This window comes from Streptomyces sp. NPDC005774 (assembly GCF_042871645.1).
Taxonomy (GTDB): Bacteria; Actinomycetota; Actinomycetes; order Streptomycetales; family Streptomycetaceae; genus Streptomyces; species Streptomyces pratens.
The window spans coordinates 263,864-321,095 of record NZ_JBIAIV010000002.1; the positions used below are offsets into that span (position 1 = coordinate 263,864).

The 57,232-nt window shown below is 67.7% G+C and carries 50 protein-coding genes and 1 riboswitch (1 of these 51 only partly in view); of the genes, 23 read left to right on the forward strand and 27 right to left on the reverse strand.

Translation table 11 applies throughout. The features are described 5' to 3' along the window. The first annotated feature begins 65 nt into the window (after positions 1-65). Positions 66-683, forward strand: a complete 618-nt coding sequence (locus ACFYQA_RS03420; protein WP_388910874.1) for a GNAT family N-acetyltransferase — start codon at positions 66-68, stop codon at positions 681-683. A 162-nt stretch (positions 684-845) separates the two neighbouring features. Here ACFYQA_RS03420 and trxA read toward each other — a convergent pair whose 3' ends face one another. From trxA to ACFYQA_RS03455, 7 genes are all read right to left on the reverse strand, one after another. Beyond that, entirely contained in the window at positions 846-1,178 is a 333-nt protein-coding gene (gene trxA, locus ACFYQA_RS03425; protein WP_388910876.1) for a thioredoxin, read from the reverse strand. Positions 1,179-1,219: 41 nt separating this feature from the next. After that, positions 1,220-2,188 (reverse strand): thioredoxin-disulfide reductase, encoded by a 969-nt coding sequence (trxB, locus tag ACFYQA_RS03430; protein ID WP_388910879.1) that lies wholly within the window; start codon positions 2,186-2,188, stop codon positions 1,220-1,222. Positions 2,189-2,381: 193 nt separating this feature from the next. Then, on the reverse strand, positions 2,382-3,326 hold the full coding sequence (locus tag ACFYQA_RS03435; RefSeq protein WP_388910881.1) for a hypothetical protein: 945 nt from the start codon (positions 3,324-3,326) through the stop codon (positions 2,382-2,384). Further along, complete coding sequence (sigM, locus tag ACFYQA_RS03440) at positions 3,323-4,048, reverse strand: RNA polymerase sigma factor SigM (protein ID WP_388910884.1); 726 nt, start codon at positions 4,046-4,048, stop codon at positions 3,323-3,325. Before sigM ends, ACFYQA_RS03435 begins: the two co-directional genes overlap by 4 nt. Positions 4,049-4,077: 29 nt before the next feature. Further along, complete coding sequence (locus tag ACFYQA_RS03445) at positions 4,078-5,802, reverse strand: protein kinase family protein (RefSeq protein ID WP_388910887.1); 1,725 nt, start codon at positions 5,800-5,802, stop codon at positions 4,078-4,080. Between the two features lie 141 nt (positions 5,803-5,943). Then, on the reverse strand, positions 5,944-8,190 hold the full coding sequence (gene murJ, locus ACFYQA_RS03450) for a murein biosynthesis integral membrane protein MurJ (protein WP_388910890.1): 2,247 nt from the start codon (positions 8,188-8,190) through the stop codon (positions 5,944-5,946). A 45-nt stretch (positions 8,191-8,235) separates the two neighbouring features. Next, complete coding sequence (locus ACFYQA_RS03455) at positions 8,236-10,665, reverse strand: DUF6049 family protein (protein WP_388910892.1); 2,430 nt, start codon at positions 10,663-10,665, stop codon at positions 8,236-8,238. 249 nt (positions 10,666-10,914) lie between these two features. On the opposite strand from ACFYQA_RS03455, the gene ACFYQA_RS03460 reads away from it, so the two are divergent. Then, positions 10,915-12,381, forward strand: a complete 1,467-nt coding sequence (locus tag ACFYQA_RS03460; RefSeq protein WP_388910894.1) for a CCA tRNA nucleotidyltransferase — start codon at positions 10,915-10,917, stop codon at positions 12,379-12,381. Between the two features lie 101 nt (positions 12,382-12,482). On the opposite strand, the gene ACFYQA_RS03465 is transcribed toward ACFYQA_RS03460, so the two are convergent. From ACFYQA_RS03465 to ACFYQA_RS03480, 4 genes are all read right to left on the reverse strand, one after another. Then, on the reverse strand, positions 12,483-12,986 hold the full coding sequence (locus ACFYQA_RS03465; RefSeq protein ID WP_388910897.1) for a hypothetical protein: 504 nt from the start codon (positions 12,984-12,986) through the stop codon (positions 12,483-12,485). 124 nt (positions 12,987-13,110) lie between these two features. Then, on the reverse strand, positions 13,111-14,376 hold the full coding sequence (locus ACFYQA_RS03470) for an MFS transporter (protein WP_388910900.1): 1,266 nt from the start codon (positions 14,374-14,376) through the stop codon (positions 13,111-13,113). Positions 14,377-14,473: 97 nt separating this feature from the next. Continuing rightward, positions 14,474-15,556: an inositol-3-phosphate synthase gene (locus ACFYQA_RS03475; protein ID WP_388910902.1), complete on the reverse strand. Its 1,083-nt coding sequence runs from the start codon at positions 15,554-15,556 to the stop codon at positions 14,474-14,476. A 43-nt stretch (positions 15,557-15,599) separates the two neighbouring features. After that, a complete protein-coding gene (locus ACFYQA_RS03480; RefSeq protein WP_386394057.1) occupies positions 15,600-16,283 on the reverse strand; it encodes a helix-turn-helix transcriptional regulator in 684 nt (227 codons plus the stop codon). A 397-nt stretch (positions 16,284-16,680) separates the two neighbouring features. On the opposite strand from ACFYQA_RS03480, the gene ACFYQA_RS03485 reads away from it, so the two are divergent. Together ACFYQA_RS03485 and ACFYQA_RS03490 are read left to right on the forward strand one after the other, a co-directional pair. Next, a complete protein-coding gene (locus tag ACFYQA_RS03485) occupies positions 16,681-19,377 on the forward strand; it encodes a transglycosylase domain-containing protein (RefSeq protein WP_388910905.1) in 2,697 nt (898 codons plus the stop codon). A 99-nt stretch (positions 19,378-19,476) separates the two neighbouring features. Then, the gene (locus tag ACFYQA_RS03490; RefSeq protein ID WP_388911107.1) at positions 19,477-20,985 is read left to right on the forward strand and encodes a glycosyltransferase family 87 protein; all 1,509 of its coding nucleotides are present in this window, start codon (positions 19,477-19,479) and stop codon (positions 20,983-20,985) included. A gap of 201 nt (positions 20,986-21,186) precedes the next feature. On the opposite strand, the gene ACFYQA_RS03495 is transcribed toward ACFYQA_RS03490, so the two are convergent. The 3 genes from ACFYQA_RS03495 to ACFYQA_RS03505 all read right to left on the reverse strand — a co-directional run bounded on the left by ACFYQA_RS03495 (position 21,187) and on the right by ACFYQA_RS03505 (position 23,910). Continuing rightward, a complete protein-coding gene (locus ACFYQA_RS03495) occupies positions 21,187-22,218 on the reverse strand; it encodes an alanine racemase (protein WP_381366010.1) in 1,032 nt (343 codons plus the stop codon). A 91-nt stretch (positions 22,219-22,309) separates the two neighbouring features. Beyond that, the gene (femX, locus tag ACFYQA_RS03500) at positions 22,310-23,431 is read right to left on the reverse strand and encodes a peptidoglycan bridge formation glycyltransferase FemX (RefSeq protein ID WP_388910908.1); all 1,122 of its coding nucleotides are present in this window, start codon (positions 23,429-23,431) and stop codon (positions 22,310-22,312) included. A gap of 164 nt (positions 23,432-23,595) precedes the next feature. Next, positions 23,596-23,910 carry a hypothetical protein gene (locus tag ACFYQA_RS03505; protein WP_386394064.1) on the reverse strand — a complete coding sequence of 105 codons (315 nt, stop codon included), beginning with the start codon at positions 23,908-23,910 and terminating at the stop codon, positions 23,596-23,598. Positions 23,911-24,228: 318 nt separating this feature from the next. Here ACFYQA_RS03505 and rpsF point away from each other — a divergent pair, with 318 nt between their 5' ends. The 4 genes from rpsF to rplI all read left to right on the forward strand — a co-directional run bounded on the left by rpsF (position 24,229) and on the right by rplI (position 25,970). Next, a complete protein-coding gene (rpsF, locus tag ACFYQA_RS03510) occupies positions 24,229-24,519 on the forward strand; it encodes a 30S ribosomal protein S6 (protein WP_055571119.1) in 291 nt (96 codons plus the stop codon). Between the two features lie 77 nt (positions 24,520-24,596). Further along, positions 24,597-25,226 (forward strand): single-stranded DNA-binding protein, encoded by a 630-nt coding sequence (locus ACFYQA_RS03515; protein ID WP_388910912.1) that lies wholly within the window; start codon positions 24,597-24,599, stop codon positions 25,224-25,226. Between the two features lie 42 nt (positions 25,227-25,268). Then, positions 25,269-25,505: a 30S ribosomal protein S18 gene (gene rpsR / locus ACFYQA_RS03520; protein WP_003949403.1), complete on the forward strand. Its 237-nt coding sequence runs from the start codon at positions 25,269-25,271 to the stop codon at positions 25,503-25,505. A gap of 18 nt (positions 25,506-25,523) precedes the next feature. After that, on the forward strand, positions 25,524-25,970 hold the full coding sequence (gene rplI, locus ACFYQA_RS03525; protein ID WP_386394069.1) for a 50S ribosomal protein L9: 447 nt from the start codon (positions 25,524-25,526) through the stop codon (positions 25,968-25,970). A 92-nt stretch (positions 25,971-26,062) separates the two neighbouring features. On the opposite strand, the gene ACFYQA_RS03530 is transcribed toward rplI, so the two are convergent. Continuing rightward, a complete protein-coding gene (locus ACFYQA_RS03530) occupies positions 26,063-27,400 on the reverse strand; it encodes an MATE family efflux transporter (RefSeq protein ID WP_388910915.1) in 1,338 nt (445 codons plus the stop codon). Positions 27,401-27,858: 458 nt separating this feature from the next. Between ACFYQA_RS03530 and dnaB the strand changes: the two genes are divergently transcribed. The 3 genes from dnaB to ACFYQA_RS03545 all read left to right on the forward strand — a co-directional run bounded on the left by dnaB (position 27,859) and on the right by ACFYQA_RS03545 (position 31,641). Beyond that, entirely contained in the window at positions 27,859-29,337 is a 1,479-nt protein-coding gene (gene dnaB / locus ACFYQA_RS03535) for a replicative DNA helicase (RefSeq protein ID WP_388910918.1), read from the forward strand. A gap of 101 nt (positions 29,338-29,438) precedes the next feature. Next, a complete protein-coding gene (locus ACFYQA_RS03540) occupies positions 29,439-30,164 on the forward strand; it encodes a methyltransferase domain-containing protein (RefSeq protein WP_388910921.1) in 726 nt (241 codons plus the stop codon). A 91-nt stretch (positions 30,165-30,255) separates the two neighbouring features. Then, entirely contained in the window at positions 30,256-31,641 is a 1,386-nt protein-coding gene (locus ACFYQA_RS03545; protein ID WP_388910923.1) for a serine hydrolase domain-containing protein, read from the forward strand. Between the two features lie 97 nt (positions 31,642-31,738). Here the strand turns inward: ACFYQA_RS03545 and ACFYQA_RS03550 are convergent, their stop codons facing one another. Both ACFYQA_RS03550 and ACFYQA_RS03555 read right to left on the reverse strand, forming a co-directional pair. Further along, positions 31,739-32,191, reverse strand: coding sequence for a GNAT family N-acetyltransferase (locus tag ACFYQA_RS03550; protein ID WP_388910926.1), 453 nt, complete (start codon positions 32,189-32,191; stop codon positions 31,739-31,741). Positions 32,192-32,229: 38 nt separating this feature from the next. Continuing rightward, the gene (locus ACFYQA_RS03555; RefSeq protein WP_388910929.1) at positions 32,230-32,694 is read right to left on the reverse strand and encodes a MarR family winged helix-turn-helix transcriptional regulator; all 465 of its coding nucleotides are present in this window, start codon (positions 32,692-32,694) and stop codon (positions 32,230-32,232) included. 143 nt (positions 32,695-32,837) lie between these two features. On the opposite strand from ACFYQA_RS03555, the gene ACFYQA_RS03560 reads away from it, so the two are divergent. Continuing rightward, complete coding sequence (locus tag ACFYQA_RS03560; RefSeq protein WP_386394086.1) at positions 32,838-34,046, forward strand: MFS transporter; 1,209 nt, start codon at positions 32,838-32,840, stop codon at positions 34,044-34,046. 166 nt (positions 34,047-34,212) lie between these two features. Beyond that, positions 34,213-34,650 (forward strand): heme-binding protein, encoded by a 438-nt coding sequence (locus tag ACFYQA_RS03565; RefSeq protein ID WP_388910932.1) that lies wholly within the window; start codon positions 34,213-34,215, stop codon positions 34,648-34,650. A gap of 54 nt (positions 34,651-34,704) precedes the next feature. Here the strand turns inward: ACFYQA_RS03565 and ACFYQA_RS03570 are convergent, their stop codons facing one another. From ACFYQA_RS03570 to ACFYQA_RS03595, 6 genes are all read right to left on the reverse strand, one after another. After that, positions 34,705-35,577, reverse strand: coding sequence for a GNAT family N-acetyltransferase (locus tag ACFYQA_RS03570; RefSeq protein WP_388910935.1), 873 nt, complete (start codon positions 35,575-35,577; stop codon positions 34,705-34,707). A 152-nt stretch (positions 35,578-35,729) separates the two neighbouring features. Beyond that, entirely contained in the window at positions 35,730-36,212 is a 483-nt protein-coding gene (locus tag ACFYQA_RS03575; RefSeq protein WP_332429355.1) for an NUDIX hydrolase, read from the reverse strand. Between the two features lie 101 nt (positions 36,213-36,313). Then, a complete protein-coding gene (locus tag ACFYQA_RS03580; protein ID WP_388910938.1) occupies positions 36,314-37,216 on the reverse strand; it encodes a LysR family transcriptional regulator in 903 nt (300 codons plus the stop codon). Positions 37,217-37,441: 225 nt separating this feature from the next. Then, positions 37,442-38,614: a cystathionine gamma-lyase gene (locus ACFYQA_RS03585; RefSeq protein ID WP_388910941.1), complete on the reverse strand. Its 1,173-nt coding sequence runs from the start codon at positions 38,612-38,614 to the stop codon at positions 37,442-37,444. Continuing rightward, positions 38,611-39,102, reverse strand: coding sequence for a low molecular weight protein-tyrosine-phosphatase (locus ACFYQA_RS03590; protein ID WP_388910944.1), 492 nt, complete (start codon positions 39,100-39,102; stop codon positions 38,611-38,613). Before ACFYQA_RS03590 ends, ACFYQA_RS03585 begins: the two co-directional genes overlap by 4 nt. A gap of 5 nt (positions 39,103-39,107) precedes the next feature. Beyond that, positions 39,108-39,485, reverse strand: a complete 378-nt coding sequence (locus tag ACFYQA_RS03595) for a phage holin family protein (protein ID WP_386394104.1) — start codon at positions 39,483-39,485, stop codon at positions 39,108-39,110. A gap of 59 nt (positions 39,486-39,544) precedes the next feature. On the opposite strand from ACFYQA_RS03595, the gene ACFYQA_RS03600 reads away from it, so the two are divergent. The 4 genes from ACFYQA_RS03600 (at position 39,545) to ACFYQA_RS03615 (ending at position 41,786) form a co-directional block, all read left to right on the forward strand. Further along, a complete protein-coding gene (locus ACFYQA_RS03600; RefSeq protein ID WP_386399784.1) occupies positions 39,545-39,862 on the forward strand; it encodes a cupin domain-containing protein in 318 nt (105 codons plus the stop codon). 150 nt (positions 39,863-40,012) lie between these two features. Continuing rightward, positions 40,013-40,225, forward strand: coding sequence for a DUF5326 family protein (locus ACFYQA_RS03605; RefSeq protein WP_042163258.1), 213 nt, complete (start codon positions 40,013-40,015; stop codon positions 40,223-40,225). Positions 40,226-40,527: 302 nt separating this feature from the next. Continuing rightward, positions 40,528-41,253 (forward strand): IclR family transcriptional regulator C-terminal domain-containing protein, encoded by a 726-nt coding sequence (locus tag ACFYQA_RS03610; RefSeq protein WP_388911110.1) that lies wholly within the window; start codon positions 40,528-40,530, stop codon positions 41,251-41,253. 98 nt (positions 41,254-41,351) lie between these two features. After that, entirely contained in the window at positions 41,352-41,786 is a 435-nt protein-coding gene (locus ACFYQA_RS03615) for an SsgA family sporulation/cell division regulator (protein ID WP_042163260.1), read from the forward strand. A gap of 218 nt (positions 41,787-42,004) precedes the next feature. On the opposite strand, the gene ACFYQA_RS03620 is transcribed toward ACFYQA_RS03615, so the two are convergent. Further along, positions 42,005-43,582 (reverse strand): YibE/F family protein, encoded by a 1,578-nt coding sequence (locus ACFYQA_RS03620; protein WP_388910948.1) that lies wholly within the window; start codon positions 43,580-43,582, stop codon positions 42,005-42,007. A 335-nt stretch (positions 43,583-43,917) separates the two neighbouring features. Next, a riboswitch (TPP riboswitch) is annotated at positions 43,918-44,106 on the forward strand. Here ACFYQA_RS03620 and thiC point away from each other — a divergent pair. Together thiC and ACFYQA_RS03630 are read left to right on the forward strand one after the other, a co-directional pair. Further along, positions 44,099-45,922 (forward strand): phosphomethylpyrimidine synthase ThiC, encoded by a 1,824-nt coding sequence (gene thiC, locus ACFYQA_RS03625; protein WP_388910950.1) that lies wholly within the window; start codon positions 44,099-44,101, stop codon positions 45,920-45,922. (Overlaps the previous riboswitch by 8 nt.) Before the next feature lie 89 nt (positions 45,923-46,011). Continuing rightward, positions 46,012-47,523, forward strand: coding sequence for a VWA domain-containing protein (locus tag ACFYQA_RS03630; protein WP_388910953.1), 1,512 nt, complete (start codon positions 46,012-46,014; stop codon positions 47,521-47,523). Between the two features lie 206 nt (positions 47,524-47,729). On the opposite strand, the gene ACFYQA_RS03635 is transcribed toward ACFYQA_RS03630, so the two are convergent. From ACFYQA_RS03635 to ACFYQA_RS03645, 3 genes are all read right to left on the reverse strand, one after another. After that, a complete protein-coding gene (locus ACFYQA_RS03635) occupies positions 47,730-48,599 on the reverse strand; it encodes a hypothetical protein (RefSeq protein WP_388910955.1) in 870 nt (289 codons plus the stop codon). A 183-nt stretch (positions 48,600-48,782) separates the two neighbouring features. Continuing rightward, positions 48,783-49,874, reverse strand: a complete 1,092-nt coding sequence (locus ACFYQA_RS03640) for a metallophosphoesterase (protein ID WP_388911113.1) — start codon at positions 49,872-49,874, stop codon at positions 48,783-48,785. A gap of 449 nt (positions 49,875-50,323) precedes the next feature. Further along, complete coding sequence (locus ACFYQA_RS03645) at positions 50,324-51,436, reverse strand: LacI family DNA-binding transcriptional regulator (protein WP_388910958.1); 1,113 nt, start codon at positions 51,434-51,436, stop codon at positions 50,324-50,326. Positions 51,437-51,971: 535 nt separating this feature from the next. Between ACFYQA_RS03645 and hisC the strand changes: the two genes are divergently transcribed. The 4 genes from hisC to cydD all read left to right on the forward strand — a co-directional run. Further along, the gene (gene hisC, locus ACFYQA_RS03650; RefSeq protein WP_388910961.1) at positions 51,972-53,051 is read left to right on the forward strand and encodes a histidinol-phosphate transaminase; all 1,080 of its coding nucleotides are present in this window, start codon (positions 51,972-51,974) and stop codon (positions 53,049-53,051) included. Between the two features lie 260 nt (positions 53,052-53,311). Continuing rightward, positions 53,312-54,817: a cytochrome ubiquinol oxidase subunit I gene (locus ACFYQA_RS03655; protein WP_386399751.1), complete on the forward strand. Its 1,506-nt coding sequence runs from the start codon at positions 53,312-53,314 to the stop codon at positions 54,815-54,817. Positions 54,818-54,838: 21 nt separating this feature from the next. Beyond that, positions 54,839-55,843: a cytochrome d ubiquinol oxidase subunit II gene (cydB, locus tag ACFYQA_RS03660; protein ID WP_388910964.1), complete on the forward strand. Its 1,005-nt coding sequence runs from the start codon at positions 54,839-54,841 to the stop codon at positions 55,841-55,843. Positions 55,844-55,855: 12 nt separating this feature from the next. Continuing rightward, positions 55,856-57,232 carry the 5' end (the start) of a thiol reductant ABC exporter subunit CydD gene (gene cydD / locus ACFYQA_RS03665; protein WP_388910967.1) on the forward strand. 2,175 nt of this gene lie beyond the right edge of the window, so only the first 1,377 of its 3,552 coding nucleotides appear in the window; the start codon lies at positions 55,856-55,858; its stop codon lies beyond the right edge, outside the window.

Genomic DNA, 57,232 nt, shown 5'->3' on the forward strand with positions numbered 1-57,232 from the left:
AAGGAGCGGCATGCTCTGAAAGCAGTCCGCGAGGCAGCAGGCGAAGGAAGCGAGGCACAGGCTTCATGGGGCGTCGGCTCGTACCACTCACGCTGGACAACCTTCAGGACCTTCCCCAGAACTGTCGTTCGTGTGTCTTCTGGGAGCTTGATCCCGTCAGTGGTGAGGCAGCGATAAAGGCGGGTACGTCAGCGGTTGAGAAGGAGTCGTGGATCTCCGCTGTACTCCTGGACTGGGGGTCGTGCGGAAGAGTCGTCTACGTGGATGACGTCCCCGTGGGTTTCGTTCTCTACGCTCCGCCCGCCTACGTGCCGCGTGCCACAGCCTTTCCCACGAGTCCTGTGTCGCCCGATGCGGTGCAGTTGATGACTGCGTTCATCGTGCCGGGCTACCAGGGTCAAGGGCTGGGGAGGGTGATGCTACAGACGGTGGCGAAGGACCTGCTGCGGCGCGGGTTCAAAGCGATCGAAGCCTTCGGCGACGCGCGTTGGAAGGCGCCGGCCTGTGTGCTGCCTTCTGATCATCTCCTGGCCGTGGGATTCAAGACGGTCCGTCAGCATCCTGCGTATCCCCGGCTCAGACTGGAACTGCGGACGACGCTGTCGTGGAAGGACGACGTCGAGATGGCATTGGACCGTCTGCTCGGAGCAGTACAGAAGGAGCCGGCATTGCGCCCTCTTTAAGCCGGGTGACGCTGATCCACCCGGAGTTGATGCCCTGATTCTCTGGGCCGACGATGCCGGTATCTGCGAGTCCGGAGCACCTCATGCGAATGGGCCGACCCACATGGGTCGGCCCATTCGTGTTTCACGTGAAACACACGCCGCCAGAGAGGAGGCCGGCAATCATTCAGCGATGAAGTCCTCGAGGTCGCGGATGATCCCGGCCTTCGGCTTGGCGCCACGGATGGTCTTGACGACCTCGCCACCCTGGTAGACGTTCAGGGTCGGGATGGACATGACGCCGTACTTGGTAGCCGTACCCGGATTCTCGTCGATGTTCAGCTTGACGACCTCGATCTTGTCCCCGTACTCCGCGGCAATCGCCTCGAGGGAAGGGGCGATCTGACGGCACGGGCCGCACCAGGCGGCCCAGAAGTCCACCAGGACAGGCTTGTCGCTCTTGAGGACGTCCTCGTCGAAGGAATCGTCCGTCACGTTCTTCAGGGTGCCGGCCACGGCGGGCTCCTTAACTGGTTGGTGCGTGGGGCGGGTGGGGGTCAGACGGCGGTCTTCTCGGGCTCGGCCTTCTTCTCGTCGGCGAGAGAGGCAAGGAACCTCTCGGCGTCGAGGGCAGCGGCACAGCCCGTACCGGCCGCAGTGATCGCCTGGCGGTAGGTGTGGTCGACCACGTCACCGGCACCGAACACACCGGTGAGGTTCGTATGCGTCGACGGCGCCTGGACCTTCAGGTAGCCCTCGTCGTCCAGCTCCAGCTGGCTCTTGAAGAGTTCCGTACGAGGGTCGTGACCGATCGCGATGAAGAGACCGGTCACCGCCAGGTCCGAAAGTTCGCCGGTCTTGACGTTCCGCAGCTTCAGACCCGAGAGCTTCTGGTCACCCTGCACCTCGGCGACCTCGCTGTCCCAGACGAAGGAGATCTTTGGGTCGGCGATGGCGCGCTCCTGCATCGCCTTCGAAGCCCGCAGGGTGTCGCGGCGGTGGACAATCGTGACGGACTTGGCGAACCGCGAGAGGAAGGTGGCCTCCTCCATCGCGGTGTCACCGCCGCCGATCACGGCGATGTCCTGGTCCTTGAAGAAGAAGCCGTCACACGTGGCACACCAGGAGACACCGCGGCCGGAGAGGGCATCCTCGTTCGGCAGACCGAGCTTGCGGTGCTGCGAGCCGGTGGTGATGATGACGGCCCTCGCCTGGTGAACCGTGCCCGCTGTGTCCGTGACGGTCTTGATCTCGCCGGTCAGGTCGACGGAGACCACGTCGTCCGGAATGAGCTCGGCACCAAAACGCTCCGCCTGGGCACGCATGTTGTCCATGAGCTCGGGGCCCATGATGCCGTCCTGGAAGCCCGGGAAGTTTTCGACATCGGTCGTGTTCATCAGCGCGCCACCGGCGGTGACGGCGCCCTCGAACACCAGAGGCTTCAGCGACGCACGGGCGGTGTAGAGCGCCGCGGTGTAGCCGGCAGGCCCCGAACCGATGATGATCACGTTACGGACGTCGCTCACAGCTTGATTCCTCGTCTCTGGTCTGTGTCACCCGACCGGTGGGAGTTTCTGTCGGAACTCTCACCTCACCCAACGGATCCTAAGGGGCGGGCATTCCCGCTGTGCCCGAGTACACGGACGTGGTCCTCGGGCAGGCGCAGGGAGATACACACCGTACGAGATGCCACCGCAGGATGCGGACGAAGCGGGGCCCTCAGTCGCGTGTGTAGGCGTGCTCCAGCAGCACCTTCGCGGCGGAAGCGGAGGAGGGGTCGGCGACACAGGTGGCATCGACGATGTAGGCGGTCACCCGGGTGTCGTCGGAGGTGTCGGGAAGTACCACCAGGAGAGCCTCTCGCCCTTCATAGGTGCCTTCCTCCGTGGCGAGGGCGGCGTCGTCGCGGCCGATCCCCTCACGGACGCATTCCGGGACCGTGGCCTTGAGGACCCTGGGGCTGGCAGCGGTACCGGATGCCGATTCCAGCCCGAAGGGCTGCGCGCTGCGGGAGGAGTTGCTCTTCACCCGGCTCTGTGCGAGGAGATCGGAGACCTGCTTCTCCAGCTCTCCCACGGAGAAGGTATCCGTGGCAGCCGTCTGACGACCGTCCCCCGTGCCCTCATTCTGGGACGAGAGGAGTACGGTGCCGAACCCCAGAGCCGCGACGGTGAACACCGTCCCCAGCACTGCGGCCCTGCGGCGTCCACGCTGCACGCGGCCCTTGCGCCCCGGGCCGGCCGTAGAGGGCCGAGGGCGCCCAGCGGGGCGACCCGTGGAGGCTGGTGCTTCACGCGATACCGATGTTTCACGTGAAACATGCGCGCGATCATCGTCGGACAGGGCAGGGGGAGCATCGGCGGGTTCCGGGTCGACCGGTTCTGCGGGGCCCCCGGGCTCCGGCGCTGTGGCATGAAGCAGAGCTTCCGCGGCGAGCGCGGCGTCGATACGGCTCGCCACCTCGGTCGGCATGCGGGGTGGCCCCGGCATGGTGCCGAGCAGTCCCCGGATCTCCTCCAGTGAGACACGGACGTCCGCGCAGAGCTCGCACTCGTCCAGGTGCCGGCGCACAGCGGTGTCCCGGGCGGGCGGCAGAAGCCCTTCGGTGAGGTCGGAGATCTCCTCGACGCCCGGGTGCTCTGTCATGTCTGTCGTCGAGGTCACGCTCGCCCACCTCCGCCCTTCACTGCAGCTGGGTCACTCGGTCCTGTATCCGGCGGATCCACTCGACGCGGTCCTGCTGCGGGTGGGACGGATGTCCTCTGCGTCCGGTTCCGTTCCTCGCCCCGTTTCCTGCCGTCACCGCTGCCGTCCGGTCGTAGGTGATGCAGAAGGGGCAGGAGTCTGGCTCTGCCCCGGGCGCAGCGGCTCTTCACCGTGCCGGTGGGCACGCCGAGGATGCGGGCGGCCTCGGCCACCGGATAGCCCTGCATGTCCACGAGGACGAGTGCCGCCCGCTGATCGGGCGGTAACGTCCCCATCGCTTCGATGAGCTGGCGGTGCAGATCGTTCCGTTCTGCAGGAGCCGAAGCGGACTCGTGGGGCTCCAGCAGCTGCTCCAGGCGCTCCGTGTCCTCGACAGGAGAGGTCTTCCGGGATGCCGCCTTGCGCGCACGGTCCAGACAGGCGTTCACCGTGATCCGGTGCAGCCATGTTGTGACGGCCGACTGGCCTCGGAAGGTGTGAGCGGCTCGGTAGGCGGAGAGAAGAGCGTCCTGAACCGCGTCAGCGGCCTCCTCGCGGTCCCCCAGCGTCCGCAGGGCGACCGCCCACAGCCGCTCCCGGTGACGGCGCACCAGCTCACCGAAGGCTTCGGGATCGCCCTCCACATGACGGGTGAGGAGATCCTGATCGCTTGCGTCGCGGTGCGTGGTGTCATCCGGCATCGGGGCCCCTCCCCTCACTCGGCGAGACGTCAGCCGGTGAACTTCAGGTCGGTGACGGCCTGCTTGTAGCCGGCGCTGCTGTAGCCGTCGGCGGGGGCGTTCGGTACGGCCGTGATCCACAGCAGCACGTACCGTGTCTTCACCGCCTCCGACGCCTTCACGTTCAGCGTCCCGGCACTGGTCGTGCCGGTTCCGATCTCCTTCATGCCGTCGACCCCGGTCGACGGCGTCAGCGAGTCCGTGGCGTAGAGATGCACCGTTGTGTGGTCACCGGTGTAGCGGAGCCCTATCGATGCCGTCGAGATTTCCTTGGCCGAGCCGAGATCGTAGACGATGCCCACGCCGGGCTTGTACGGAGCGAGCTCCGGGCCTCCGTTGTACTTCTTGGTCCGCCAGTAGGTCTCGCTGTCGTTGTCGTACGTCTTCGCGACGTCACCCGGGGCCTGGGCCCCACCCGACGCGACATATTCCTGGGCGCCCTGGATCGTCAGCGGCGCGGCGGGCTTGGGCTTGGTGCCGCTCTTGTCGCTCCCGTCCGTCGTCTGCGTCTTGTCGGTGTCGTCCGCGTTGCTGCCCTGGCCGATGAGGGCGTCGGCAAGCTGCCAACTGCCCAGACCGAGTGCGGCGATCAGCAGTGCTGAAACAGCCCACTTCAGGACCTTGCCGGTACGGCTCTGCAGCGGAGGCGGTGGGGCAGGGACCGGCTGTGTGACGCGCGCGCCCGGCCGGGGTGCCGGACGCCCGTAGGAGCCCTGCTGGTAGGTCGTGCGCTGGTAGTCCGGTGGAGTGGTGAACGCGGGCTCCGGCGGGCGGATGCGGGGCATCTCGCCGATCGCCTTCACCAGTTCCTCCGGTGTGGTGCAGGGGGACTCATGGCGGGACGCGGTGGCCCCGTCGTTGGCCAGGGCGCGCATGGCGAGCTCGGACAGGCCGCGGTGAACTCCGGCCCGTACCTGGTCGGGCGGGATCAGACCGATGTCCTTCGGCAGCCCGGACAGACCGTAGGCGTCATTCTCGTACGGCCAGCGCTGAGTGAGCGCCGCGTACAGCAGGGCACCGATGGACTCGGTGTCGGCGCGCTGCGGGGTGTCGGAGTCGATGCCACGCAACGCCGCGTTCACCGCGAGGCCCCGGATACGCCATTGGCCGGTCGAGGTGCGCAGTACCGCGTTGGGGTTCAGACGCAGATGGGCGAGTCCCTCGCGGTGGGCCGCGGCCATGGCGGAGGAGATCTGACTGGCCATCTGGTAGGCGTCGTACACCTCCAACGGGCCGGCCGCCAGGAGGGCGGTCAACTCGGTCGCGTCGGGGAGCCATTCATGGACGACGTAGACGACGTCGTCCTCCTCGACTGCGTCCAGGACCTGAACGAAGCGCGGGTCGCCCAGCAGGGCGGAGGAACGGGCCGAGGCCAGGACGGAGCGGGCCCGTGAGTGATCCGCGGGCAGGATGTGCACGCCGACGGCGCGGCGAAGCTTCTCGTCCACGGCACGCCAACTGCTGAATCCGTCCAGACGGGTGACGCATTCCTCGAGGCGGTAGCGTCTGGCCAGCTTGTGACCGCTGTGCAGTTCGGGCGGCGGCGTCTTTCCGGGACCGTCGATCCCGGTGTTCTCCTGTGCCGCGTCGCTGTCCGTTTCCTGCTCCTGGTTCTTGGCCACCCCGTCGGCCGTGGACTGGTCCGCCTGCGCGGTCAGCGACTGGTCGTCGCCGTTGTCTGCCACGTCGACGGCAGCTGTGCTCCGTTCCGCCACCGTCGTTCCCTGCCTCCCCATCCATGTACGCGTCGGGCGACGGCCTGTGCGCGCCGTCCGACGCCGAAACCAATTGTGCCCACAGTCCGCCGCTATGCACGACACACAAGGGCCGGCGATGGTTGTGCGCCTACCCGAGCCTCAGCGTCCCAGGCGTCCGCGGACCATACCGACCAGCGAGTTGACCTCCACAATGCGCATCCGGCGCGCGGCGACGAAAAAGACGCCGAGCAGTACGGCTCCACCGGCCAGCAGTGCGGCGAAGGAACCGCCGACGCCCTGACCGAGGGTGCGCCCGATGCCGTAGCAGACCGCACCGGCGAGGAGCGCGGCCGGAACCGAGGCGATGCACAGCCGGGCGTAAGTCCGCAGGACCCGGGCGCCGTCCAGGTCTCCGCCCAGCTTCGTGCGCAGCCGGCGCCAGGCGATACCGACGCCGGCCGCGTAGGCCACACCGTACGAGGCGGCCATGCCGACCACGGCCCAGCGGGCGGGGAGGACGAAGTAGCAGACCACCGAGGCGACCGCGTTGACCGCGGCCACGATGACCGTGTTGTAGAAGGGAGTGCGGGTGTCCTCGTAGGCGTAGAAGGCACGCAGGACGACGTACTGCACGGAGTAGGGAATCAGGCCGAGGCCGAAGGCCATCAGCATGTAGCCCATGTTGGTCGCTGCGCCGGTGCCCGAGGAGCCGAAGATCAGGGTGCACATCGGGATGCCGAGCGCGATGAAGCCGAAGGAGATCGGCACGATCGCGACGGCCGTGGTGCGCAGGCCCTGGGAGATGTCGTCCCGGACGGCGCCGCCATCGTCCTCTGCCGCCGAACGGGAGATGCGGGGTAGCAGCGCGGCCATCAGAGAGACGGTGATGATGGCCTGGGGCAGGCCCCAGATCAGCTGGGCGTTTGCGTAGGCGGCGAAGCCGGTGCCCTGGACGTCGGAGTTCAGGGTGGCGGCGGTGGACAGCTGGGTCACCACCAGCGCGCCCGCCTGGTTGGCGAGTACGAACAGGATGGTCCACTTGGCGAGCTTCGCCGCCTTGCCCAGCCCGTGACCCCTCCAGTCGAAGCGCAGGCGGAGACGGAATCCCGTCTCGCGCAGGTACGGGATCATGGCCAAGGCCTGGACGATGAGGCCGAGCAGGACACCGATGCCGAGAAGACGCTGGCCTTCCGGCGGGATGCTCGTGACGGTCATCTGTGAGTCGGCGGCGGTGCCGTAGACGTAGATGAACGTACCGAGCGTCACGATGATGACGATGTTGTTGAGGACCGGCGTCCACATCATCGCGCCGAACCGCCCACGCGCGTTGAGGATCTGCCCCATCACCACGTGCACGCCCATGAAGAAGATCGAGGGCAGGAAGTAGCGGGTGAAGGTGACGGCGACCTCGTTGGCCGCGGGGTCGGAGGCGACCGGGTTCGACAGCGCCCGCACGAGGAGCGGCGCGGCGAGCCATGCGGCGGCGGTGAGCGCGGCCAGGGCCACCATCACAAGGGTCAGCAGCCGGTTGGCGTACGCGATGCCGCCGTCGGCGTCGTCCTTCATGGAACGGACGAGCTGCGGCACGAAGACGGAGTTGAGGCCGCCGCCGACGGTGAGGATGTAGATCATGGTCGGCAACTGGTAGGCGACCTGGAACGAGTCGCCGAGGAGGCCCAGACCGAGCGCCGAGACGATCAGCGCGGACCGGATGAAGCCCGTGAGGCGGGACACCATCGTGCCCGCCGCCATCACGGCGCTGGACTTCAGCAGCCCTCCGGCCCGGCCGCCCTTCTTCGCGGGCGCCGCGGTAGCCGGTTCCGGCACGGAAGCCTCGGCGACCGGAGGCGGCGTGGCGCCCGCGTAGTGGCCGGGGGCCGCGGAGGCCGGGTCGGGTGCGGATTCGTAGGGCCGGCCGGGGTGCCCCCCGCCCTGTTGCTGGTCGAGGAAGAGGTGGGCGAAGGCGTCGGACTCATGACGCTGCTCCCCGACCTGGCCGACCAGGTCGTCCACGCCCACGAACTGCGTCGTGCGCGGGTCGTCACCGTACGGGAGGCGCTGGGACGGGCCATCCGGCTCCGGCGCGGGGGTCTGGGCCCACACTCGGGGGTCGGGCGCGTAGGGCGACCGGGGAGGCTGCCCGTACAGCGGTTGCTGAGGGGAGTATGTGTCCGGTGGGGGCGGGGGATGTGCCGCGCGGTCGTACAGGGCCTCGGCGACCGGGTCCTGGGCGGCGATGTCCTGCGCCCGGTAGGGGTCCTGATCGTAGGCGTCCTGGAGGTACATGTCCGCGGGCGGCTGCGGCGCCTGGTCGTGACCGGGCGGCGGGCCCCCCTGGGGGTCCGACTCGGGATGGCCCGAGTCGCCCGCGGCATGGCCGCGGTCACCGTCGTACGGCGCGTTCATGGTTTACCCCACCTCATCGTCCCGGGCCCACCGGCCACGACATACTCAACGGTCCACTCTCTCACCCGTGCCGGACGGGTCTGCGTTTCCCGGTGCGGTGTCCGGTACCGGGTCACTCGGCTGCTCAGGGTCGTCCGTCTCCTCCGAGCCGGCTTCCGGTTCCTTCGTCTCAGGGCCGCTCTCCGGCTTCTTGGTAGGACGTTCCGCAAGGGTGTCCGGGTTCTGCGGGCCGTCGTCGGTGCCCTCGTCCTCCAGGCGGTTCTGCTTCTGGGCTTCCTGGGCCTCGCGGGCCGAGGCACGCTTGCGTTGCGTGTACATCCGGAAGCCGGCGAGGACGAGCAGCAGCACGCCGCCGCCGATGACCAGCATCACCGTGGCGGTGATCTCGGTGACCTTGACGTCGAAGGTGACGGGCTCGCCGTACTTCTGGCCGTCCTGCGTGTACAGCTGGGCGATCACCGTGGCCCGGCCGTTGGCGTTGGCGGACGTGGTGAACTTCACCGACTGGCTGTGCCCGCCGGAGACGGTGATCGGCTGCTCCTCGTAGGCGTCGCCGCCGATCTCGAGGCGGGTCGGGTTGGTCGAGGTGAGCCGCAGCGTCAGGTTCTCGACGCCCTGCACCAGGTTGTTCTGGACAGTTACGGGGATGGTGGCGCTGCGGCCGGAGAGCTTCGTCTCCGACTTGTCGATCAGTTTCACCTGGTCGAGGAGTCCGTCGAGGTACGCCTCGACGCCGCTGCGGTAGGTGGCGGCCTCGGCGATCCGGCCGCGCCAGGAGACGGACATTCCGCGGTTCAGGGCCCGGCCGAACGGGGTCACGACCCGGGACGGGTCCGAGAGGATCACCTTGAACGTGTTGAGTTTGTCCTGGGTCCTCGCGATCTGCTCGAACGCGGACCGTGGCAGCTCCTGCTTGCGCAGTGAGGAGGGGTACGAGGCGGCCGAGGGGACCCTGGTGGTGGCGGCAGGGTCCGGTTCGGCCTTCGCGGCAGCGGTGAGGTTCTCGGACTCAGACCAGTCCTCGTCCTGGAGGGCCTTCAGCGCCTCGGCCATCGTCTGGGCCTGGCTGGCGGTGGGGGTGCGCTGCGGGGCGACGACGACGCTGCGCTGCCGGCCGGTCTGGAGGCCCAGGGCCAGGCTCTGGGCCAGGAACCGCTGCACGGCGAGCGTGGACGTGGAAGCCTTGGTCATGTCGCCCTGGAACACGGTGGACAACTGGGCGTCCGCGACGATCGCCGTGGTGCCGCCGCCGATGGGGCGGGCGGCCGAGGGCGTGTACGACAGGTCGCCGGTCTCCCGGAAGTTGTCGCTGCGGGCGATCACCTTGTCGGCTCCTGCGGAGGTGGCGACCTTGACGATGGAGGGGTCCACCGCCCCGTTGACGGGCCAGGCGAAGTCCGTGGTCGGTTTCACGTGGAGGATCGGCTCCACCGTGTTGACGATGACGTCCGTGGCTTCTTTGAGGTGGCTCAGGGAGCCGGTGACCGAGGTGCCGTTGTGGGCGAGGGAGGCCAGATCCGGATCGCCGAAGGGCAGCGCGACGACCTCCTTGCCCTTCACCGCGCTCTGCACGTTGGCGAGCCACCGCTTGGCGGCGGCCTGGTGGCCGCCGGCCGTGGTGGTGTCACCCGAGCCCTGGACCTCGTAGCTCTCGGTCATCGCGTCGACGGATGCCAGCAGATCCGGATCGATCACCCAGGTGATGTCGAGGTTCTTGCCCAGTGCCACCATCCGGTCCAGGCGGCCGCCAGGGGCGATCTCCTTGGCCAGGTCGTCGTCACGGAGGACCGGGGTCTGCTGCTCGTTGGAGCCCGTCTCTGCCGTCGTGTGGACCGTGGAGATCAGGGGCCACAGGAATGTCGTGCTCGTCTTCGTGTCGACGTCATCGGGCTGCCACGGCAGGAGCGTCCGCCGGACACCGAGGGTCTGTTCCCAGGGCTGCGCGGCGGTCTGCCCGGTGAGGGCCACGGCCAATTGGTAGACGCCGTTCTCCCCCAGGCTCAGTTCGTCCGCCGGTACGGAGATGCTGAAGCGCTGCGAGACACCAGGTGTGAGCTCGGCGTACTTCTGGGCGTACTTGTCATCGACCTCCGGGCCGATGACGCTCTGGATGTTGTCGCCGGCCCGGGCGACGCTTTCGATCCCGGAGCGGGTGTTCAGCAGGGGACCCACACGCAGCCCGATGTGGGCGTCGGTGACCGCTTGCCTGCCCTTGTTGGTCACCGTGCCGGACACCGTGATGGTGTCGTCCTCGCCGGGGGCGCCGGGCGTGAGCGAGTTCACGGAGACGGAGACGGAGCCCGCGCCGGAGGCGGCCTGCGCGGAGCTCCCTGCGGCGGCGGCCGCCGAAGGCACAGCGGGCCACTGGAGCAACCCCGTCAGCAGGGGGACTCCGGCGAACAGGATGCCGGTGCGCCGCAGCCAGTGGCGGGCAGGTGAGGGATGCATCCCCTGGAAGTCTGCCGCCTCGGCCACGTGCTCGCCCGTCCCTCGTGGTCAGTGGTCGTCGTATGTGCGTCCACGCATGGTAACGATGCCCGGTGAGGCTGAGTGCCGCGGACCGGTCCGCAAGATCGGTTCAGCTACCGCACTGTCCTGTATGTGGCTGTATAAGGGGGCGCTTCCCCTGTCCAGGGCGCTGGTCCTGTGAGCGGGCTGTGGGAGGGGACCGGGCAGATCAATGGAGGAGCTTCCGGCCGCCCGAGCCACGTACCCTTTTCTGTTGTGCCGAACGCCAACGAACGAACCAGTGCCCTGAGCCAGGTGCAGGACCGAGCGGTGAACGAACTGCTGCGAGTCGCCCCGGTCGCCGACGACCTTGCCCGCCGCTTCCGGGAGGCCGGGTTCTCACTCGCTCTGGTCGGCGGCTCGGTCCGGGACGCGCTGCTTGGCCGGCTCGGTAATGACCTGGACTTCACCACCGACGCCCGCCCGCAGGACGTTCTGAAGATCGTCCGCCCGTGGGCGGACGCCGTCTGGGAAGTGGGTATCGCCTTCGGCACTGTCGGGGCACAGAAGGAGGCCCGCGTCGGAGATGTTGATCGAAGCTTTCAGATCGAAGTGACGACCTACCGCTCGGAAGCGTACGACCGCACGTCACGCAAGCCTGAGGTGGCGTACGGCGACTCCATCGAGGAGGACCTCGTCCGGCGTGACTTCACTGTGAACGCGATGGCCGTCGCGCTGCCCGAGAAGGAGTTCATCGATCCGCACGGTGGTCTGGGCGATCTGGCGGCAGGTGTGCTGCGTACGCCGGGCACCCCCGAGGCCTCCTTCTCGGACGATCCGTTGCGGATGATGCGGGCCGCGCGCTTCGCCGCTCAGCTCGATTTCGAGGTGGCTCCTGAGGTGGTCGCGGCCTTGCGGGAGATGGCCGGACGTATCGAGATCGTCTCCGCCGAACGGGTACGGGACGAGCTGAACAAACTGGTTCTGTCCGCATGCCCCCGCAAGGGGCTGACCTTGCTCGTCGACACCGGGCTTGCCGACCATGTCCTGCCCGAACTGCCGGCCCTGCGTCTGGAGAGTGATGAACACCACCGGCACAAGGACGTCTACGAACACACGTTGATCGTCCTGGAGCAGGCGATGGCCCTGGAGGACGACGGCCCCGACCTGACTCTCCGCCTGGCGGCTCTGCTGCACGACATCGGTAAGCCGCGTACGCGCCGCTTCGAGAACGACGGCCGGGTCTCGTTCCATCACCACGAGGTGGTGGGGGCGAAGATGACGAAAAAGCGCCTGACGGCTCTCAAATACTCCAACGATTTGGTGAAGGACATCTCGCGCCTGGTCGAGCTTCATCTGAGGTTCCACGGCTACGGCACGGGAGAGTGGACGGACTCCGCCGTCCGCCGTTACGTCCGCGACGCGGGGCCGCTCCTGGGCCGGCTCCATAAGCTGACCCGCTCGGACTGCACGACACGCAACCGTCGCAGGGCGACCGCCCTCTCGCGTGCGTACGACGGTCTGGAGGAGCGGATTGCGAAGCTTCAGGAGCAGGAGGAGCTGGACGCCATCCGTCCGGACCTCGACGGGAACCAGATCATGGAGGCCCTAGGCGTCAGCCCCGGGCCGGCCGTCGGTCAGGCATACAAGCACATGCTGGAACTGCGTCTGGAGAACGGCCCGATGGAATACGACGCGGCGGTGGCGGCCCTCAAGGAGTGGTGGGCCGGACAGCAGGGCTGAGAGCGTGGAGCCGGGTCATGTTTCACGTGAAACATGACCCGGCTCAGGATGCACGGAGGGGCGGTGTTTCACGTGAAACACCGCCCCTCCGTGCGTTTGCCTTACTTCTTGTAGTCCTTCAGGCAGAGCAGGAAGTCCTTGCCGTCGCCACTCTGGGTGTACACGTACTGGAAGTCCCTGGCTTCGGCCTCACACTTGCTGGAAGCCAGAGTGTCGGAGAGGAATGAACCGTCGATCTTGGCCAATACCTCGTACTGAGCGTCCGAGGAGTTGCAGTCGACGACCTCGAGGTCGGGATTGTCGTCACTGGTGCTGCCACGGTGCATGCAGTCACCGACTGCCGCGGTGTTGGCGTCGTCCCGGCTGGAGATGAAGGCGCCGATGGCCGCACCGGCGAGCACCACGACGATGACGATGTTCTTGATCGCCTTGAAGCCGATTTTGCGGCGGGGCTGCTCCGGGGGGACGGGGGCACCCTGCGGGGGGAATCCAGGCTGACCGGCCTGCTGGGGAAAGCCCGGCTGGCCCTGGGCGAAGGGGTTCTGGCCCTGAGGCTGCTGCTGGCCCTGGGCATACGGGTTGCCCTGAGGTGGCGGAGTGGTCACTTGGAGGTCCCCCCTGGAACACGAATGCGTGGCGTGAATTACGCGTTGATCAGATGCACGTAAGGTACCGGGCGCCACTGACAACGTCCTCCCGTGTGAGATCTCTGTGGCATTGATGTGACACTTACTGCCGCTCAAAACGGCTGATAGCCACAGCTACTGCCCCGTAGATAACGGCGATTGTTACCACGAGAGGGACCGATCGGCCGTCCGGTGGCAGCATCAGGGCAGCCACTGCGGCGGCACCGACGAAGGCCACGTTGAACAGAACGTCGTAGAGGGAGAAGATCCGGCCACGGAAGGCGTCGTCAACGGAGGACTGGACGATGGTGTCCGTGGCGATTTTCGCGCCCTGGGTGGTCAGGCCCAGGACGAATGCCCCGATCAGCAGGGGGCCACTGGCGAAGGGCAGGCCGAAAGCAGGCTCCAGGACCGCGGCGGCCGCCGAGCACAGCATGATCCAGTGGCCGGGCCCGAACCGCCCCGCGGCCCAGGGGGTCACGACGGCAGCGACGAAGAAACCGGCACCGGACACGCCCAACGCCAGGCCCAGAAGGGCGAGCCCCTCCTCCGTGGTGTCGGTCAGGGCGTACCGGCACAGCATCAGCAGCATGACGAGCATGGCGCCGTAGCAGAACCTCATCAGGGACATCGCGGCGAGCGCCCAGGCGGCTTCCCTGCGCGAGGGCGCTGCCAGGTGACGCAGGCCTGCCAGCAGATCGTGAGCGGTGCCGGTGAGTGCCGCGGTGACCAGCCCCGGCTGCACCAGTGTCCGGTCGGGTCCCAGCACCTCCTTCGCGATGCGCAGTGATGCCAGAGCCGCGCACAGGTACAGCGCCGCGCCCACGAGCACCACGGCCGCATCGGAGTCGGAGACGACCAGGCATACGAGGAAGGCGAGTCCGCCGCCCGCGGTCGCGGCGAGCGTTCCGGCGGTCGGGGAGAGGGAATTGGCGACGACCAGCCGCTCGGAGTCCACCACGCGCGGCAGTGCGGCGGAAAGGCCGGCGAGGACGAAACGGTTGACGGCGGTCACGCACAAGGCGGAGGCGAAGAGAAGCCAGTCCGGGGCCTGGCCGAGAATCAGGACGGCGGTCACCGACGCCATCAGTGCGCGCAGCAGGTTGCCGTACAGGAAGACCTGGCGGCGACGCCAGCGGTCGAGCAGGGCCCCGGCGAAGGGGCCGACCAGGGAGTAGGGGAGCAGCAGGATCGCCATCGCGGAGGCGATCGCCACGGCCGACGTCTGCTTCTCCGGTGAGAAGACCACGTAGGAGGCGAGTGCGACCTGGAAGACGCCATCGGCACCCTGGGAGAGCAGCCGGACGGTGAGCAGGCGTCTGAAGCCCTGAAAACGCAGCAGGACGCGCAGGTCACGGACGACGGCCATGGGGCACAGCCTCACATACGGGGAGGGTCCCCGGGACATACGCCCCGGGGACCCTCGATCACCCGCACATCAGGTCCTCACCCTCAGGAGGTGGGTCCTAGCTCTCGATCTCACCCGCGATGAACTTCTCGACGTTTACGCGGGCCTCGTCGTCGAAGTACTGCACCGGGGGGGACTTCATGAAGTACGAGGAGGCCGACAGGATGGGACCGCCGATGCCGCGGTCCTTGGCGATCTTCGCGGCACGCAGGGCGTCGATGATGACACCGGCGGAGTTCGGGGAGTCCCAGACCTCGAGCTTGTACTCCAGGCTGAGCGGGACGTCACCGAACGCGCGGCCCTCGAGACGCACGTAGGCCCACTTGCGGTCGTCCAGCCACGGGACGTAGTCGGACGGGCCGATGTGGACGTTCTTCTCGCCGAGGTCCCGGTCGGGGATCTGGGAGGTGACGGCCTGAGTCTTGGAGATCTTCTTGGACTCCAGGCGCTCCCGCTCGAGCATGTTCTTGAAGTCCATGTTGCCGCCGACGTTCAGCTGCATCGTGCGGTCCAGGACGACACCGCGGTCCTCGAACAGCTTCGCCATGACGCGGTGCGTGATGGTGGCGCCGACCTGGGACTTGATGTCGTCACCGACGATCGGCACACCGGCCTCGGTGAACTTGTCCGCCCACTCCTTGGTGCCGGCGATGAACACCGGGAGGGCGTTGACGAAGGCGACCTTGGCGTCGATGGAGCACTGGGCGTAGAACTTCGCCGCGTCCTCGGAACCGACGGGCAGGTAGCAGACCAGGACGTCGACCTGCTTGTCCTTGAGGACCTGGACGATGTCGACCGGCTCCTCGGCGGACTCCTCGATGGTGGCCTGGTAGTACTTGCCGAGACCGTCGAGGGTGTGGCCGCGCTGGACCGTCACACCGGTACTGGGGACGTCGCAGATCTTGATGGTGTTGTTCTCGGAGGCGCCGATGGCGTCAGCGAGGTCGAGGCCGACCTTCTTGGCGTCCACGTCGAAAGCGGCGACGAACTCGACGTCGCTGACGTGGTAATCGCCGAACTGAACGTGCATCAGGCCCGGCACCTTGGACGCCGCGTCGGCGTCCTTGTAGTACTCGACGCCCTGCACCAGCGACGCGGCGCAGTTGCCCACGCCGACGACGGCTACGCGAACCGAACCCATTCCGGTTGCTCCCTGTGTGTACGAGTGAGGCCCTGAGCGGGACTCACGTGGCGGTGTCGTCGGGCGAACCGGCCCGGGGGTTGTCCCCGGGCCGGGGCAGGTCGCCCGACGTTCCAGATGTGGTGTTCTGTCGAGGGGGTGCCCCGGAGGCGGGACCCTTCAGGTCCTGTCCGGCCCGCTCGCTCTCGATGAGCTCGTTCAGCCAGCGCACTTCCCGCTCCACGGACTCCATCCCGTGGCGCTGGAGCTCGAGCGTGTAGTCGTCGAGACGCTCCCTGGTCCGGGCCAGCGAAGCGCGCATTTTCTCCAGGCGCTCCTCCAGCCGGCTGCGGCGGCCTTCCAGTACACGCATGCGGACGTCGCGTGAGGTCTGTCCGAAGAAGGCGAACCGCGCAGCGAAGGTCTCGTCCTCGTACGCGTCGGGGCCCGTCTGGGAGAGCAGCTGTTCGAAGTGCTCCTTGCCGTCGGCCGTCAACCTGTAGACGATCTTGGCGCGGCGGCCTGTGAGCGGAGCGGCGAGGGCGTCCTCGGTGGTGTTCCCCGGTTCCTCGATCAACCAGCCGTTGGCGACCAGCGTCTTGAGGCAGGGGTAGAGCGTTCCGTAGCTGAAGGCACGGAACACACCCAGTGACGTGTTGAGTCGTTTGCGCAGCTCATAGCCGTGCATGGGGGACTCGCGGAGCAGGCCGAGGACGGCGAACTCGAGGATCCCGGAACGCCGGCTCATCGTCGCCTCCTCTCTGCCGCGGTCGTGCCTTGACGGTTTCTCGGGTGGCTCATCGCCATCCTTATGCCGAGCTGATGTATCGACTCGATACATCACGACGATAGAACGGCCTTGCTTCCGGGGCAAGGGGGGGTGTGGTGAACGGGGTCACATCCGTGATTCAAAGCGAGCAAGTTGCCTGATTTGAGCTGAACTTCTGTGCTCGGCGGGTTTTGGCGGTGCGTAGTCTGTGCGCCATGCACAACACCGGGAACCGAGTTGCGCGTGGGGGCGTCCTTGTCCCTGGTGCAGTACGGGATGAATGCGGGACCCACCGCATCCGTACTTCGGGGGGACCGGAAACCAGTTGCCGTTTCCAGGCGCGCGAGAATGCGCCTGCCCGAGGAGTAGTCGTTCGATGAGCGAGCACCGTCGCAAACCGCAGCAGCCGCAGGGAGGCGGACGTGCCGCGGCCCGACGCGGCCAGTCCGGCTCGTCCTCCGGCCGCCGCGCGGCACCGCGAGGCGCCACCGGGTCTCCGTCCGATTCCTATGGGTCGGACTCCCGCGACTCGGGTGGTGAGGACCATGCCTATGGAAGCCGCGCCGAAGCACGACGCGGGGCACAGAGAGGCGGGGGCCGCCGGGCCGGTTCCACCGGGCCCGGCCGGGGGCGGTCGGCGCCTCCTGACAAGAAGCGGATCATCGACTATCCGCGCCACGACAAGTACGGCTGGCGCCGTTGGATGCCGTCCTGGAAGTTCGTCACCGGGCTGTGCATCGCGTTCTTCGGCAGCATGGTGGCCGCCGCGGGAATCGGGTACGCGCTGGTGGGTGTGCCCGTCATTGCCGAGACCGCCACGGCGCAGAACAACGTCTACTACTGGTCCGACGATACGCAGATGGTCGCGACGGGTGGTGAGCGCAACCGCCAGATCGTCAACCTCGAGAAGATTCCCAAGGCGATGCAGAACGCGGTCATCTCCCAGGAGAACAAGACCTTCCGCCAGGACACCGGCATCGACCCCAGGGGCATCGCCCGCGCCGTGCTCAACATGGCCACGGGCGGCGAGACGCAGGGCGGGTCCACGATCACCCAGCAGTACGTCAAGAACGCCATGCTGGACGACCAGTCGCAGACGCTCTCCCGCAAGGTCAAGGAGATGTTCGTCTCGATCAAGGTCGGCACCGACATGGACAAGGACGAGATCCTCGAGGGCTACCTGAACTCCGCGTACTACGGGCGTGGGGCATACGGGATCCAGGCGGCTGCCCAGGCGTACTTCGACAAGCCCGCATTCGAGCTCGACGAGGGCGAGTGCGCCTTCCTGTCGGCGGTCCTCAAGGGCGCCACCTACTACGACCCGGCCGGCGCGATCTCCATCGACCCGGTCGGCGCCACTCCGGAGAAGAACAGGCAACGCGCCCTGCTCCAGATGCAGGACACGCTGGAAAAGATGGTCGAGTACGGGCATCTGGACCCCGCGAAAAGGGCCGAGTACACCAAGCTGCCCAAGGTGCAGAACCCTCGGTCGAACACCGCGCTGAGCGGGCAGATCGGTTACCTCGTGGACCTCGCCAAGGCGTACATCGTCAACAACAGCGAGGAAACCGGTATTACCGCCAGGAAGCTGGAACAGGGCGGCTACTCGATCTACACGACCTTCGACAAGAAGAAGGTCGAGGCGCTCGAGAAGTCGGTCACGAAGGTCTACAAGAAGAACATCAAGCCCGAGGAGCGACCGAAGACGGACGCCCACGTCCAGTTCGGCGGGGCCTCGGTGGATCCTGCGACCGGTGCGATCAAGGCCATCTACGGCGGTGCCGACGCGACCAAGCACTTCACCAACAACGCCGACGCGACCGGTGCCCAGGTCGGCTCGACGTTCAAGCCGTACGTACTGGCGGCCGCCATGAAGTGGGGCGTCCGGGACCCCGACGGGGACCCGGTGCAGGCTCAGGACGAGCGGACGCAGGTCTCCGAGAAGAGCCTGTACAGCGGCAAGAACAAGCTCAAGATCAAGGAATACGACGGTTCGGTCTGGCAGAACGAGAAGGGCGAGCAGTGGCAGCAGGTCAATGACGGCGACGAGTCACTCGGCACTGCGCCCGACTACAAGATCGATCTCCGTGAGGCGATGCAGTACTCGGTGAACTCCGCCTTCGTCCAGCTCGGCGTGGATGTCGGCCTGGACAAGGTGAAGGACTCCGCGGTGGAATCCGGACTTCTGGAGAGCAGCCTCGCCGGAACGAACTACCCGTCGTTCTCCCTCGGTACCTCCAACCCCAGTGCGATCCGCATGGCGGGTTCGTACGCCACCTTCGCGGCCAGTGGCGAGCAGCGTGATCCGTTCTCGGTCAAGAAGGTGACGGACAAGGACGGCACGGTCTTCACCCACAAGACCCAGACCGAGCAGGCGTTCACCGCTCTGGTCGCCGACAACGTCACGGACGTCCTGAAGACCGTCGTCGAGGACGGAACCGGTACCAACGCCCAGCTCGAGGGCCGCGAGGTGGCCGGCAAGACCGGTACCACGGACGGCAACAAGTCCGCCTGGTTCGTCGGCTACACCCCGCAGTTGTCCACGGCGATCAGCATGTTCCGGTACCCCGATGACGAGAGCATCAAGAACCGCCAGTTCCTGGAGATGTACGGCACGGGCGACCAGGACAAGATCCACGGTGCTTCGTTCCCGTCCGAGATCTGGGCCGACTACATGGAGGTCGCGCTGAAGGACCAGAAGGCCCTGCCCTTCCCGACCCCGAAGCCCATCGGCGAGATCGTCAACGACACTCCGTCGCCGACCGCGACTCCCTCTCCCACGGAGACCGAGGAGGAGACTCCGTCGGCGTCTCCGAGCACTTCGGAGCCGGAGCCGGAGCCCAGTCGCCCCACGCCGACTGAGTCCGCCACTTGTAGAGTCTTCGACTTCAACTGTGAGGACGAGGGCGAGGACGACACGGGCGGTACCGGGCCGGGCGGCTCGGACGTCGGTGGCACGGACGGCGGGGTGAGCAGTTCACCGTCGACTTCGGAGTCGGAAGAGGAAGACACCAGCCGGGGCAACAGCAACGGCAACGGAAGCGGTGGTTTCTTCGGAGGCTCGGCCGGGTAGCCGAGCTTTCGCCCGACTTGGGTGTTTCACGTGAAACATGGGCCGTCGTACCCCTCGGGTGCGGCGGCCCTCGGCATGGGCCCCGGTACGTACGGCAGGATGTGCGGCATGCCCAGTGGAGAATCGACGCAAGCGAGCGTCCGTGAGCCGGATCTGGTGGGGCCGACCCGGGAGGACGAGGTCGCCAAGGCCGGCAGCGAGCTGATCGGCGGTCCGCTCGGGCGGCGTGCCCTGCTGGGGACGTCCTGGTGGACTCCGGTCCGGGTGATCGCGCTCGTGGCGATCGGTATGTTCACCCTCGGCCTGGTCCAGAAGGCGCCCTGTTACAACGGCGCGTGGTTCTTCGGCGCTGGCTCCCAGTACACCCACGCGTGCTACTCGGACATCCCGCACCTCTACCAGGGGCGGGGCTTCGCCGATGGCCTCGTACCCTACTTCGACCAGCTCCCCGGCGACATGCAGTACCTCGAATACCCGGTGCTGACCGGTGTGTTCATGGAGGTCGCGTCCTGGCTCACCCCCGGCAGCGGGAGCATCCAGGACCAGGAGCAGTGGTACTGGATGGTCAATGCCGGGATGCTCATGGTGTGCGCGGCCGTCATCGCCGTCTGCGTGACCCGTACGCACGCCCGGCGTCCCTGGGACGGCCTGCTGGTCGCCCTGGCGCCGGCCTTCGCTCTGACCGCGACCATCAACTGGGACCTGCTGGCGGTCGCGCTGACGGCTGCCGCGATGCTCATGTGGTCGCGTAGCCGGCCTCTTGCCTTCGGAATCCTCCTGGGGCTGGCCACAGCCGCCAAGCTGTACCCCGTGCTCCTTCTGGGGCCGCTGCTGGTGCTGTGCTGGCGTGTCGGACGTTGGCGGGAGTTCGGGAAGGCCCTGGGTGGTGCCGTCGTCGCCTGGGCCGTGGTGAACGGGCCGGTGATGCTCTTCGCTTTCGACGGCTGGTCGAAGTTCTACACGTTCAGCCAGGAGCGGGGCGTCGACTTCGGCTCCTTCTGGTTGATCATCGCCCAGAACTCGTCCGACCCGCTCAGTACCGAGACCGTCAACACCCTTGCCACGCTGCTGATGCTGCTGTGCTGCGCGGGCGTCGCCGCGCTGGCCCTTGCGGCTCCCCACCGACCACGCTTCGCGCAGCTCGCCTTCCTGGTCGTCGCCGCGTTCATCCTCACCAACAAGGTCTACTCGCCCCAGTACGTCCTGTGGCTGGTGCCCCTGGCCGTCCTGGCCCGGCCGAAGTGGCGGGACTTCCTGATCTGGCAGGCCTGCGAGGTGGCCTACTTCCTCGGCATCTGGATGTACCTCGCGTACACGACCAGTGGAGACGCCCACAAGGGACTGCCCGCCGACGGCTACCACTGGACCATCGGTCTGCATCTGCTCGGGACGCTCTACCTGTGCGTCATGATCGTGCGCGACATCCTGATGCCGGACCGGGACCCGGTGCGCAGGTCAGGTGACGACGATCCCTCGGGCGGGGTGCTGAACGGAGCGGAGGACGCCTTCGTGCTCGGTCCCGCTGCTCGGCCCGCTCGGGACACCGTGCACTTCGACGGGCCGCAGAGCGATTGGGGCAAGGCCGATGCCACGGGCGGTTCGCTCTGAGCGAACGACCGCGGCCGGGCAGGTGGCCGGTCCGATGGCAGGTCACCCCGGACGCTGGTGAAGGCACGAGGGAAGGGCCGTGCACGGGAGCACCGTGTACGGCCCTTCTCGTTGTTCCGGCGCCTGCTCAGGCGCTGCTTCTGTCTCCTCCGCAGGCTCTGTCTCCCTCGCCTGCTCCGCCTTATCCGCGCCTTGTGCCGCTCAGCGGTCGAGGATCCGGTCGAACTGCGTGGTGGTGTGCCGCAGGTGGGCCACCAGCTCCTCACCGACCTGCGGTTCCGGCGCGTCCGAGGGCACGAACAGGATCGACACCTGCATGTGCGGCGGTTCGGCGAACCAGCGCTGCTTGCCGGCCCAGACGAACGGAGAGAGGTTCCTGTTCACCGTGGCCAGTCCGGCGCGGGCAACGCCCTTGGCGCGCGGCATGACGCCGTGCAGAGCCTTGGGGGCCTCCAGGCCCACCCCGTGCGACGTGCCCCCCGCCACGACCACCAGGAAGCCGTCTGACGCGGCCTTCTGCTGCCGGTAGCCGAACCTCTCGCCCTTGGCTATGCGCGTGACGTCCAGGACGGCACCGCGGTATTCGGTGGCCTCGTGGTCGCCCAGCCACAGCCGCGTGCCGATCCGGGCGCGGAACCGCGTCTGCGGGAACTGCTGCTGCAGCCGGGCGAGTTCCTCGGCCTTGAGGTGGCTGACGAACATGGTGTGCAGGGGGAGGCGGGCTGCTCGCAGTCGGTCCATCCAGCCGATGACCTCCTCGACGGCGTCCGAGCCGTCGGTGCGGTCCAGGGGCAGATGGATGGCGAAACCCTCGAGCCGGACGTTCTCTATGGCGGAGTGCAGCTGAGGCAGATCCTGCTCGCTGACGCCGTGCCGCTTCATCGAGGACATCACCTCGATGACCACCCGGGCACCGACCAGGCCGTACACGCCGTCGATCGACGAAACAGAGCGGATGACCCGGTCGGGCAGCGGGACGGGTTCCTCGCCGCGCCGGTACGGCGTCAGCACGAGCAGATCGCCGCCGAACCAGTCCTTGATCCGGGCAGCCTCGTACGTCGTGCCGACGGCGAGGACGTCCGAGCCCAGCCGGGTGGCCTCCTCGGCCAGCCGCCCGTGTCCGAAGCCGTAGCCGTTGCCCTTGCAGACCGGGACGAGTCCCGGGAACTGCTGCTGCACGTGCTTGTGATGCGCCCGCCAGCGCGCGGTGTCGACGTAAAGCGTGAGCGCCATGGCCGGACCTGGAACCTTTCTCGTGGCTGCGGTATGTCGGAGGGTCGAGAGCTGTGGGGACTGGTGGAGCGAGTTGTGCGCGGAGCCGGGGTCAGCGGCGCGACATGTAGATGTCGAGCGCCTTGTGGAGCAGTTTGTTCAGCGGGAAGTCCCACTCGCCGAGGTACTCGGCGGCCTGGCCGCCCGTGCCCACCTTGAACTGGATCAGTCCGAAGAGATGGTCGGTCTCGTCCAGCGAGTCGGAGATGCCGCGCAGGTCGTAGACGGTGGCGCCGAGCGCGTAGGCGTCGCGCAGCATCCGCCACTGCATCGCGTTCGAAGGCCGGACCTCACGGCCGATGTTGTCGGACGCGCCGTAGGAGTACCAGACGTGACCGCCGACGATCAGCATCGTAGCCGCCGACAGATTGACGCCGTTGTGCCGGGAGAAGTACAGCCGCATGCGGTTGGGGTCCTCGGTGTTGAGGGCGGTCCACATGCGCTGGAAGTACGACAGCGGGCGCGGCCGGAAGCGGTCGCGCACGGCGGTGATCTCGTACAGCCGCTGCCACTCCTCCAGGTCGTTGTAACTGCCCTGGACGACCTCGACACCAGCCTTCTCGGCCTTCTTGATGTTACGGCGCCACAACTGGTTGAAGTTCTTGTGGACCTCTTCCAGGGAGCGGTTCGCCAGCGGCACCTGGTAGACGTAGCGGGGCTGTACGTCGCCGAAACCGGCTCCGCCGTCCTCGCCCTGCTGCCATCCCATACGGCGCAGCTTGTCGGCGACCTCGAAGGCACGGGGCTCGATGAAGTCGGCCTCCAGATCGCGCAGACGCTTCACGTCCGGGTCCTGGATGCCCTTCTTGATGGTCGTCGCCTCCCAGCGCCGGATGACCACCGGCGGGCCCATCTTCACCGAGAACGCGCCCTGCTGCTTCAGGTGGGCGAGCATCGGCTCGATCCACTCCTGAAGATTTGGCGCGAACCAGTTGATGACCGGTCCTTCGGGGAGATAGGCCAGGTAGCGCTTGATCTTGGGGAGCTGCCGGTAGAGGACGAGGCCGGCGCCGACCATCTCGCCGGTGCGGTCGTCGAACCATCCGAGGTTCTCCGCGCGCCATTCCGCCTTGACGTCCGACCAGGCAGGGACCTGCATGTGGCTCGCCGACGGCAGGCTCTGGATATATGCCAGATGCTGCTCTCGGCTGATGGTCCTCAGGGTCAGGCTCATTCGGGGCGCTCCTCGGGCTGGTGTGTCCCCATGGGTTCAGGGGCTCCGGCTCTCGCGCGAAGCCTACTGCGCCGTGGGTGCGCCCTGGTTGGGCGCACGGGACCTGCGCCCCGGCCCGTCACGGGCCGGGGCGCTCCACGGTATGCGGGAGGAGGCGCCCGGTGTCAGTCGATGACCCCGCCGAACAGGCCGCCGTGTGACATGCCGAGGAAGAAACCGATTGCTGCGGCGCCCAGCCCCAGGATCAGGCCGAAGCGCTCCCGCGTCGTCTCCGAGATCCACTGGCCGTACGCGCCGGTGAGGATTCCCGCCAGGCCGGCCCAGGAGCTGAGCAGGTGCAGATGGTGGAACAGCGCGGTGACGAGGGACGTGAGCCCCAGCACCAGGGTTACCGCGAGCAGGGCTCTCTGGACTGGGTGGGGCTTGTCGTCCGTGGCGAAAAGACCTCCGGCGGTGTTGGGTCGCAATGCCTGTGCCATGGGCACCTCCTGCGAAAGGCGGCGCATCGTAGCGCCGTACACACCCGATGTGTACAGACTGCCGGGCTTCCGGGCCGGATTTCAACCGGAAGCCGCTGTGCGGGTACTCTGTACCCTCTGCACCGGTGTCTGTCCGGACGGATCCAGTCACGTTCAGGACAGGACCACGGGTCTGTCCCGGCCGATCTGGAGAAACCGCCACCCGACCTCGATTGTCAGTGGCGGCTGTTCTACTGACAGGCATCGTTGCGCAACGCATCACGACCCTCCTGCCACGGAACGACCGTGGCCGCTGAGTCCAAAGGAGGTGGGTTCCACATGCGTCACTACGAGGTGATGGTCATCCTCGACCCCGATCTCGAGGAGCGTGCAGTCTCCCCGCTGATCGAGAACTTCCTTTCTGTCGTCAGGGATGGCGGCGGAAAGGTCGAGAAGATCGATACCTGGGGGCGTCGTCGTCTCTCGTACGAGATCAAGAAGAAGCCCGAGGGCATCTACTCGGTCATCGATCTGCAGGCCGAGCCTGCGGTCGTCAAGGAGCTCGACCGCCAGATGAACCTGAACGAGTCGGTCCTCCGGACCAAGGTCCTCCGCCCCGAGAACCACTGAGCTCTTCCGCTCAGCTGGTCCCGGGACCCGAGTAGCAGCACAAGCAGCCAGCAGCAAACCCGCCGAGAGGTTCCCCCATGGCAGGCGAGACCGTCATCACGGTCGTCGGCAACCTTGTCGATGACCCCGAGCTGCGCTTCACCCCGTCCGGTGCGGCCGTCGCGAAGTTCCGTGTCGCGTCGACTCCCCGCACCTTCGACCGCCAGACGAACGAGTGGAAGGACGGCGAGAGCCTGTTCCTGACCTGCTCGGTCTGGCGTCAGGCGGCGGAGAACGTCGCCGAGTCGCTCCAGCGAGGCATGCGCGTCGTCGTGCAGGGCCGGCTGAAGCAGCGGTCCTACGAGGACCGTGAGGGCGTCAAGCGCACGGTCTACGAACTGGACGTCGAGGAAGTCGGTGCCAGCCTGCGCAACGCCACGGCCAAGGTCACCAAGACCACCGGCCGCGGTGGCCAGGGTGGTTACAGCGGTGGCGGCAACCAGGGTGGTGGCGGCTGGGGCGGAGGCTCCGGCGGCGGCCAGCAGGGTGGCGGCGCTCCGGCCGACGACCCCTGGGCATCCGGCGCTCCCGCCGGCGGCCAGCAGGGTGGCGGCGGCCAGAGTGGCGGCGGCCAGAGTGGCGGCGGCCAGAGTGGCGGCGGCTGGGGCGGAGGCTCCGGCGGCAGCGGTGGCGGCGGTGGCGGCTACTCGGACGAGCCCCCCTTCTAGGTGGGGCCGCACCACACTTCTTGATCACACAGGAGATACATCATGGCGAAGCCGCCTGTGCGCAAGCCGAAGAAGAAGGTCTGCGCATTCTGCAAGGACAAGGTCACGTACGTGGACTACAAGGACACGAACATGCTGCGGAAGTTCATTTCCGACCGCGGCAAGATCCGTGCCCGTCGCGTGACCGGTAACTGCACCCAGCACCAGCGTGACGTCGCCACGGCTGTCAAGAACAGCCGTGAGATGGCGCTGCTGCCCTACACCTCCACCGCGCGATAAGGGAAGGGTGACCGACTCATGAAGATCATCCTCACCCACGAGGTCTCCGGCCTCGGTGCCGCGGGCGACGTCGTCGACGTCAAGGACGGTTACGCTCGCAACTACCTGGTTCCGCGGAAGCTCGCGATCCGCTGGACCAAGGGTGGCGAGAAGGATGTCGAGCAGATTCGTCGCGCTCGCAAGATCCACGAGATCCAGACCATCGAGCAGGCCAACCAGGTGAAGGCCCAGCTCGAGGGCGTCAAGGTCCGCCTCGCGGTCCGCTCCGGCAACGCCGGTCGTCTCTTCGGTTCCGTCACGCCCGCCGACATCGCTTCCGCGATCAAGGCCTCCGGCGGTCCCCAGGTCGACAAGCGTCGCATCGAGCTCGGCGCGCCGATCAAGACCCTCGGCGCCCATGAGACGTTCGTGCGTCTGCACCCCGAGGTTGCCGCCAAGGTCGACCTTGAGGTTGTCTCGGAATAAGTACTGCTCGTTGCAGCAGACGGCGGGGCCGCACCTGAAAGGTGCGGCCCCGCCGTCGTTTCACGTGAAACGACGGGTTTCGCGCGAAACGTTCAGCGTGCGGAGCCGGTGACGACCCAGCGGCCCGAGCGGGTGCGGAACCACAGGGTCAGCAGCCGAACAGTCATCATGAGAGCCATCGTCCCCCACAGTGCGGTGAGTCCACCTCCGAACATCGGGACCAGCAGGGCGAACGGAGTGAAGACCACCAGAGTGATCAGCATCGCCCATGCCAGGTACGGCCCGTCGCCCGCACCCATGAGTACCCCGTCCAGCACGAAGACGATGCCGGAGATCGGCTGGGACAGCGCGACGATCATCAGGGCCGGCAACGCCATGTCCGTGACTGTGGAATCGCTGGTGAACAGAGGCAGGAGGACCGGCCGGGCGAGCACCACGACCATGCCGAGGACGGCCCCGACCCCGAAGCCCCACTGCACCATGCGACGGCATACCTGGCGGGCCCCCTGAGCGTCTCCGGCTCCCAGATAGCGGCCGATGATGGCCTGCCCGGCGATCGCGATGGCATCCAGCGCGAAGGCGAGCAGGCTCCACAGGGAAAGGATGATCTGGTGAGCTGCGATGTCGGAATCACCGAGTCGGGCGGCGACGGCGGTGGTGATCATCAGGATGGCCCTGAGTGAGAGGGTTCGTACCAACAATGGTGCGCCGGCCTGGGCAGAGGCTCTGATCCCCGCGAGGTCCGGGCGTAGTGAGGCACCGTGCTTGCGCGCGCCCTTCAGCACCACGGTCAGATAGACAACGGCCATGCCCCACTGGGCGATGACCGTGCCCCAGGCGGAGCCCGCGATACCGAAACCGGCGCCGTAGACCAGGGCGACATTGAGAACACCATTGGCGGCGAAGCCGCCGACGGCGACGTAGAGAGGGGTCCTGGTGTCCTGCAGTCCGCGCAGGACACCGGTCGCGGCGAGCACGATCAGCATGGCCGGTATGCCGAGTGAGGAAATACGCAGATAGGTGATCGCGTAGGGGGACGCGGTGTCCGAGGCTCCGAACAGATCCACGAGGGAGGGCGCCGTGGGCAGGAGCAGGGCGACGACACCGGCACCGAGGAACAGGGCGAGCCAGATTCCGTCCATGCCCTGGCGGATGGCTGAGGGAAGGTCGCCGGCGCCGACTCGTCGGGCGACAGCGGCCGTGGTGGCGTAGGCGAGGAAGACGAAGATACTGACGGCGGTCATCAGGAGGGCCGAGGCGACGCCGAGTCCGGCGAGCTGCGCTGTGCCGAGATGGCCGACGATGGCGCTGTCCGCCATGACGAAGAGGGGTTCGGCGACGAGGGCGCCGAATGCCGGTACGGCCAGCATGACGATCTCGCGGTCGTGCTGCCGTCGGACGGCTCGAGGGCGCGCGGAGGCCTGTGTCATGCGCACCAATCTAATCGTCCACAGGTAAGAGATGCAATGCACCATAGACCCTTACGTGATGGCGCAGGGTGTGTGCTTGCATACAGCACTTGGGGGGATCTTGGCTGGAGAGGAAATTTTTTTGTTCTACACAGGCGGTGGATGAGGAAATGCCAGGTCAGCGCCCCTCTTGCGGATCAATGCGGGTCTTGTTCACAGGGCTGTCCACCGGGTCGTGCACAGGTTTGGCGGACTTCTCCACAGCATTGGGCCAGTCGTCCACATGCCCTGTGGATAACCAGATTGGCTGACGGTGCAGACGGGCCTACGGTGGTCCGGCGCCCGCTCCGTTTGCCGGTTTCCAAAAAGTCATAAAACCGGCGCGCGACAACCGGAGTCGGGTGCCCTATTTGTCAGTGCCGTGTCGTAGAAAGAGGAGCACGGCGAGGTCCGCTCGGCGGACGGGAGGAGGTTGCTCGGTGAGCATTTCCGAGCCCTTGGACGACCCGTGGGCCGACAGCGGACCCAGTGATCTTCTGCCCGCCTCCCGACGCCGTGAAAACGGAGGCCGCGGCCGTGACGAACAGCACGACCGGGGCCGGGATTCCGGTGGATGGGACGGCACGGGCTCCACGTTCGAGCGGGTACCGCCGCAGGACCTCGAGGCCGAGCAGTCCGTTCTGGGAGGCATGCTGCTCTCCAAGGACGCCATCGCCGATGTAGTGGAGATCCTCAAGGGCCACGACTTCTACAAGCCGGCTCACGAAACCGTCTACACAGCCGTTCTCGACGTCTACGCGAAGGGTGAGCCGGCCGACCCCATCACGATCGCCGCGGAACTGACCAAGCGCGGTGAGATCAACAAGGTCGGCGGGGCCTCGTATCTGCACACCCTCGTCCAAACGGTGCCCACGGCGGCCAACGCGGCGTACTACGCGGAGATCGTGCACGAGCGCGCCGTGCTGCGCCGCCTGGTCGAGGCCGGTACCCGGATCACACAGATGGGGTACGCGGCCGACGACGACGTCGACGAGATCGTCAACCGGGCACAGGCCGAGATCTATGCCGTCACGGAACAGCGCACCAGTGAGGACTACCTCCCGCTCGGCGACATCATGGAAGGCGCGCTCGACGAGATCGAGGCGATCGGCTCACGCAGCGGTGAGATGACCGGTGTGCCCACGGGGTTCACGGACTTCGACTCGCTCACCAATGGGCTGCACCCGGGGCAGATGATCGTCATCGCCGCGCGTCCCGCGATGGGCAAGTCCACGCTTGCGCTGGACTTCGCCCGTGCCGCGTCCATCAAGCACAACCTGCCGAGTGTGGTCTTCTCGCTCGAGATGGGGCGCAACGAGATCGCGATGCGCCTGCTGTCCGCCGAGGCCCGGGTCGCCCTCCACCACATGCGGTCCGGCACGATGACCGACGAGGACTGGACCCGCCTGGCACGCCGGATGCCGGACGTGTCGGCGGCACCGCTCTACATCGACGACTCCCCGAACCTGTCGATGATGGAAATCCGCGCCAAGTGCCGTCGGCTGAAGCAGCGCAACGATTTGCGGCTGGTCGTCATCGACTACCTCCAGCTGATGCAGTCCGGCGGTTCCAAGCGGGCGGAGAGCCGTCAGCAGGAGGTCTCGGACATGTCCCGTAACCTCAAGCTGCTCGCCAAGGAACTGGAGTTGCCGGTCATCGCACTCTCCCAGCTCAACCGTGGTCCCGAGCAGCGCACCGACAAGAAACCGATGGTCTCCGACCTGCGTGAGTCGGGTTCCATCGAGCAGGACGCCGACATGGTCATTCTGTTGCACCGCGAGGATGCGTACGAGAAGGAGTCCCCGCGCGCGGGCGAGGCCGACCTGATCGTGGCCAAGCACCGAAACGGCCCGACGGCGACCATCACGGTCGCCTTCCAGGGCCACTACTCCCGCTTCGTGGACATGGCGCAGACCTGACCGGCCCCCTTCCTGGGGAGTAGCACCGCTGCCGGCCACGGTGTTGACTCTCCCGTATGTCCACAACTCTCGGTGTTTCCCGACCTGACCAGGCCGCCTACATGCTCCGAGCGGCAGCCGGCGCCGGCCGCGACTACAAGCGGGAGCTGATGGATCTGCTGGACGTTCAGCCGGGGCAGACGGCACTCGACGTGGGGTGCGGCCCGGGTGCGGACCTGCCGGAGCTGGCCGAACGCGTCGGTGTCAGCGGCACGGTGATCGGAGTCGACCGTGACCCGGCGATGCTCACCGAGGCCCGCCGACGTACGAGAGACCTGTCGGCGGTGGAGATCCGGGAGGGAGATGCGCACTGCCTGCCCGTCATGCCGGGGTCAGTGGACCGGGCCAAGATCGATCGAGTTCTCATGCACGTCGCCGAGCCCGTCGATGTCCTGGCACAACTCCACTCGGTCACCCGGCCGGGTGCGCTGATCGGTCTTGCCGAACCTGATTGGGACACCCTGACCGTCGACGCGGAGGATCTCGGCACAAGCCGCGCCTTCACGCGCTACACCACTTCAGAAGTGGTCCGTCATGCCACCATCGGCCGCAGCCTCGCCCGCCACGCGGAGCAAGCCGGCTTCACCGTAGAGACGGTGATCGCCACGACACCGGTCTTCCTCGACTTCCAGGACGCGGATCACACCCTGGGGCTGGGCCGTAACATGCAACAGGCCATCCAGGACGGTCACATCGACGAAGAACGTGGCCGTCGCTGGTTCACCTCTCTTTCCGAGGGAACCTTCTTCGCTTCCTTCATGCTCGTCAGCGTGGTCTGCTCCCGCTGACGAATATCCAGGACGGACGCGGCGCCGGCCGCTCCGGCGTTCCGGCCGCCGGCTTCCTACGGGCGGAGCCCTCACCTGGTGAACTGAGGGTATGTCGACACATCAGGAAGAACTGCTGGCCGGTACGCGTCGGGCGTTGCTGCACCGCATCGCCGTTGCCCAGACGGAGGAGCGTGCCCCGTCGCTCGTCGCGACCGTGGTACGGGGCGGAGAGGCCGTATGGACGGGGGCGCGGACGTCGGTGGAGGGGCATGAGCCGGACGAGGACGTGCAGTACCGCATCGGCTCCATCACCAAGACATTCACCGCCGTACTGGTTCTCCAGTTGCGCGATGAGGGGGTGATCGACCTCGGGGACCCGCTGGAGAAGTATCTGCCGGGTACGGGTGCAGGTGAGGCGACCCTCGCCGAGCTGCTCTCGCATGCCGGAGGTCTGGCGGCCGAGACGCCGGGGCCCTGGTGGGAACGCACCCCCGGCTCACTGCGGCCCGACCTGGCCGATGTCCTGGGCGAGCGGCCCCTGGTGCATCCGGTCGGCCGACGGTTCCACTACTCGAACCCCGGATACGCGCTGCTCGGCGCACTCGTGGAGAAGCTGCGCGGTGCCACGTGGGAGGAGGTACTCCGACGTGATGTGCTTGAGCCCTTGGGCCTGCGTCGGACGGGTGTGCGTCCGAAGACGCCGCATGCGGGTGGCTGGGCGGTGCATCCGTGGGCCGACGTGATGCTGCGCGAGCCGGCCGAGGATCTCGGGCGGATGGCTCCGGCGGGACAACTCTGGTCCACCACAGGTGACTTGGCACGCTTCGCGGCCTTCCTGGCCCACGGGAACGCACACGTACTGAATATCGAGTCGTTGCGGGAGATGAGGAGGCCTGCGGCGCCGGCAGAGGCAACGGACGTGGCGAGCGGCTATGCCTATGGCCTAGGGCTGGAGTTGCGTCACCGGGGCGGGCGGGCTCTCGTCGGACACACCGGATCCCTGCCGGGCTTCCTCGCCTGTCTTGCGATCGGCGTGGAGGACGACGTGGCCGCAGTGGTCCTGGCCAACTGCACTTCGGGGCCCATGCTGTTCCCGGTCGCTGCCGATCTCATCCGGATCGTCGCCGAGGCGGAACCGTGTATCCCTGCGCCCTGGCGGCCGTTGCGGGAGTTTGATTCCGCGGTGCTGGAGCTGGTGGGCCAGTGGTACTGGGGGACGCAGGGCTTCGCTCTGAGGCTGTCGGCCGACGGGCCGCTGTCGTTGGAGCCGCTGTCCGGCACGGGCCGTCGTGCCCGCTTCCGCTCGAACGGCGACGGAACCTGGACCGGACTGGAGGGTTACTACGCTGGAGAGCTCCTGAAGCCCGTACGGCGGCCGGACGGGTCGGTGAGCCATCTGGACCTGGGGTCCTTCGTGTTCAGCCGTCAGCCGTACGAGGACGGGGCTTCTGTACCGGGCGGAGTGGACCCTGAGGGATGGCAGGGGATCGGCTAGGACTCGCACACCAGACTTGCCCGGGGGTACCCAGGAGGGCTTGGGGTTACCGGGGTCCCCCCAGGGCTGTTTCACGTGAAACAGCCCTCCGTCGTCCTTACAGCGCCAGCTTGAAGCCCACGTGGGAAGCCGAGAAGCCGAGCCGCTCGTAGAACTGGTGGGCATCGGTGCGGGTGTTGTCGGAGGTCAGCTGGACCAATTGGCATCCCTGACGGCGAGACTCGCCGATGGCCCACTCGATGAGCCGGGTCCCCAGACCGCTGCCGCGCTCGTCGGCGTGGATGCGGACGCCTTCGATGATCGATCGCGTGGAGCCGCGACGGGACAGTCCGGGAACGATCGTGAGCTGGAGTGTGCCGACGACACGGTCTTTGTGGACTGCGACAACCAGGTGCTGGTTCGGGTCGGCGCTGAGCCGCTCCAGCGCGGCCAGGTACGGCCCAAGGTCGTCCGGAGACTCGCGCTGTGCCCCCAAGGGGTCGTCCGTGAGCATGCCGACGATCGCGGGGACGTCGCGGGCGGCCGCGACACGTATCTCAAGATCTTCCATGACGGCACCTTACGCAGGCGTGTGCCGACGGGGTCGGCTCATGCCGGTACGGATGCCTTCAAAGTCTCCACCGTGCGAACCAGCGGGGCCAGGTCGGGGTTCTTCGCCGCCGCGTCGAGTGCCTCGCGCAGTGCGGAGTCGTTGGTCGGCCGCGCCTTCTCGAGAAGGGCGAGGCCGGCCTGCGTGACGTTGGTGTAGATGCCGCGCCGGTCCGTGGGGCATAGGTAGCGCTCCAGCAGGCCGCGGTCCTCGAGCCGGGTGACCAGACGGGTGGTGGCGCTTTGGCTGAGCACGACCGCGTCTGCCACTTGCTTCATCTGGAGATGCCCCCCTTCGTCGTCGTGTTGCCGGCTCAACACGTCGAGCAGGGAGTACTCCCGCACGCTCAGATCGTGCTGGACCTGAAGAGCCCGCTCGATGTGGGCCTCGATTCTCCCGTGCAGCAGGGAGAGTGCGCACCAGCCCTGCGCAAGGGCGGTGAGTGCGGGGTCCGTGGCTGTCATTGGCGTTTCCCTCCGTCCAGGAGCTGCTGGAACCAGGATAGAGCAACAATGAAATAGACCGCGTTTGCAGGTAGGCCGCGTGTGCAACTATTGTCGGAGCGCGCAAAGTGATTCTGCAATCGTTTGGGAAGGGTTGTCTCCTCATGCCTCTCGCGCTTCTGGCCCTCGCGATCGGGGCCTTCGGGATCGGAACGACCGAGTTCGTGATCATGGGTTTGCTGCCCGAGGTCGCCGGCGACTTCGGCGTCTCCGTCCCCACGGCCGGTCATCTGGTGACCGGCTACGCCCTGGGCGTCATGCTCGGCGCCCCGCTGATGACCGTGCTCGGCACCAAGATCTCCCGCAAGCGGATGCTGATGCTGCTGATGGGTCTGTTCATCGCCGGGAACCTGCTCTCGGCCCTGGCCCCGGTCTTCGGCCTCATGCTGCTCGGGCGGGTAATCGCCTCGCTGGCCCACGGCGCCTTCTTCGGGATCGGCTCGGTGGTTGCAGCCGGTCTGGTCGCTCCGCACAAGAAGGCCGGAGCCATTGCCCTGATGTTCACCGGGCTGACCGTGGCCAATGTCGTCGGTGTTCCCCTGGGCACCCTTGTCGGCCAGTCGGCCGGTTGGCGCATCACGTTCGGGCTCGTCGCCGTGCTCGGTGTCATCGGACTGGCCGGCATCGCCGGGCTCGTTCCCGACCTTCCCGCGCCCGAGGGCGTACGGCTACGTCATGAACTGGCAGCCTTCAAGAACGTCCAGGTACTGCTTGCCATGGCGATGACCGTTCTTGGATTCGGCGGTGTCTTCGCGGCCATCACCTACATCGCGCCGATGATGACGCAGGTCGCCGGCTTCGCGGACGGATCCGTCACCTGGCTGCTGGTCCTCTTCGGCCTGGGCATGGTCGGGGGCAATCTCGTCGGCGGCAGGTACGCGGACCGTGCCCTGATGCCCTTGCTGTACGTGTCTCTGAGCGCTCTCGCCGTCGTCCTCGCGCTCTTCACCCTGACCGCGCATCACAAGGTCCTGGCGGCCGTCACGATCATCCTGATCGGAGGCCTGGGCTTCGCCACCGTCCCGCCTCTGCAGAAGCGTGTTCTTGACCAGGCCCACGGCGCCCCCACGCTGGCCTCGGCCGTGAACATCGGCGCCTTCAACCTCGGCAACGCCCTGTCCGCCTGGCTCGGTGGCCTGGTGATCGCGTCGGGCCTCGGCTACACCGCGCCCAACTGGGTCGGCGCCGTCCTCGCCGCGAGCGCCCTGGTGCTGGCCTTCGTCTCCGCAGCCCTCGACCGTCGTGAAAAGGCCCTCAGCGCCGTGGGCGCCGACCAGGTGCCCGCCGAGCGGGGGGCCGCGGTCCTCCACTGACCGGGGCGCCTGCGGACACGGAGGGTGCGAGGGCCACCCCCCTGCCCTCCGTGTCCACAGGCGCCCTCGCCACCACAGCCGACATCACCTTCCCCACCAACATCACTTCCTTCACGGACCTCACCGCTTCAAGCGGCATCCTCCGTACACCGAGGAGTACCCGTTCATGAACACCACCGCTGTCGCCCCACTCACCGCCGCCGAGGCCGAAGCCCTCGTCATGGCCGCGCACCGGGCCGCCGAGTCTGCCGGGGTCACCGTGAGCGTGACCGTCCTGGACGCGGGCGGACATCTGCTCGCCTTCCGGCGGGACGACCGTGCCGTGCTGATCTCCGGCGAGACCAGCACCCGCAAGGCATATACCGCTCTTCAACTGAACACGCCCACCGCAGACCTCGTCGACGCCGTACAGCCCGGAGGGATCTTCCACACCCTGCCCACCGCACTCGACCGGCCGTTGTTGTTCATCGCGGGGGGCGTGCCCGTCCAGCGTGGCGGCCGTCCGATCGGCGCGATCGGCGTCGGGGGCGGTGCACCGGAGCAGGATCACTCCTTCGCCATGGCTGCCGTGGACGCCCTCGTCCAGGGCTTGCGGCGCCCATAGCGCGTACGCCGGTTCCCGGTACATCGGGAACCGGCGTCGTCGTGTCCGGAGGCGTCAGCCTGCCGCGACCGTCACAGGGGCGAACCTTCGGGTCCAGTCGCCGGGTAGCTCCGTGATTCCGTACGTCATCACAGCGTTGAAGGCGATGGACTCCAGACCATGGCCCTTCGCCCATGCCAGCAACTCTTCGTGCCGCACGTCGATGTCGGTGCGCAACGGCCGGTCGGTGTGGGCGGCGAGCGAGGCGAGGAGCGCCGTGGCCGTGGGGATGTCGCGGGCGATCAGCGGACCCACGACGTGGGTGTCCATATTGGGCCACGCGGCGGCGTAGCCGACGATCCGGCCGTCCTCCTCGGCCACGCGCAACTGGTCGGCGAATGCGGGCAACCGGGTGACGATGTGTGTGCGGTCCGCCCCGAATACCTCCTCGTCCAGCCGGAGAAGGGTGGGCAGATCCTCGGCGGTCGCAGCTCGGGTGGACACCCCCACTACGTGTCCGCCCGCGCCCGGGACGAAGCGCCCGTGGAGCGTCTCCGCCCGGCCGGTGACCTTGAAACCGAGCTCTTCGTAGAGTGGGCGGCCGTTTGGTGTCGCGTGCAGCGTCAGTGGGGTGGCGTCCATCTCTGAGACCACGTGGCGCATCAGACGGCGTCCGACGCCCTGCCGGGCATGCCGTTCCGCGACCAGGAACATGCCGATGGCGCCGAGTGTGGGTTGTTCCTGGGGCCCGTACTCGGTGACGACGCAGGCGGAGGCCAGTCCGCCGTCGGGATCATCGATGCCGTAGCCCTTGCCGGCGGAGAGGAGGAGTCTCCACTTGTGCTCTTCACGTGGCCACCCCCGGTCCTCGGACAAGTCGGCGCAGGCCGAGAGATCGCGGAATGTCAGACGACGGATGGGCAGAGAAGCAAAGGGAGGTGTCGGCACGCAGGTCAGGCTGTCCGACGTCGACGACGGCGTCCACTTGTTTCCAAAGGTCGAGGCAGCCACTCAGCCACGTGGAGGCCCATGCAGGGCGCGGTTTCGAACACGGGATGTTTCACGTGAAACGCGCGAAACCGGCTAGGTTTTCGGGTGGGTCAGTCCAGGTCGGGGGCTTGCAGCGCGCGCACACCCTCGATGTTGCCGTCCAGATAATGCCGCAGTGACAGCGGGACGAGGTGCACGGAGGCGATGCCCACACGGGTGAACGGCACGCGGACGATCTGGTACTCCCCGGCGGGTTCGTCGACCTCTGGGCCGTGCCGCAAGGACGGGTCCATGGACTCGAGGTGGCAGACGAAGAAGTGCTGCACCTTCACACCGGTGGCGCCGCCGTCCGCACCGATGTGCTCCACCGTATCGACGAAACAGGGCACCACGTCGGTGATCTTGGCGCCGAGCTCTTCGTACACCTCTCGGTGAAGAGCGTCGACGACGGTCGAGTCCTCCGGCTCGACACCGCCGCCCGGGGTGACCCAGTAGGAATCCACACCGGGCTTGGTGCGTTTGATCAGGATCAGGTGGTCGTCGTCCAGCAGAACGGCTCGAGCGGTGCGCTTGACCACAGGTCGGACGGTCATGGAGGAAATGTGGCCCAGCTAGTTCCACGTGAAACATTGCGACACATCATCGACCGGATTTCCGGCGTGGGGCGCCCGGCGTGGACTACCCGACCAGAGGGTCAGCACCAGCCGGTGGCTGCCTGCTGCAGTGCCTCATGAGCACGTGCGACATGCGGCATGGCCAGGGCGCCGTTACGGACCACCAGGAAGTATGTACGCAACGGCGGCACCGCGGGCTCGTGCAGGGCGGTGACATCCCCCCTTTCGAGTGCGGCCGTACACAGGTACCGGGGCAGCACAGCCAGCCCGGCACCCGCGATGGTGCAGGCCAGCACCGCGCGTAGATCCGGGACGACGACAGCGCCCGCGGTGACAGGCCGGGAGTCGAAGACGGAGGCCCAGTAACGGGAGACGAGAGGGAGCGACTCGTGCACCTCGATCACCGGGATCTGTTCCAGCTCGGACACCCCGGCGGGATGGACCCTGCCGGCATCGAACCGCTCGGCCCAGCAGGGCGCGGCGACCAGGACGTGTTCTTCGTCGCAGAGCGGAGTCGCCGAGAGCGGAGCGCCGCGTGGTCGGACCGTGCTGATGGCCAGATCGTGTCGCCCGGCGGCCAGCCCTTCCAGCGTCTCCTCGGCGGTTCCGAAGGAGGCACGCAGAGCGAAGCTCTGGCCGTTCCGGGGCAGTGCGGTGAGGGCGGGCACTACCCGCTCGGACGTGAACTCCATAGGTCCGGCCAGGTGCAGCGTCCGCGAGGAGAAGTCCTCGTCGAGCCCGGTCTCGGTGATTTCCACCAGGGCGTCGAGGTGGGGCGCGGCTTTGTGGGCGAGCTCGTCCCCGATGGTCGTGGGTGTCACGCCACGGGCCTGCCGCAGGAACAGCGGTCGCCCCAGCTGTCGCTCCAGGGTCCGGATCTGGGAGGTCACGGCCGGCTGGGAGAGGCCGAGCAGGGCGGCGGCGCGGGTGAAGGAACCGGCTCGGTGCACGGTCACGAAGGTCCGTAACAAGGCCAGATCCACAGCACACCCTCCCGTTTGTCGGCCCCGCTGCCGCTCCGGCACAACTATAAATATGTCGATAGGTCGCTGTCGCTACAGTGATTGGACACTGACAATGAGTCAACTAGCCTTGGTCGCGTGGTTCTTCGCGCGCGTAGAACCGGGACGGTCCGAGCCACGAGGGGGGAGGCTCGGACCGTCCGTCCTCGGGAGCCCGGCGCCTGGCGACCCGCCCGGACGGACCGGTCAGCCGGCCGACTCGTCCAGTGCGCGCAGCACGTCCGCCACCAGATCGGCAGGGTCCTCGGCACCGACGGAGAAGCGGACGAAGCCATCCGGTACCGCGTCCCCACCCCACCGACCCCGTCGCTCGGCTGTGGACCGCACACCGCCGAAGCTCGTCGCATCGTCCACGAGCCGCAGCTCGTCGAGGAAGCGGTCCGCACGCGCGCGTGAGGGCAGCGTGAAGGACACCACACATCCGTAGCGCCGCATCTGCCGTGAGGCGATCTTGTGAGAGGGATCGTCCGGCAGCCCCGGATAGCGCAGCCCCGTCACCTCGGGCCGTTCCCGCAGTGTCTGGGCGAGCGTCAGCGCCGTGGTGTTCTGCCGGTCGACCCGCAACTGGAGTGTGGCGATCGAACGGTGCGCGAGCCAGGCCTCCATGGGGCCGGTAATGGCACCGGCGATCTTGCGCCAGCGGCGTACGGCGGCCATCGCCTCGGCGTCGCGGCCGGCGACGTATCCCAGGAGGATGTCGCCGTGTCCGGTGAGCTGCTTGGTACCGCTGGCCACGGTGAAGTCGGCACCCAGCTCCAGCGGGCGCTGGCCGAGCGGTGTCGCCAGAGTGTTGTCGACGGCGACCAGCGCACCACGTGCGTGTGCCGCCTCGGCGAGCCGCCGCACGTCGCACACGTCGAGCCCGGGGTTCGACGGAGTCTCGATCCACAGCAGTCTCGCGCCGTCGAGGAGATCGAGCTGGGCGTCGCCCCCGGTCGGTGCGGTGCGCACCTCGATGCCGTACGCCTCCAGCTGGGCGCGCACCAGGGGCAGTGCCTGGTAGCCGTCGTTCGGCAGGACAGCCACGTCCCCGGAGCGGAGCTGGGAGAAGAGCACCGAGGAAATCGCGGCCATGCCCGAGGGGAACACCAGGGTTTCGACACCGTCCTGCTCCGGCGCCTCCAGCTCTCCGATGGCCCGCTCCAGCAGCGTCCAGGTCGGGTTCTCGTCCCTGCCATAGGTGTAGGGACCGGTGGGGTCGCCGGGCAGGTGGAAGTGGGCGGCGAAGACGGGGCCGGGCAGGGTCGGTTCGTGCTTGGCCGGCTCGGGCAGCCCGGCCCGCACCGCGCGCGTGCCCTCACCCGGAGACGCTCCCCCCGCGCCCGCCCCGTAGCCGCCGGTCATCCTCGAATCGCTCATGTCGCCCGTCCTTCCGCCTGCTCACGTACCGAGGAGAGCAGCCCGGCACTCGCCGCTTCCACCATCTCAAGACATGCGTGGAAGCCGTCCGCCTCCCCGTAGTAAGGGTCCGGTACGTCCAGATCGTCGCCCGCTTCGGGGTCGTACGAGCGCAACAGGCGTACCTTGCCTGCGTCCCGCGGGGTGGGGGCCAGACGGCCCAGGGTTCTGAGGTGACCCGTGTCGAGGGCGATGACCAGATCGAGGCGGGCGAACCAGGAGGGGTCGAACCGCCGGGCGGTGTGGTCTGCGGCGTAGCCGCTCTCCTCAAGGACGGCCACCGTGCGTGCGTCGGCGCCGTCGCCCTCGTGCCAGCCGTCGGTACCGGCGCTGTCGGCCTCTACCACGCCGTCGAGGCCGGCCTCCGCGACGCGCGCGCGGAAGACGGACTCGGCCATCGGGGAGCGGCAGATGTTGCCGGTGCAGACGAAGCAGACGCGGTAGACCATGGTGCTCAGTCTCCGTCGGGCAGGACGACGTTGAGGGCCCAGGAGACGACCGAGATGACCAGACCGCCCAGCACTGCCGTCCAGAAGCCCTCTACATGGAAACTCAGGTCGAACACGTCGGCGAGCCAGGAGGTGAGCAGCAGCATCAGAGCGTTCACCACCAGCGTGAACAGCCCGAGAGTCAGGATGAGCAGCGGGAGGCTGAGGAGCTGCACGAGTGGCTTGACCAGGAAGTTCACCACGCCGAAGATCAACGCGACGAGTATGAGGGTACCGATCTCCTTACCCGTGTTGTCGCCGGTCAGGGTGATCTTGTCGATCAGCCACACCGCGACCGCGAGGGCTGCGGCGTTGGCGATCGTCTTGACTACGAAATTCTTCATGTGTCTGATCGTGGCAGACAGGACCGGACGTGAGCAGTGAGGCAGGGGCGGACAAGGCTATGAAGGCATTCCGGCTGGACGAACTGGAGACCGAACGCGCCGCCAACGAGGGTGCTTACCTCCAGTTCCTGCGGGAGCGGAACATGTCGGTCGGCCTGTACGCCCTGGACGCGGGCGAGCAGGATCCACAGCAGCCGCACGGCCAGGACGAGGTGTACTTCGTCGTCAGTGGCAGGGCGTCGATCACCGTCGGAATGGAGACCACGCAGGTGGCCCGCGGCAGCATTGTGTACGTGCCGGCCGGGGTCGCGCACAAGTTCCACCACATCAGTGAGGACCTGAGGGTCCTGGTGGTTTTCTCTCCCCCCGAGAGCTGAGCAGCGGTCTCCGGGTTCCCTAGGGGACCGCTCAGGGGAGGACAAGGGATCAGAGGCCCCCAGCAGGGCTCCTGCCGCCCTAGCATCGAGTGCAGGACATCATTCACGCGACCCGGTACGAGACGGGCGGAGCAGGTAAGGACGAAGGCGATGCGAGAGATCTTCATGGGACTGCCGTGGTGGGTGAAGTGGATCGCGGTGCCGGTCATCGCTCTGGTCGTGTTCGGCGGCCTGATAGCCAGCGTGGTCGGATTCGTGATCGGGCTGCTCTTCAAGGTATTGGTCTTCGTCGCCCTGGTCGGCGGACTCATCTACGTCGTAAGGAAGTTCACGTCGAGTTCGACGTCGCGTGGCGACTGGTGAGCCTCACGGGGAGCCGGTGAAGCGGTAACAGCCGGCGCCGGTTCCCTCGGGTGGGGGAAGTTTCCCGGACGGACCGTCTGTCCGCGGTGACAGACGGTTAGAGTCCGGAAGGCCATGCGGGGACGATCCCCGCGAGCGGCGTACACCCCCACCCGTGTTCCCCCGCACGGGCTGCCCCCTCGCTCCGGGAGTGACCCTTGGCCACGGCTGCCACCGTCCCCGCACATCTGTCCGCCGTCCCCTGCCAGCCCCATGCGCGCGCAGCGTCCGAGCCGGCGCCCACCACGACCCTCATCGGCTCGGTGCAGCGCGCGATGCGTCTACTGGAGTCCGTCGCGGGACACGAGTCCGGTGCCCCGGCCAAACAGTTGGCCCGTGAGACCGGGCTGGCGCTTCCCACGGCCTACCACCTGCTGCGCACCCTTGTGCATGAGGGCTATTTGCGCCGAGACAAGGGGCTGTTCTTCCTCGGCGACGCGGCCGAGCGGCTGACCAGCAATGGAGCCCCGCAGAAACGTCGCAGCACGGTCGTTGCCGCGCTCGCGCGCTGGCGTGACACGATCGGGGCCCCCGTGTACTACGCGGTGTACCGCGAGGGCGAGATCGAGCTGGTGTGCGTCTCCGACACTCCAGGCAATCCCGCGGTCCAGGAGTGGGCCGACTTCCGGGCGACCGGCCACGCGCACGCCATCGGGCAGTGCCTGCTGTCCCAGCTCGACGAGGTCGCGCGCCGGGACCACCTCGACCGTTACCCGGTGCAGCCCGTCACGCCGTACACGGTGCGCGACGGGCACAGCCTGCTCCGGCGCCTGGAGCGGACGCGTCGCCTGGAGCCGGTGTTCGCGCGTCAGGAGTACGCGCTGGGGACGGTGTGCGCGGCCGTCCCGATCACGGCCGGTGCCACGGCCGCGACGATCGCCGTCTCCCTACCGGTCCATCAGGTCCACCGGCTGCACCCTGCCGCCCAGCAGTTGCAGACGGAAGTGGGTCGCCTGCTGGGGCCTTTGGCACTCTCTATCAGTATCTGAAAAATCACTCCTTGTAATTCATTGTGTACGTTGAGCAAGATTCATCCAGTGTCAGGGGTCCATTCCAGGCCGGTCCGTAGCGAATGACGGGGTAGGCGATGCGCGAGTCCGTGCAGGCAGAGGTCATGATGAGTTTTCTTGTGTCGGAGGAGTTGTCCTTCCGTATCCCGGTGGAGCTCCGCTACGACACCTGTGATCCCTACGCCGTACGGCTGACCTTCCATCTTCCCGGTGACGCGCCGGTGACCTGGGCGTTCGGTCGGGAATTGCTGATCGACGGCGTGGGCAGGCCGTGCGGTGAGGGCGACGTACGTGTTTCACCGGTCGACCCCGATGCCCTGGGTGAGGTGCTGATCCGGCTTCAGGTCGGAGGCGACCACGCGCTGTTCCGTTCGTCGACGGCGCCGCTCGTGGCCTTTCTCGACCGCACCGACAAGCTGGTGCCGCTGGGTCAGGAGGGAGCGCTAGCCGACTTCGACGCCCATCTCGACGATGCGTTGGACCGCATCCTGGCGGAGCAGAGCGCCGGGTGAAGCGTTCCGACCCCGGACGGCTTGTGGCGGAACCCTTCACCGTGTTCCGCCCGACCGTGCAGGAATGCTTCCGCGGTGGTGACCGAGCGGCTCCGGTGCCGGTATGACCAGCAATTGGTAATCGGTGGCCGACGGTCGACCACCGGAGTACGGGTTGCCGGGTGAGCGGCCGCGGACGGTCAGAAGACGGCGCGGCGCGCGGTCCGGCGCCGGTGGGGTCAGCGCTTCCGGCGCCTGCCCCGCCCACCGCGTGCCGGAGCCGACCGGCCGCCTTCCTCGGCCGCTCCCTGCGTGGTCGGGCGGTCGGCCGAGACCACCAGGGCAGCCAGCACCGTGGTGACCGGAACTGAGGCGACCAGGCCGATCGAGCCGATCAGCGTACGCACGATCTCCTCCGCCACCAGCTCACTGTTGGTGACCGTCCCCACGCTGCTCTGCGCGATGGAGAACAGCAGCAGCAAGGGCAGCGCGGCGCCCGCGTAGGCGAGGACCAGGGTGTTGACGACGGACGCGATGTGGTCGCGGCCGATGCGGATACCCGCGCGATACAGCCCGCGCCAGCCCAGCGACGGGTTGGCCTCGTGCAATTCCCATACGGCCGATGTCTGTGTGACCGTCACGTCGTCGAGTACACCGAGCGACCCGATGATGACCCCGGCCAGCAGCAGACCGCTCATGTCGATATCCGGGTAAAGTCCGTGGATCAGACCGGTGTTGTCGTCGGTGTCGCCGGTCAGCGCCGCCCAGCTGATGAAGACCGAACCCAGAAAGCCGATCAGCAGCAACGAGATCAGGGTGCCGAGCACAGCCACAGAGGTGCGCGCCGACAGCCCGTGACAGAGATACAGGGCTTGCAGCATGATGGCGCTCGCCCCCACCACCGCCACGACCAGGGGGTTCGAACCCTGCAGGATCGCGGGCAGGATGAAGAAGTTCAGCACCAGGAAGCTGACCGCCAGCGCGACCAGTGCCATCACACCGCGCAGCCGTCCGACAGCGACGACGGCGACCGCGAAAATGCCGGCGAGCAGGGCCAGCGGTACGCGCCGGTTCACATCCGCCACCGAGTACTGGAGGTCCTTCGGTGCGGAGGGCTCGTAGGCGACCACGACCCCCTGACCCTCGCTCAGCTGACGTGACTGGTCCGGCTGCACGATCTCGGTGAAGGTGCGGCCCGCATCGTCGCCGGTGTCGACCCGGATGGTCGCTTTCTTGCACGTGCCGTCCGCCTGCTGCTGAGCGGAGGACCCCTCGGCCGTCGAGATGTCGCCGGTCGGGACGCCTCCGGATGCGTTGACGGACGAACAGCTCACCTCGGCCACCTTGGTGACCGTGGCCTGCTGAGTCTGCCGGTCGAAACCGACACCGGTCCGCTCGTGGCCGGGTGTGCCACCCGGCCACAGCACTGCGAGGCCGATCAGCACCGCCGCACCGAACGGGATGAGGACCGCCGCGATGACCTTGCGCAGGTGCTTCGAGACGGGAGCGGCCGGGCCGTGGCTGTGACTGTGCCCATGCCCGCCGGCGGGGCCCTGGCCATGCTCGTGCCCACCGTCGCCCGGAGACGGACCGCCGTGCCCGCCAACCGAGTTCGGTCCGCCGCCGGAGTTCGGGCCGCGGCCGCCGGCGCCGGGGTCCGGGCTGTGGTCATGACCCGGACCGTGAGCCTGGCCGCGGGCTCGACCCTGCCCTTGCCCTCCTTGCCCTCCTTGCCCCTGCCCCTGCCTGTGGCCCGGGCCCGGGCGGCTCGCGCCGGGCCCGGGGGCCCGACCGGAAGGTTCGAAACCCGGGCCCACGGGCCCCGGGCCGGCGGGCCCGTCGGGGCTTCTGGGGCCAGGGTTTCCAGGGCCGGGCAGGTGGTTCTGTGCCGCCGGTACCTCGCCGGGGCGGTGTCCATGCCCGAACCAGTCTTCGGAGCCGGGGCTGTCTCCCTGAACGTCCCCATGGCCCAGGCCGGTGCCGGCTGCGGGTCCTCTGCCACGGCCGCCGCCGATTCGGCCGCCGGAGCCACGGGATGGTTCGGGCGGTGGGTACGGGGGAGGTTGCGTCGAGGTCACCGCCTGATCATCGCAAGAACAACGAGGGCCCTCTGTTCACCGCGCCAGGATTCCCGCTAGCGTGGAGGTACCTTTTTTGTACACGCGGGAGCTCGGAGCACCGGGCTGAGAGGGCGCTGACCTCCGTCCCAGCGACGTTCCACATGAAACATCACATGTCCGAGTGATGTTTCACACGGAACGTCGGCAGACGGAAACTGCTGCGTCGACCGCTGAACCTGTTACCGGGTAATGCCGGCGTAGGGAGTAGGTCTCATGACCAACAAGGACGCACGCACGCCTGCCTCCACCCAGAAACCGACGGAAGCGTCGGTGGGGGAGGAGGCCGGGAAGTCCATCGGCTGGCACAAGGCGTACGTCGAGGGCACACGCCCCGGCCTGCGGGTGCCGGTCCGTCAGGTACACCTCACCAACGGGCAGTCGGTCACGCTGTACGACACATCGGGCCCGTACACCGACCCCCTGGTCGACACCGATGTGCGCAGAGGGCTGGCGCCGGTGCGGGAGAACTGGATCACCGCGCGCGGTGACACCGAGGAGTACGCGGGCCGTCCGGTCCGCCCCGAGGACGACGGGATCAGGCACACCTCGCCGCGCGGTGGACTGCGCAATCTCGACGCGGTGTTCCCGGGCCGGCCCCGTCAGCCGCGCCGGGGCCGCGCGGGTGGGGTGAGCGGGGCGGTCACGCAGCTGGCGTACGCGCGCCGCGGTGAGATCACGCCCGAGATGGAGTACGTGGCCATCCGGGAGAACGTATCGCCGGAGGTCGTGCGTGAGGAGATCGCGGCAGGCCGCGCGGTGCTGCCCGCCAACGTCAACCACCCGGAGACCGAGCCGATGATCATCGGCAAGCGGTTCCTGGTGAAGGTCAACGCCAACATCGGTAACTCCGCGGTGACCTCCTCCATCGAGGAGGAGGTGGAGAAGATGACCTGGGCGACCCACTGGGGCGCCGACACGGTCATGGACCTGTCCACCGGTCGCAACATCCACACCACCCGGGAGTGGGTGCTGCGCAACTCCCCCGTCCCCATCGGCACCGTGCCGCTCTACCAGGCGCTGGAGAAGGTCGACGGCAGGGCCGAGGAGCTGACCTGGGAGATCTACAAGGACACCGTCGTCGAGCAGGCCGAACAGGGCGTGGACTACATGACGGTCCATGCGGGGGTACGGCTGGCGTACGTGCCGCTCACCGCCCACCGCAAGACGGGCATCGTCTCGCGCGGCGGCTCGATCATGGCGGCGTGGTGCCTGGCGCACCACAAGGAGTCGTTCCTGTACGAGAACTTCGAGGAACTCTGCGAGATCCTCGCGGCGTACGACGTCACGTACTCGCTCGGCGACGGTCTCCGGCCGGGCTCGATCGCCGACGCCAATGACGAGGCGCAGTTCGCGGAACTGCGCACGCTCGGGGAACTCAACCGGATCGCCAGGCGTTTGAATGTGCAGACCATGATCGAGGGCCCGGGGCATGTCCCGATGCACAAGATCAAGGAGAACATCGACCTTCAGCAGGAGATCTGCGATGAAGCCCCGTTCTATACGCTCGGCCCGCTGACGACGGACGTCGCGCCCGCGTACGACCACATCACTTCCGGTATCGGCGCGGCGATGATCGCATGGTGGGGCACGGCCATGCTCTGCTATGTCACGCCCAAGGAGCACCTGGGCCTGCCGGATCGCGACGACGTCAAGACCGGTGTCATCACCTACAAGATCGCCGCCCATGCCGCCGACGTCGCCAAGGGGCATCCGGGGGCGCAGGAGTGGGATGACGCCCTGTCCGACGCGCGCTTCGAGTTCCGGTGGGAAGACCAGTTCAACCTGGCTCTCGACCCGGACATGGCAAGGGAGTTCCACGACGAGACGCTTCCGGCGGAGCCCGCGAAGACGGCGCACTTCTGCTCGATGTGCGGGCCGAAGTTCTGTTCCATGAGGATCAGCCGGAGCATCACGGAGCGGTTCGGCGAGACTTCGGAGGAGGGTGCGTCGGCCGAGGAGATCGCCGAGGGGATGCTGCGGAAGTCGAAGGAGTTCGCCGAGGCGGGCAACCGTGTGTACCTGCCGTTGACGGACTGAACGAACAAGCGGACCGAATGGACAAAGGGGCGGGCCGTTCGGGCCCGCCCTCTCGCTCCTCGGGAGGACGGGTCGGCAGACTGGATGTCATGACAGCGAGATCAATGAGCAAGGGGTCCAACCTTCCCGTCGACGCCCAGGCGGTGCGCGTCGAGCTCGCTTGGGCCGCTGGGGCCGGTGTGCCCGACATCGACGGGTCGGCTCTGCTGCTCACGAAGACCGGGCGGGCGCGGGACGACGGCGACTTCGTCTTCTACAACCAGCCGCGGCACACCTCCGGCGCCGTGACGCACCTGGGGAAGCGGAGCGCCGCCGGCGCCGCGACCGACACGGTCGAGGTGGACCTGCGCCTGCTGGAACCGGCCGTCGAGAGAGTCGTGCTGTGCGCGTCGTCCGACGGCGGGACGTTCGGCCAGGTGCCGGGACTGATGCTCAGGCTGCTCGAGGCCGGTACGGGAGCCGAGATCGCGCGGTTCGACATGGTGGCCGGGACGGAGACCGCGTTCATCGGCGGTGAGCTGTACCGGCGGCAGGGAAAGTGGAAGTTCCGTGCGGTGGGGCAGGGATACGCCGCGGGGCTCGCGGGGCTGGCCACCGACTTCGGTATCACCGTGGACGATGCTCCCCGGACGGCAGCGGACTCCACGACGGCTGCCGGCTCCACCACGGCACCTGGCGCGACGAGGACTCCTGCCGCGGCCACAGTGTCACCAGTCCCGCCCGCGGTACCCACCACCCCGCCCCAGCCCCCGGTCGCGCCGGCCACCTCCGCCCCGGTGCCCCCTGCCCCCGTTCCTCCGTCCGTCCCGTCGGCCGTCCCCCCGACCGCTCCACGGCTCACCAAGGGTGAGGAGCGGCTGCCGGTGGACATGCGCAAGCGGCTGTCCCTGCGCAAGGAGCAGGTGGCGGTCAGCCTGCGCAAGCACGGGGCCGCCGGGGTCACCGCGCGCGTGGTCCTCGTACTGGACGCCTCCGGTTCCATGTCCTTCCTGTACTCCAAGGGAGTGGTGGCGGACGTCGTCGAACGGATGGCCGCGGTTGCCGCGCAGCTGGACGACGACGGTGAGATGCAGGCCTGGACGTTCGCCTCGCATCCGGCGCGGCTGCCGGACCTGCTCCTGGGCGAGCTGCCCGAATGGCTCCGGCTGCACGTACGGGTGGGAGAGATGAGCCTCTTCCGGCGCGGACGGAAGAAGGGGCTGGACCCGCGCCAGGTCGACATGCGGGAGGTCGGCATCCAGAACGAGGAACAGAAGGTCATCGCCGAGGTCCGCTCGTTCGTCAGGGACAGCCCCGCGGCGGCCCCGACGCTTGTGCTGTTCTTCTCCGACGGCGGTGTCTACCGGAATACCGAGATCGAACGGGAGCTCCGCGAAGCGGTGGAGGAACCGATCTTCTGGCAGTTCGTGGGCCTCGGCCGGGCGAACTACGGCGTGCTGGAGCGGTTCGACACGCTGCCCGGACGCCGCGTCGACAACGTCGGGTTCTTCGCCGTCGACGACATCGGCACTGTGCCGGACCCGGAGTTGTACGACCGCCTGCTGTCCGAGTTCCCCCAGTGGATCACCGCAGCGGGCCAAGCGGGCATTCTCCGACCCTGAAGACCGCTCCTCAGGCCTGTACGGGCACAGGGCGGCGAAGCCGGGCCCACCCCGGCTCACGCCCCTCGGTGCGGAGCTCTGGGACGGGCTCCGCCGGTGAGGGAGCGCATGCCGACGGCTGGGCGGTCCGCATGCTTCGGCTCGTCCGGTGGGGCCGGCTCCGGTGGGGCCGGCTCCGGTGGGGCCGGCTTATTCGATTGTTCCGGCTATTCGGGCTTGTGTTCCGGCCCTCCGAAGTCCGGGCTGCTGTAGTCCGGACTCGAGTAGCTCGGCCGTCGGCCGCGGTTCGTACCCTCGCCGGGACTGGTGAACCCCGGCCGGTCGTATCCGAGATGCGGGATGCGGCCGGCCGGTTCGGACGGCGCCGCGGAGTGCAGTGCGGCCGCGGCACCCGGGTCGGCGAGCGCGTCCCGCAGGAACGGGATGATCCCCTGTTCCCGCAGTGCCTCGTGCCAGGCTTCCCTGGCCAGGGACAGCTCCTCGTCGGCTTCACCGTACGGCCCGCTCCGGGCCGAGGGCTTGTTGCGCAGGGCGGTCAGCAGCAGACCCACCGCGGCGACCAGGATGGCGACCGCGGTCACGGCGCCGAATGTCCAGCCCGTGGTGAGCATGGTCCGGGCGAAGACCGCGCCGGGATCGAGCATGCGCAGGATGTAACCGACGAGCAGGAATATCGCGGCCGCGGTGCCGGCCAGAACAGGTGCCAGGACGGCGATGACGGCGACGGCGCCCGCGCCGGCGGTCTCGGCGACCTCTCCCATGGTGGTGGCGAGCCCCGCCGTTTCCGGCCCCGGCTCGGAGGAGCCGGATGCCCGGGTGGGCGGGGTGGACGACGCCGGTGGCCGGCGCAGTTCCTCGCGGACCTTGGTGTAGTGCTGGTATTCGGTTGCCGCGGCCACCGTGATGATCGCGGTGGCGTTGAGTGCCATCGTGCGCAGTTGTTCGGAGGTGAGCCGCTGTCCGACCGTGGCCAGTTCCGGGCGTTGTGGTGCGGAGCGCAGCACCGCATCGAGAATCCGCGCGTAATCCTGGCGGTCCTCGGTCAACAGATGCTGCGGAACGCTGTTCATGTGCATCCCCCGATGCTCCGTAGGGCTTGTGACTCGGCATGCCGACGAGCCGTTGGGCAGAAACGGAGGGGAGCCTGCTACGGATAGGTCGATGGTAGAGCGCCAACGGTGCACCGTGACAGGGGGTTTACCGAAATTGGCCTTGGTTCGGTGTGGTTCCGGGCCGGGGGTGCCGGGTCCGGAACCCGCTCACTGGGCGAGCGGCAGTCGCTGGACCAGCAGCTTTCCGTCCATCGTCACGCCACCGTCCATCGCGATGGCCAGTCCCTCGGCATAGACGTGCGGACCCTCGACGACAGGACCGTTGCCGTCCTCGCCGTCCTCGGAGCCTACTTCGCCCAGCAGATACGGAATGGGGCTGTGCCCGTGAACAACCCGGGTGCCGCCGTACGTATCCAACAGCGAGCGCACCGCTTCGGCGCCGCCCTCGTCGCGGAAGGAGAACCGCTTGGTGAACTTGCGGAACAGGTCCCAGACCTCGTCGGCGTCGTTGCGGGTGATCGTCTCGCGGACGGTGTCGTTGACTTCCTCGATGGAACGGCCGTAGTCGAGGTAGGCAGTGGTGTCGGAATGCAGCAGCAGATGGTCGTCGACGGTCTCGACGGCGTCCAGGCGGGCCATCCACTGCAGGTGGTGGTCCTGAAGGCGGTCCATGTCGGTCTTCTGCCCGCCGTTGAGCAGCCAGGCGGCCTGGAAGGTGGCGGTACCCGCGCCGGAGTTGACGGGGGTGTCGCCGAACCGCTTGGCGCCGAGCAGCAGCAGCTCGTGATTGCCCATCAGGGCCTTGCAGTAGCCGCCGGCCGCGGCGGCCTCGGCGGACAGCCGCATCACGAGGTCGATGACGCCGATGCCGTCCGGGCCGCGGTCGGTGAAGTCGCCGAGGAACCAAAGCCGTGCGGGGCCGGCGCACCACTGGCCCGCGGAGTCGATGAGGTCCTGCTCCTGGAGGGCGGCCACCAGCTCGTCGAGGTAACCGTGGACGTCGCCGACCACGTACAGCGGGCCGGGCCCGGTGGCGGGCTGGGGTGCGGGTGCGGACGCGGGGTCGACGGTCACCTGCACAGTGTCACCCCGATTGATGACCGGGAGGTCCCGTTGCGTAGGCGTGTATCCCTCCGGGTGGCTCGTCTCGGAGGGCGGGGCCACATCGCCGGGGTGCATGCTGTGGGCGTACGGACCGGTCTCGTGGACGTAAGCGGGCACCCGGAAGTCGCGCACCGTCGCTGGGCGCTCCACCGCGGGTCCTTGACCGGCCCCCTGAGTCATCGACCCCTCCACCATCAAGCCGCAACTGCACCGCGTCGGACTGCCTGGTCGCAGCGGCCCGCGGTGTCGTGGGCCCATCATAGGAATGCGGATCGCGCCGTGTGATGACCCAGGGGTGGTGAATCGGCGCACGCGTCCAGTTCGCTGCTACTTTTGCCCCGTTTTGGCAAAATTCTCGGCTTCTGCTCGGGGCCTCGGCCGCCCAGGTGCCGTCCGGAGACGGTGCGGGCTCCTCAGAGGACCGCGACCGCTCCCTCCGGGAGACCGGCCCGTTTCCCGCGGAGGAGAGCTCCGAGAGCCGGAGGAGGGGCGGAGGGTGCGGCGCCGCTTCACTCTCGCGGAAGCAATGGCCTCATCCCTTCGGGAGCCGCTGCCCCACCCTCCCCGTTCCCTGCCGGGTCATCCCTGACGGAAGCCGCTGCCGCCGAGTCCCCTCCGCTCCGCTGCCGAGCTCTCGCCGTCCGTCAGGTCCGTTCCGGTGACCGTGGCGGGCTGACCGTCGTACGTGGCGGGCGGCGCTGCGACGAGGTGCGCACGATCAGCTCGGTGGGTATGACCTGCGCCACTGTGTGCTCGGCATTGACGCCCTCGATCGCGTCGATGAGCAACTGGACCACGGCCGTGCCGATACGGCGCGGTTTGAGCGAGAGCGTGGTGACGGGCGGCTCGGTGTTGGCGTAGACGGTCGACTCGCTGCAGCAGACCAGTAACAGGTCCTCCGGGACGCGCAGGCCGTAGCGGCGTGCGGCGGCGAGCAGATCGGTGCCGTTCGGGTCGAACAGACCGTAGACGGCGTCCGGGCGGTCGGGGCGGGCGAGGAGACGGTCGGCGGCGACGGCTCCCGCGCACGGATCGTGTGCCGGATAGGCCTCGTACACCGGATCCTGGCCGACGCGTTCGCACCAGTGCAGATATGCGGTGGTCGACAGGTGGGTGTACGTGTCGGTCGTGGTCCCGGTCAGCAGGCCGATGCGGCGGGCGCCGGCGTCGGCCAGGTGGTCGAGGATCCCGAGGACCGCTGCTTCGTGGTCGTTGTCCACCCAGGCGGTGACCGGGAGCGAGCCGGCCGGGCGACCGTCGGAGACGACCGGTAAACCCTGCCGGACCAGTTCGCTGACGACCGGATCCTGGTCCGAGGGGTCGATGACGACCGTGCCGTCCAGGGCGACGTTGGACCACACGTCGTGGCGGGAGGTCGCGGGGAGGATCACGAGGGCGTAGCCGCGGGCCAGGGCGGCGGAGGTGGCGGCGCGCGCCATCTCGGCGAAGTACGCGAACTCGGTGAAGGTGAAAGGTTCTTCCCCGTACGTGGTCACGGTCAGGCCGATGAGCCCCGATTTGCCGGTGCGGAGCGTACGGGCGGCGGCCGAGGGACGGTAGCCCAGTCTGTCGGCGACCTCGCGGACGTGGCGCCGGGTGGCGTCCGGGAGCCTGCCCTTGCCGTTGAGGGCATCGGAGACGGTCGTGATGGATACTCCGGCTGCGGCGGCCACGTCCCTGATGCCCGCCCGACCCGGCCTGCTGCTTCGGCGTGAGGTTTCCGCGCGGCTCACCTGGTGCTTCCCTGCTGCTGTCATGGCGAGCCGATAGTAGGGCTCATGCGGTGGGGTAGGGCGGACGCATATGCGCGCATTGACAGGCACGTTTCTGCATGATCATTGAGTATTAATCTCCTTGGAAAACAAGGGTGTTGAACGTTTCAATACCAGGATCTGGTGTCTCGGCGCATACGGACCTGTCGAGGGGGCGATGTTGCGAAGAGGTCTCAACTCACCTGCACGAGGGATGCGCGCCACGGCGCAAGCCACCGGCGCATAGATATATGTGTGAAGCGCCCCCTGCCCGGACGCTCTTTGTGCGCCTTCGCGGCGTGATGCCCCTGTTGCTGAAGAGACTGAGGTGGCTCATGGGGCTGATCGCCCTTGCGGTGTCACTGGGCAGGCGCGCCCCGCAGGCGCGCCCCGCGGCCCGCACCTCGGCCCGCACCTCGGCAGGCCCGTCCTCGCCGTCACCGCTGTGCACGTCTACGCAGTGACGCCGAATCCTCATAAGGTGTGGAGTATTGGATGTCGGCGGCGGTCAAGGGCCGCCGGTCTTCGGAGGAGGACTGCGGTGAGTGAGACGAGCCCCAAGCTGCGCGCCGAGCTGGAGGGTATTCCCACGTACAAGCCGGGCAAGCCGGCGGCGGCCGGGGGGCCGGTGGCCTACAAGTTGTCCTCCAACGAGAACCCCTATCCACCGCTGCCGGGGGTGATGGAGGCTGTGACGTCCGCGGCGTCCTCCTTCAACCGCTACCCCGACATGGCCTGTACGTCGCTGATGGCGGAGCTGTCCGAGCGCTTCGCCGTCCCGGTCTCCCACCTGGCCACCGGCACCGGCTCGGTCGGCGTCGCCCAGCAGCTGCTGCAGGCCACCTCGGGCCCCGGCGACGAGGTGATCTACGCGTGGCGTTCGTTCGAGGCGTACCCGATCATCACCAGGATCAGCGGTGCCACCCCTGTGCAGGTGCCGCTGACGCCGGGCGATGTGCATGATCTGGACGCGATGGCCGAGGCGATCACCGAACGGACCCGGCTGATCTTCGTCTGCAACCCCAACAACCCGACCGGCACGGTGGTGCGGCGGGCGGAGCTGGAACGTTTCCTCGACCGGGTGCCCCGGGATGTCCTGGTGGTGATCGACGAGGCGTACCGCGAATTCATCCGCGACCCCGAGGTCCCGGACGGCGTGGAGTTCTACCGGGACCGGCCCAACGTCTGCGTCCTGCGGACCTTCTCCAAGGCCTACGGTCTGGCGGGGCTGCGGATCGGCTTCGCGATCGCCCATGAGCCGGTGGCCGCGGCGCTGCGCAAGACGGCGGTGCCGTTCGGCGTGAGCCAGGTCGCGCAGGAAGCCGCGATCGCCTCGCTGCGTGCCGAGGACGAGCTCATCGGCCGGGTCGGGTCGCTGGTGTGTGAGCGCAACCGTGTCATGGAGGCGCTGCGTGCCCAGGGCTGGGAGGTGCCCGAGACCCAGGCCAACTTCGTGTGGCTGAGGCTGGGGGAGCGCACGACGGCGTTCGCGCAGGCGTGCGAGCAGGCGGGTGTGGTCGTCAGGCCCTTCCCCGGTGAGGGCGTGCGGGTGACGGTCGGCGAGGTTGAGGCCAGCGACATTTTCCTGAAGGTGACGGAAGCCTTCCGCGAGGAGCTGTAGCCGCACACGGCCCGGTATGGGGTCAGGAGTGCCGGGCGACGGGCCGGCCGTCGCCCGGCACTCCTGTGGTTCGACCGTTACCGGCGAGGGGTTGACGTCACAGGGGACCCCCCTTCCGAATCCGAAAAGCAGTAGGTCATAATTGCTTGTGAATGTGAACGCGTTCACAAGCGCGTCCTGTTTTCGCCCGGATGTCGGGGATGAACAGGATCAAGCGGTCGTTGTGACACGGCGATGCAAGGCGATGTAAGGAGTGCGACGTGGACCTGGCTCTGGCGCCGGAGACGCTGGCGCGATGGCAGTTCGGCATTACCACCGTCTATCACTTCCTCTTCGTTCCCCTGACGATCTCGCTGGCCGCTCTCACGGCCGGGCTGGAGACCGCCTGGGTGCGCACCGGGAAGGAGAAGTACCTCAGGGCGACGAAGTTCTGGGGGAAGCTCTTCCTGATCAACATCGCGATGGGTGTGGTCACCGGCATCGTGCAGGAGTTCCAGTTCGGCATGAACTGGTCCGACTACTCGCGGTTCGTCGGTGACGTCTTCGGTGCCCCGCTCGCCTTCGAGACCCTGATCGCCTTCTTCTTCGAGTCCACCTTCATCGGCCTGTGGATCTTCGGCTGGGACAAGCTGCCCAAGAAGATCCACCTGGCCTGCATCTGGATGGTCTCCCTCGGCACGCTGCTGTCGGCGTACTTCATCCTGGCGGCCAACTCCTGGATGCAGCACCCGGTCGGCTACCGGATCAACGAGGAGAAGGGCCGGGCGGAACTCACCGACTTCTGGCTGGTGCTCACCCAGAACACCACGCTCAACCAGGTCTTCCACAGCTTCTCGGCGTCCGCGCTGACCGGTGGCGCCTTCATGGTCGGCATCGCCGCCTTCCACCTGATGCGCAAGAAGCACATCTCGGTGATGCGGACGTCGCTCCGGCTCGGCCTGGTCACCATGGCCGTCGGAGGCATGTTCACCGCGATCAGCGGAGACACCCTCGGCAAGGTCATGTACGAGCAGCAGCCCATGAAGATGGCCGCCGCGGAGGCGCTGTGGGACGGCGAGAGCCCGGCGCCGTTCTCCGTGTTCGCTTACGGGGACGTGGACAAGGGGCACAACGAGGTGGCCCTGGAGATTCCCGGGCTGCTGTCCTTCCTCGCCCACGGCGACTTCGAGTCGTACGTGCCCGGTATCAACGACACCAATGAAGCCCTGCAGGAGAAGTTCGGCCCCGGTGACTACAAGCCCATCGTCCCCGTCGCCTACTGGGGCTTCCGGTGGATGATCGGCTTCGGCATGGCGTCCTTCTCGCTCGCGCTGCTGGGGCTCTGGCTGACGAGGAAGAGGTTCCTGCTGCCGGCCGCCCTGCGCACCGGAGAGGACGAGGTGCCGCATCTGGTGCTGCTGAAGAAGCCGCTGGGCGCGAGGCTCACCCGGCTGTACTGGCGCCTGGCGCTCTGGACCATGGCGTTCCCGCTGATCGCCAACGCCTGGGGATGGATCTTCACCGAGATGGGCCGGCAGCCCTGGGTCGTCTACGGCGTGCTGCAGACCCGGCACGCGGTTTCCCCCGGAGTGTCCCAGGCCGAGGTCATCACCTCGATGACCGTCTTCACCCTGCTGTACGGCGTTCTGGCCGTGGTGGAGGTCAAGCTGCTCGCCAAGTACGTCAAGGCGGGCCCGCCCGAGCTCACCGAGGCCGATCTCAACCCACCCACGAAGATCGGTGGCGATCTCCGTGACGCCGACAAGCCGATGGCCTTCTCGTACTAGGCCCGAGGGAGCCGCAGAGTCATGGAACTGCACAACGTCTGGTTCGTTCTGATCGCCTTCTTGTGGATCGGCTACTTCTTCCTGGAGGGCTTCGACTTCGGGATCGGCATCCTCACCCGGCTGCTCGCCCGTGACCGCACCGAGAAGCGGTTGCTGATCAACACCATCGGCCCCGTCTGGGACGGCAACGAGGTATGGCTGCTCACGGCCGGAGCCTCGACCTTCGCGGCCTTCCCCGAGTGGTACGCCACGCTCTTCTCCGGCTTCTACCTGCCGTTGCTGGTCATCCTGGTCTGCCTGATCATCCGCGGTGTCGCCTTCGAGTACCGGGTCAAGCGGCCGGAGGAGCACTGGCAGCGCAACTGGGAGACGGCGATCTTCTGGACCTCGCTCATCCCTGCGTTCCTCTGGGGCGTGGCCTTCGGCAACATCGTGCGCGGGGTGAAGATCGACGCCGAGTTCGAGTACGTGGGCAACGTCTGGGACCTGCTCAACCCGTACGCGCTGCTGGGCGGTCTGGTCACGCTGACGCTCTTCACCTTCCACGGTGCCGTGTTCGCCGCGCTCAAGACCGTCGGTGACATCCGGGACCGGGCCCGGCAGATGGCCCTGCGGGTAGGGCTGCTCACCGCTGTCCTCGCGCTGGTCTTCCTGGGATGGACGCAGATCGACAGCGGTGACGGCGCGAGCCTGGTCGCGATGGTCGTCACGGTCGCCGCACTGGTCGCCGCCCTGGTGGCGAACCAGGCAGGGCGCGAGGGCTGGTCGTTCGCCCTGTCCGGCGTCACCATCGTGGCTGCCGTGACGATGCTCTTCCTGACGCTCTTCCCGAACGTCATGCCGTCCACGCTGAATGCGGAGTGGAGCCTCACCGTCACCAACGCCTCCTCCAGCGACTACACGTTGACGATCATGACCTGGCTCGCGGTGATCGCTCTGCCGCTCGTCATGCTCTACCAGGGCTGGACGTACTGGGTCTTCCGCAAGCGGATCGGCACCCAGCACATCGCCGATCCCGTGCACTGAGGTGTGTTTCACGTGAAACCAATCGACCCACGACTGCTCCGCTACGCCCGTGCCACGCGGCTCTTCCTGGTGGCGGTGGTCGCCCTGGGCGTCGTCGGCGCGGTGCTGGTGATCGCTCAGGCCATGCTCATCGCCGAGGTGGTGGTGGGTGCCTTCCAACACGGCATGGTCGTGGCCGACCTCGGCACCCCTCTGGTGCTTCTGGCCTGCGTCGCGGTTGGCCGTGCCCTGGTCGGCTGGCTCACCGAGCTGGCCGCGCACCGGGCGAGCGCGGCAGTCAAGTCGGAGCTGCGGGGCCGGCTGCTGGAGCGGGCGACGGCACTCGGCCCGGGGTGGCTGACCGGGCAGCGGACGGGCTCGCTGGTCGCCCTGGCGACCCGCGGGGTCGATGCCCTCGACGGCTACTTCTCGCGTTATCTGCCCCAGCTGGGGCTCTCGGTGGTCGTTCCGGTGGCGGTGCTGGCGCGGATCGTCACCGAGGACTGGGTCTCGGCCGCGATCATCGTCGTCACCCTGCCGCTCATCCCAGCCTTCATGATGCTGATCGGCTGGGCCACCCAGTCCCGGATGGACCGGCAGTGGGAGCTGCTGTCCCGGCTGTCCGGCCACTTCCTGGACGTCGTGGCCGGGCTGCCGACGCTGAAGGTGTTCGGACGGGCCAAGGCGCAGGCGGAGTCGATCCGGCGGATCACCGCCGAGTACCGCAGGGCGACCATGCGGACCCTGCGGATCGCCTTCATCTCCTCCTTCGCGCTGGAACTCCTCGCCACTCTCTCGGTGGCACTGGTCGCCGTGACGATCGGCATGCGGCTCGTGTACGGCGACATGGACCTGTACATCGGCCTGCTCATCCTGATCCTCGCGCCCGAGGCGTATCTGCCTCTGCGGCAGGTCGGCGTGCAGTACCACGCGGCGGCGGAGGGACTGGCCGCCGCAGAGGAGATTTTCGAGGTCCTGGAGACACCCGTGCCGACACCAGGGACCGGGGCGGTGCCATCGGGTGCCCTGTCCTTCGAGGGCGTGACCGTCCGCTATCCCGGACGGTCGGCGGACGCCGTGTCGGACGTGTCCTTCTCCGTCGAACCCGGTGAGACGGTCGCGCTCGTCGGACCGAGCGGGACGGGCAAGTCGACGCTGCTCAACGTGCTGCTGGGGTTCGTGCGGCCGGCCGAGGGACGGGTGCGGATCGGGGGAGCGGATCTCACCGGTATCGATCCGGCCCAGTGGCACAGCCAGGTGGCCTGGGTGCCGCAGCGACCGCACTTGTACGCCGGGACGGTCGCCGAGAACGTACGCCTGGCCCGGCCCGACGCGGACGACGACGCCGTCCGCCGGGCTCTGCGGGACGCGGGCGCCCTGGAGTTCGTGGACGCGCTGCCCGAGGGCATC

Bases quoted from the DNA above. Each gene is read 5' to 3' on its own strand.
- ACFYQA_RS03615 (WP_042163260.1), top strand. From the start codon at position 41,352: ATGCGCGAGTCCGTGCAGGCAGAGGTCATGATGAGTTTTCTTGTGTCG.
- ACFYQA_RS03480 (WP_386394057.1), bottom strand. From the start codon at position 16,283: ATGAGCCGGCGTTCCGGGATCCTCGAGTTCGCCGTCCTCGGCCTGCTC.
- ACFYQA_RS03550 (WP_388910926.1), bottom strand. From the start codon at position 32,191: ATGGAAGATCTTGAGATACGTGTCGCGGCCGCCCGCGACGTCCCCGCG.
- ACFYQA_RS03420 (WP_388910874.1), top strand. From the start codon at position 66: ATGGGGCGTCGGCTCGTACCACTCACGCTGGACAACCTTCAGGACCTT.
- ACFYQA_RS03475 (WP_388910902.1), bottom strand. From the start codon at position 15,556: ATGGGTTCGGTTCGCGTAGCCGTCGTCGGCGTGGGCAACTGCGCCGCG.
- ACFYQA_RS03485 (WP_388910905.1), top strand. From the start codon at position 16,681: ATGAGCGAGCACCGTCGCAAACCGCAGCAGCCGCAGGGAGGCGGACGT.
- femX (WP_388910908.1), bottom strand. From the start codon at position 23,431: ATGAGCCTGACCCTGAGGACCATCAGCCGAGAGCAGCATCTGGCATAT.
- ACFYQA_RS03515 (WP_388910912.1), top strand. From the start codon at position 24,597: ATGGCAGGCGAGACCGTCATCACGGTCGTCGGCAACCTTGTCGATGAC.
- ACFYQA_RS03575 (WP_332429355.1), bottom strand. From the start codon at position 36,212: ATGACCGTCCGACCTGTGGTCAAGCGCACCGCTCGAGCCGTTCTGCTG.
- ACFYQA_RS03640 (WP_388911113.1), bottom strand. From the start codon at position 49,874: ATGGTGGAGGGGTCGATGACTCAGGGGGCCGGTCAAGGACCCGCGGTG.
- ACFYQA_RS03545 (WP_388910923.1), top strand. From the start codon at position 30,256: ATGTCGACACATCAGGAAGAACTGCTGGCCGGTACGCGTCGGGCGTTG.
- ACFYQA_RS03505 (WP_386394064.1), bottom strand. From the start codon at position 23,910: ATGGCACAGGCATTGCGACCCAACACCGCCGGAGGTCTTTTCGCCACG.
- rpsF (WP_055571119.1), top strand. From the start codon at position 24,229: ATGCGTCACTACGAGGTGATGGTCATCCTCGACCCCGATCTCGAGGAG.
- ACFYQA_RS03560 (WP_386394086.1), top strand. From the start codon at position 32,838: ATGCCTCTCGCGCTTCTGGCCCTCGCGATCGGGGCCTTCGGGATCGGA.
- ACFYQA_RS03470 (WP_388910900.1), bottom strand. From the start codon at position 14,376: ATGGCCGTCGTCCGTGACCTGCGCGTCCTGCTGCGTTTTCAGGGCTTC.
- murJ (WP_388910890.1), bottom strand. From the start codon at position 8,190: ATGAACGCGCCGTACGACGGTGACCGCGGCCATGCCGCGGGCGACTCG.
- ACFYQA_RS03585 (WP_388910941.1), bottom strand. From the start codon at position 38,614: ATGAGCGATTCGAGGATGACCGGCGGCTACGGGGCGGGCGCGGGGGGA.
- ACFYQA_RS03530 (WP_388910915.1), bottom strand. From the start codon at position 27,400: ATGACACAGGCCTCCGCGCGCCCTCGAGCCGTCCGACGGCAGCACGAC.
- ACFYQA_RS03495 (WP_381366010.1), bottom strand. From the start codon at position 22,218: ATGGCGCTCACGCTTTACGTCGACACCGCGCGCTGGCGGGCGCATCAC.
- cydB (WP_388910964.1), top strand. From the start codon at position 54,839: ATGGAACTGCACAACGTCTGGTTCGTTCTGATCGCCTTCTTGTGGATC.
- ACFYQA_RS03540 (WP_388910921.1), top strand. From the start codon at position 29,439: ATGCTCCGAGCGGCAGCCGGCGCCGGCCGCGACTACAAGCGGGAGCTG.
- ACFYQA_RS03645 (WP_388910958.1), bottom strand. From the start codon at position 51,436: ATGACAGCAGCAGGGAAGCACCAGGTGAGCCGCGCGGAAACCTCACGC.
- ACFYQA_RS03630 (WP_388910953.1), top strand. From the start codon at position 46,012: ATGACAGCGAGATCAATGAGCAAGGGGTCCAACCTTCCCGTCGACGCC.
- ACFYQA_RS03605 (WP_042163258.1), top strand. From the start codon at position 40,013: ATGCGAGAGATCTTCATGGGACTGCCGTGGTGGGTGAAGTGGATCGCG.
- ACFYQA_RS03555 (WP_388910929.1), bottom strand. From the start codon at position 32,694: ATGACAGCCACGGACCCCGCACTCACCGCCCTTGCGCAGGGCTGGTGC.
- ACFYQA_RS03600 (WP_386399784.1), top strand. From the start codon at position 39,545: ATGAAGGCATTCCGGCTGGACGAACTGGAGACCGAACGCGCCGCCAAC.
- sigM (WP_388910884.1), bottom strand. From the start codon at position 4,048: ATGCCGGATGACACCACGCACCGCGACGCAAGCGATCAGGATCTCCTC.
- ACFYQA_RS03490 (WP_388911107.1), top strand. From the start codon at position 19,477: ATGTGCGGCATGCCCAGTGGAGAATCGACGCAAGCGAGCGTCCGTGAG.
- ACFYQA_RS03565 (WP_388910932.1), top strand. From the start codon at position 34,213: ATGAACACCACCGCTGTCGCCCCACTCACCGCCGCCGAGGCCGAAGCC.
- thiC (WP_388910950.1), top strand. From the start codon at position 44,099: ATGACCAACAAGGACGCACGCACGCCTGCCTCCACCCAGAAACCGACG.
- ACFYQA_RS03590 (WP_388910944.1), bottom strand. From the start codon at position 39,102: ATGGTCTACCGCGTCTGCTTCGTCTGCACCGGCAACATCTGCCGCTCC.
- rpsR (WP_003949403.1), top strand. From the start codon at position 25,269: ATGGCGAAGCCGCCTGTGCGCAAGCCGAAGAAGAAGGTCTGCGCATTC.
- rplI (WP_386394069.1), top strand. From the start codon at position 25,524: ATGAAGATCATCCTCACCCACGAGGTCTCCGGCCTCGGTGCCGCGGGC.
- ACFYQA_RS03635 (WP_388910955.1), bottom strand. From the start codon at position 48,599: ATGCACATGAACAGCGTTCCGCAGCATCTGTTGACCGAGGACCGCCAG.
- ACFYQA_RS03595 (WP_386394104.1), bottom strand. From the start codon at position 39,485: ATGAAGAATTTCGTAGTCAAGACGATCGCCAACGCCGCAGCCCTCGCG.